Source organism: Streptomyces albidoflavus (genome assembly GCF_000719955.1).
Classification (GTDB): Bacteria; Actinomycetota; Actinomycetes; order Streptomycetales; family Streptomycetaceae; genus Streptomyces; species Streptomyces albidoflavus.
Map to the genome: position 1 here is coordinate 1 of NZ_JOII01000005.1, position 57088 is coordinate 57088.

Here is a 57088-nt window from a genome sequence, read left to right on the forward strand (position 1 = left end):
CTCCCTCCCCCTCCCTCCTCCTCCGCCTTCAAGCGTCCTGATGACGCTTTGTCGCACGCCGGGCCCGCCGTGCCGCAGGCCCCACGCAGCCACCCGCGAGGTCCTGCCCTGCCGCGACTCTTCGGGGCCCCGGCGGTGCTGAGTCCGTCCTATCGCCCGGCGTTCCGGCACCGGTTCTATCGCCTCGGCACCCAGGTCCACCCATCTCGCCGGCACCCGTTCCGAACGACGGCAACGCCAGCCCGGTACAGACCCGCCGACGCCCCAGAACGGCGCCCGCATCTGCCAACCCAGCCCACACCGGGCGCCAACCCTCGCGCCGACAGCGCCAGCCTGTCCTTGCTGGCCGGCCCCACGCACGGCAGCCCTGCTCCGTCATGCCGCGTCCCACCGGGGCCTCGCGTGACAGCACCGTCTGCCATACCCGGCACGCCGCCGCCCAGCCCGACCACACTTGGCAACTCCATGCCAGCGCCGCTCGCCCGTGCTCCCGGAGCGACCGCCCCGGCACTTCCAGCGTGCCGATCCAGCCGCTGTGCCACCCATCGGACTGCCGCCGTCCCGCGACACGACGGCACCCGCCCGGGTCCCACGGTCCCCCCCCCGGCCTGTCCTGGGCCCCGGATGAAGAGCGCCGCTACCCCGCTGGGTTCGGGCCGACGTTCGTGGCAATCGTGTCCGTGCCGACCGTCGTTTCACGGCAACCGGTCTCCCCGCTCCCTTCCTCCTCGCCCTCCGAACCGGAGGCAGCCCCGGCCTCCGAACCGGTTGCACCGTCCCCCGACGGACCAGCTCCGGCTTCCTCGACAGAACCGGTAGTCCGGTCCCCCAAGACACCGGCGCCACCGCCCTCGGAGCTGCGAGCCTTTCCAGCACCACCCGGGTCGTTCCCTCGTCCTCCCGACTCGAGATCGGCGCCCCGCACGCCACCCCCGCCCGAAACGGCGTCCTCAGCCCCCGCCTGCTCGGGCACCAGGCTCCTGGACCTGGCGCCCTCCGGCTGCCGGCCCTCGGCACCGCCGCCGTCCGCCCCGGCACGTTCCACAGCCACCCCGAAGTCGCCATCCCCCGGACCAGCCCCAGCCCCCTCCTCCCCGACGAATCCAGGAAGCCAGTCCTCCAGTTCCTCCCGGAGCCGCACCGTGGCGCCCAACTGGCACAGCACTCCGATGGTGCTGAGGGTGACGCGGTGGATGAGGAGGTAGGACGGGGGGAGGTTGAGCTGGCGGCCCAGTTGGAGGGCGGGGGAGCGGGGGTCGGCGAGGCGGGTTGCCTGGCCGCGCATCCAGTCGCGGGTGAAGGTGAACTCGTCCACCATGGCGGGCTCGATGATCGGGCGGAGGTAGTCGAGGACCTCGGCCGGGTCCAGCTCCACCGAGTCCTTGACGAAGCCCTCGGTCCTGAGCGTCGCGTACACCGTGTCCGCGCGGTCCTCCAGGGTCAGGCGCAGGGAGGTGCCGATCGTCTCCGGCAGGCCGCCGGGCAGGCGGTCGACCGTGCCGAAGTCGAGGATGCCGAGCAGCCAGCCGTCCTCGTCCTCGGCGCGGACCAGGCGGAAGTTGCCCGGGTGCGGGTCGGCGTGGAGCAGGCCCGTGCGGGCGGGGCCGGAGAAGAGGAAGCGGGAGAGCAGCTGGCCCGCCCAGTCCCGCTGTTCCTCGGTGCCCTCGGCGATGACCTCGGAGAGCGGGATGCCCTCCAGCCACTCGGTCACCAGGACCTGGTCGCTCTGGTGCACCACACCGGGGACCAGCATGTAGGGGTCGTCGGCGAACTCCTCGGCGTGGATGCGCTGCGCCTCCGCCTCCAGGGCGTAGTCCAGTTCCTCCGAGACGCGGTCGCGCAACTCGGTGATCAGCGGCTTGACGTCCAGCCCGGGGACCAGCGGGCCCAGCAGGCGGGCGAAGCGGCTGAGCTGGCTGAGGTCGGAGAGGAGGGCCTCGCCGGCCCCCGGGTACTGGACCTTGACCGCGACGGTGCGCCCGTCGTGCCAGACCGCGCGGTGCACCTGGCCGATGGAGGCGGCCGCGGCGGGGCGGTCGTCGAAGGAGCGGAACAGCGAGCGCCAGTCCTCGCCCAGCCGTTCCCGCAGCACCGCGTGGACGGTCTCCGCGGGCAGGGGCGGCGCGGCCTCCTGGAGCTTGGTCAGGGCCGCGCGGTACGGGCCGGCGACCTCCTCGGGGAGCGCCGACTCGAAGACCGACAGGGCCTGGCCGAACTTCATGGCGCCGCCCTTCAGCTCTCCGAGGACCTTGAACAGCTGCTCGGCGGTCCGCTGCTGGAGTTCCCGGCCGACGATGTCGGCGGAGATGCCCCCGATCCTTCTGCCGAGACCCCACGTGGCCCGTCCCGCGAACCCCAGCGGCAGGGCAGCGAGCTTGGCGGTCCTGGTGACCGCCTTCCGGGGAAGATCAGACATGCGCCCCTCCAAGTCCCAGACTGCCGAGCCGCATCCGACGGTCAACGGCTCTCTGCCATTGTGGCCCGCAGAGGTCCGGCCGGTGCCGACCGCGGGGGGACCTCCCCGGCCGGGGAGGCAGGTTCGCCGGGGCCGGGAGCCCGGTCCGGCGAGTTGACCGCGTCGCACGGGCACTCCGGGTGCGGGGTCAGCGGCACCGGGCGCCAGGCCGATTCGGGCAGCGCCAGCTCCCACCGGGTCTCGCCGGCCGACGGCAGGGTGCCGTCGAGGAAGGCGAGCGCCTGCGTGGCCGCGAAACCGGCAACGGTGGTGGCCAGGGCCAGATCGCAGGCGGGGGAGGAGCGTCGGCGGGTCGCCCGCCACTGGGTGATCAGCCGTGGCCAGGCCGGGTCACGGTCCACCCGTTCCAGCGACACGCACTGGGCGCAGGCCGTCGCCCCCGGGACGACCAGCGGCCCGACCATTCCGGTCGCCTCCAGCACCCCCGCGAACAGGTGCGGGATGCCGGACGCCACGAACTGCTCCACCGCTGCCGGGTCCGGCGCGAACACCCCGAGCCCGTCCCTCGGCGCCACCACGACGAGCGAGAGCCCTGGCTCACCGCTGCCCGCGCGTGGCCCCTTGCGGGAGCGGCGGAGCGCGCCGGGCGACGCCTGCCGGACCACCTTGCGGGCCGCCTCGTCGCGGCGCTCGCCGACCGCCCGGGCCGGCATACCGCCGGGCGCCACGTCGGCGGCGTCCACAGATCCCCCGTCCACCACGTCGACCTGGCCGACCCCCGCGCCCGAGAGCACCGCGGCCAGCGTCGCGCCGACCCGGCCCGCGCCGCGTACCTGGACGCGGGAGGCGCGCCGGGCGGCCATGCGGGCCATGGCGCCGCCCGGCTCCCGGGTGGTCACCGTGAGGGAGCCGAGGTCGGGCCGGAGCCGCTCCACCACCGCCGGGCGTTCGCGCAGCGCCGCAGCGCCCGGGCCGCCGCCGGTGGAGTCGTCGAGCAGGCCCGCGCGGGCGAGCCGGCCCACCAGGAGGTCGGCGTACCCCTCGGCGAAGCCCATGCGGTGGGCCTCCTCACGCAGCAGCGGCAGGCCGCGGGTGCCGTCGAGGAGTTCCATGAAGCTGCCGGTCGCCGTGTCGATCGGGCCGAGGACCACGGCGTGGGCCGGGGTCGCCCCGAACTGGACCGTGCGCAGGTCGCGCCAGCCGCGCCGGAGGGCGGGCTTGAGGAGTGGATGGGACAGGTGCACGGTGGTTTCCCCCTGGACGTGGCCGGCCGGCGCCGCGTGCGCCGGTCACGGAGGACAGGATGGATCAAGAGCGGGGAAGTCTGCCCCGAGTTGTCCACAGAGGGCATGAATAGTCGTACGAATGCCTCCCCCAGAGGTGCGGATTCCGCGGGAGCGGTGGCGGGCAGCCGCGTTTCCGCAGGTTGTCCGGGTACCGTCGAGGAGTGCCAGCCGAACCCGCACGGCGCCCCCAGGCCGCGCCGACCAGCCCCGCCCCCTCCGCCGCGCCCCACTCCGTACAGGGGGAGGTCGAGGTGCGCCGCAGCGCGCGCCGGCGCCGTACGGTCTCCGCCTACCGGGAGGACGGCCGGACGGTGGTGCTGCTCCCCGCGCGGATGTCCGAGGCCGAGGAACGGCGCTGGGTCGGGCTGATGCTGGAGAAACTGGCCCGGCAGGAGAAGCGCCGCAGGCCGACCGACGAGGTGCTCGCCGAACGGGCCGGACGGCTCTCCGCCCAGTTCCTGGGCGGCCGGGCGCGCCCCGACTCGGTGCGCTGGGTCACCAACCAGAACACCCGCTGGGGCTCCTGCACCCCCGCCGAGGGCAGCATCCGCCTCTCGCACCGGCTCCAGGGGATGCCCGAGTACGTCGTCGACTACGTGCTCCTCCACGAGCTGGCCCACCTTCTGGTGCCCGGTCACGGCCCGCGCTTCTGGGCGCTGCTGGAGGCGTACCCGAGGACCGAGCGGGCGCGCGGCTACCTCGAGGGCGTGGCCGCGACGGCGCGCCTCCCGCACACCGTCGACGGTGACGAGGACGAGGCGAACGACGCCGACGGCGGGAGCGACGAGAACGGCGGGACCGGCCAGGACGGCAGTGGCGCCAAGGCCGGCATGTAGGGGGTATCCGGCCCACCACCGTTGTGTACCGGCTCTGTACCGGCCCGCCGCGTTGTCGGAGTCAGCGGTTAGCCTGGCTCGACCAGCAGCTTCGGGATGGGGGACGGACGTTTCGTATGGCCAGGGAATTCCAGCGCGGCCACAAGGCCAGGATCAGTGACCTGACGGCCGGCACCGACCTGTACGTGGGCGTGCAGATCTCAGGACCGGGGCTGAGCTTCGACATCAGCTGCTTCGGTCTCGACGCCGACGAACGCCTCTCCGACGACCGGTACTTCATCTTCTTCAACCAGCCTGCGTCGCCCGAGGAGTCCCTCCAGCTGCTCGGGGCGCAGGCGGGCGACACCGAGTCGTTCCGGGTGACGCTGGAGCGGATTCCGCCGCAGATCCAGAAGCTGTCCTTCACTGCGACGCTCGACGGCGCCGGCCAGATGTCCCAGATCGGCCCGGGCTACCTGCGGATCGTGGCCGGCGGCGAGGAGGTCGCGCGGTACTCCTTCGACGGTTCGGAGTTCAGCACCGAGCGCGCCGTGATGCTCGGCGACTTCTACGTCAAGGACGTCTGGCGGTTCGCCGCCGTCGGGCAGGGCTTCGACGGCGGCCTGGAGGCGCTGCTGCGGAACTTCGGCGGCGAGGTCCTGGAGGAAGAGGAGCCGGAGGCACCCGCACCGCAGGCCCCCGAGGCCGCCCCCGCCTTCGCCCCGCCCGCCTTCGCGCCACCTCCGGCCCCGGCCCCGCAGCCCGCCCAGACCCAGCAGGCCCCGCCCGCCCCCGCGCAGCACATCCCGCAGGCCCCCGCGCCGCAGCAGACCCCCCAGGGGTACGTGCCGCCGCAGGCGCCGCACACCCCCGCGCCCCACCCGCACGCCGGCCACCAGGGGCCTCCGCCGCCGCCCCACCCCACGCCCGTGCACGCCGCCCCCACCATGGCGGCGCCCCTCGCGCCCCCGGCCCCGCAGCCCGGAGCCCAGGTTCCGCCGCCGCCCCCGCCGCCCGGCCCGTACGGGCAACCGCCCGTCCAGCACCACGGGCCCCCGCCCGGCTACGGCTACCCGCCGCCCGCGCCGGGCGGCTTCCCCGGCCAGCAGCCCGGGCCGTACGGCCAGCCGCAGCCCGTCGCCGGACAGGGCGGCACGCCCGGTGTGGCGGCCGCCTTCCAGAAGTACCGCGAGGTTCCGACCGGCAGCCGCTGGACGCAGCAGAACAGCCAGCTCGTCCGGGTCGACCTCGGTGCCGACGCGCAGCCCGTCCTCGCCCGCCAGGGCAGCATGGTGCTCTACCAGGGCAAGGTCGACTTCGGCTACAAGGGCGCGGGCTTCGCGGGCCGCATCACCGGCAACGCCACCGGCCAGGAGCTGTCGCTGATGCGCTGCACCGGCAGCGGGCAGGTCTTCCTCGCGGAGAACGAGGCCAACCTCCACCCCGTCGAACTCCAGGGCGACGCGCTCTGCGTCAGCGCCGAGAACGTCCTCGCCTTCGACGAGACCCTCGCCTACGAGGTCCGGCGGATCGACGGCCACGGCATCCCCGGCGGCGCCCTGTTCACCATGCAGTTCCAGGGCACGGGCACCGTCGTGGTGAAGACCCGCGGCACCCCGGTGGTCCTCCCCGTCACCCCGACCACCTTCGCCGACAGTAACGCGATCGTCGCCTGGTCCGCCGCGGCCCAGGTCATCGTCTCCTCGCAGGTCAGGATGAGGCGCAACGCCTACCCGGGCCACAGCGGCGAGGGCGTGAACCTCCAGTTCCGGGGCGCCCCCGGCAACTTCGTCGTCGTCCAGCCCTACGAGATCTGAGGGAGCAGGCCATGAACCAGCAGCTCGCGGGCTTCGCCCCGACGCCCGTCGCGGCCCGGATGGAGAACCACGGCCACAGCATGGTCAAGGTCGCCATGCAGAGCGGCTACGACCTGTACGCCCGCACCGGCTCCATGGTCGCCTACGAGGGCTTCGTCCAGTACGAGCCCAACCCGCCGGCCGTCCGCCAGATCGCCGGGCAGTGGATCACCGGCGAGGGCACCCCGCTGATGAAGTGCACCGGTGACGGCCTGCTCTACCTCGCCGACTACGGCGCGGACGTCGTCGCCATCGACCTCGGCGGTGACTCCCTGTCCGTCAACGGCACCAACCTCCTCGCCTTCGACGCCCAGCTCGACTGGGGCGTGGAGCGCGTCAAGGGGCTGGCCAAGTTCGCCGGCCAGGGACTGTGGAACGTCCGCGTCGGCGGCCAGGGCTGGGTCGCGCTGACCTCGCGCGGCACGCCGATCGTCGTCGACTGCGGCCGAGGCGAGGACGAGACCTACGTCGACCCGGACGCCCTCATCGCCTGGTCGCCGCATCTCAAGGTCAAGGGGAAGCGCAGCTTCAAAGCCTCCTCGATGATCGGCCGGGGCAGCGGCGAGGCGTACCAGATGGCGTTCTCCGGCGAGGGGATCGTCGTCGTCCAGCCCAGCGAGGACAGCACCGACCGCCTCCGGGTCCGGGGCTGAGGGGGAGCCACCACCATGCAGAGTCCGCTTTTCGCCTTCACCGAGCAGCAGTCCCAGGACCGCTACACGCTGCAGAACGCGCAGATGCTGAGGGTCACCCTCACCGGCCACGACGACATCCTCGCCCGCAAGGGCGCCATGGTCGCCTACCAGGGCCTCGTCGAGTTCGACGGCGAGTACCAGTCCCACCAGCAGCAGCAGGCCCGCGCCTGGACCGGGGAAGGGCTCGACCTCATGCGCTGCTCCGGCCAGGGCAGCGTCTACTTCGCCAACCTCGCCCAGTACGTCCACGTTCTCGACGTCGAGCAGGACGGCCTGACCGTCGACAGCTCCTACGTCCTCGCCATGGACTCCTCGCTGCACGCCGAGGTCCTCGCGGTGGACAGCCAGTTCGGGATCTCCGGCTCCGGCAAGTACCAGCTCAACATCACCGGCCGGGGCAAGATCGCCCTGATGACCTCGGGCCCGCCCCTGATGCTCCAGGTCACCCCGGAGAAGTACGTCAACGCCGACGCGGACGCCATCGTCGCCTGGTCGACCTCGCTGCGGGTGCAGATGCAGGCCCAGACCCACTCCTCCGGCGTCTGGCGGCGGCGCGGCAGCACCGGGGAGGGCTGGGAGCTGAGCTTCCTCGGCTCCGGCTTCGCCCTGGTCCAGCCCAGCGAACTGCTGCCCCCGCAGAACGCCGCCACCGGCGGCCTCGCCGGACAGTTCGGCATGGGCCAGCAGGGCGCCCGCGGCCAGAACCAGGGGAACGTCTGGAGCTGACGCCGCGGGGCCGCCTCCTGGCGCGGTGCGCGCGGGGAGGCGGCCCCGTCGAGGCGCCGCAGCTCAGCCCGGTGCGCCCAGCCGCTTCCGGGCAGCCTCCAGCAGCCGGACCACCGAGGCGTCGGCCACGCCCGCCACCTCGTCGTACGCGAACCAGCGCAGGTCCAGGGACTCGTCGCTGATCGCCGCCGCCGCGCCGGCCGGGGCGAGGGCGGCGTACTGGATGTCCAGGTGCCAGTTGCACGGCGCCGGGATGGCGTGGCGGTCGAGGCGGACCGGGCCGCCGGGGAGCAGTTCCAGGCCCGGGATGCCGGACTCCTCGGTCGCCTCGCGCAGGGCCGCCCGGGCCACCGAGGTGTCCTCCGGCTCGCAGTGGCCGCCCATCTGGAGCCACATGTTCAGCTTGCGGTGGAGGGTGAGCAAGGCCTGCCCGCGGGACGGGTCGAGCACGAGGGCGCTGGCGGTGAGGTGACCGGCCTCGCACGGCTTGTACATGCCGTCGGGGTGGGCCGCCAGGTGGTCCAGGTACTGCTGGCGCAGCCCGGGCTGGTCCTCGTACTCCTTCAGGACGAGGACCGCGTCGTCGTGGAGGGTCACCGGGAGCCCTCGCCGCCTTCCTGGCCGTCGCCGTCGTCGGAGCCCTTGTCCTTCTTGCCGGGCTCCTCGGCGTCCTCGGGCCGGTCCTTGGAGAGGGACGGGCCGCCGGCCGCCTCGCCGAGGAGCTTGTCCAGCTCGGAGAAGTCGGCGTGCTCACGGTGGACGAAGCCGTCCGGGTCGTCCAGGTCGTGCGCGGTCGGCAGCATGTCCGGGTGCTCCCAGAGCGCGTCCCGCCCGTCGGCGCCCCGGGCGTCGGCCAGCGAGGCCCACAGCCGGGAGGCGTCCCGCAGGCGGCGCGGGCGCAGCTCCAGGCCGATCAGCGTGGCGAAGGTCTGCTCCGCCGGGCCGCCGGAGGCACGGCGGCGGCGCAGCGTCTCACGCAGCGCGTCCGCCGAGGCCAGGCGCGGCTTGGCGGCCTCGTGCACCACCGCGTCGACCCAGCCCTCCACCAGCGCCAGTGCCGTCTCCAGCCGGGCCAGCGCCGCCTTCTGCTGCGGCGTGTCCTCCGGCTGGAACATGCCCTGCTGAAGGGCCTCCTGCAGCTGCTCCGGGTTGGACGGGTCGAGCTGGCTGACCGCGTCCTCCAGCTTGGCGGTGTCCACGTCGATGCCCCGGGCGTACCCCTCGACGGCGCCGAACAGGTGCGAGCGCAGCCACGGCACGTGGGCGAAGAGCCGCTGATGGGCGGCCTCGCGCAGGGCCAGGTAGAGCCGGACCTCCTCCAGCGGAACGCCGAGGTCCTTGCCGAGCGCCTCGATGTTGAGCGGCAGCAGCGCCGCCTTGCCCGCCGGGCCCAGCGGCAGCCCCACGTCCGTGGAACCGACCACCTCGCCCGCGAGGGTGCCGACGGCCTGGCCCATCTGCGTGCCGAACATGGCGCCGCCCATGGAGCGCATCATGCCGAGCAGCGGGCCCGCCATCGACTTCATCTCCTCGGGCAGCACGTCGCCCATGGCCGCCCCGACCCGCTCGGCGACCGGGTCGACCAGCTCCTGCCAGACCGGCAGGGTCGCCTCGACCCACTCCGCGCGGCTCCACGCCACCGAGGTGCTGGCACCCGAGGGCAGCGCGGTCACGCCGTCCAGCCAGTGGTCGGCCAGGCGCACCGCCTCGTCCACGGCGTGCCGCTCGGCGGCGCCGACGCTGGCGTCCTTGGTGCCGTCCGCGGTGCCCTGGGCCACCGTCTGGCGGGCGATCTGCTTGGCCATGTCCCAGTTCACCGGGCCGCCCTCGTACGAGAGCATCTGGCCGAGCTGCTGGAAGGCGGCGCCCAGGTCCGCCGGGTTCAGCGAACCGAACATCGCGGCGAACGGGTTGTCGCCGCCGCCCGGGCCGATGCCCGGCATGCCGGGCATCCCGAATCCGAGCGGGTTCGCGCCCTGGCCAGCGCCACCGCCCTGGTTGTCCTTCTTCTTGCCTTCGTCGCCGTCGTCCGGCTCCTCCGGCGGAAGGCCGAATCCGAATGGGGTGTCACTCACGGGAATCCTCGGCTGGTAGGGCCACCGGTCTCTGCCTCCGGCGGCGGCTTGCCCGACGTCACTTCCCAGCGTAGACACCAAGAGCCGGTCGGGGCTCGGTGCTCCGCCGGGCACCGGGCTGCGGCAGGATGGACGCCACCTGGTACGTACGTGTCATTCGGGTACGTACTGAAGACAACCGCTGGAGACACCTGGTGAGTTCCCCAGATCCGCAGGTTCGCGCAGCGCGAAACCCGGCCGACCTCTCGTCCGAACCGACCGCGGCCGATGCGGACCGCAGACAAGTGACCCAAACGTCCGGCCCCGCCGATCCGCTCCCCGGCGGCCGGAAGCAGCCCGCGGGGGCCTTCGAGGCCGCCGACACGCCCGAACCCGCGGCGGAGCGCCCCGCCCGTCCGGTCCGCGGCCCGGTGGTCGCCGTCACCGGGGCCGCCGGCGGGGTCGGCGCCCTGCTGACCGAGCGGCTCGCCGCCTCCGAGGAGATCAAGCGGGTCATCGCGATCGACGAGCGGCGCGGGGAGTGCGAGGGCGCCGAGTGGCAGATCCTCGACGTCCGGGACCCGGCGCTCGCCGAGAAGCTCCGAGGCGTCGACGTCGTCGTCCACCTCGCCCTCGACCTCGACCTCGAGTCCGACCCGGCGGCCCGCACGGCGTTCAACGTCCGCGGCACCCAGACCGTGCTGACCGCCGCCCCCGCCGCCGGGGTGCACCGCGTGGTGCTCTGCACCTCCGCCATGGTCTACGGCGCGCTCCCCGACAACGAGCTGCCGCTTTCCGAGGACGCCGAGCTGCGCGCCACCGCCGAGGCGACCGGCGTCGGCGACCTCCTGGAGATCGAGCGGCTCGCCAAGCGCGCCCCACGCACCCATCCCGGGCTCAACGTCACGGTGGTGCGCCCCGCCGTCCTGGTCGGCGGCGGCGCCGACACCGCGCTGACCAGGTACTTCGAGTCGCCCCGGCTGCTGGTCGTCGCCGATTCGCGGCCCGCCTGGCAGTTCTGCCACGTCGAGGACCTGTGCGCCGCGCTGGAGTACGCGGTGCTGGAGCGCGTCGAGGGCGACCTCGCCGTGGGGTGCGACGGCTGGCTGGAACAGGAGCAGGTCGAGGAGCTGAGCGGCATCCGCCGCATGGAGCTGCCGTCCGCCGTGGCACTGGGCGCCGCCGCCCGCCTCCACCGGATCGGCCTCACCCCGTCCCCCGCCGGTGACCTGGCGTACACGATGTACCCGTGGGTGGTCAGCGGCAGCCGGCTGCACCACGCCGGGTGGCGGCCGAAGTGGACCAACGAGGAGGTCCTCGGAGAGCTGCTGGAGGAGGTCGCCGGGCGCCACACCGTCGCCGGGCGGCGCCTGGGCCGCAAGGACGCCACCGTCGCGGGCGCCGCGGGTGCCGCCGGAGCCACCGTCGCCCTGCTCGGCACCGCCGCCATCGTGCGCCGGGCGCGGAAGGCACGGCGCCGCATCTGAGGACCGGGACCGGGGGCGGCCGTTTGGAGGAGGCTCCAGCGCGGCACGCCCCCGGCCGGTGGGAACCACTGTTCCCCGTGAGCCGTGCGGTGCGGCACGATGGCGGTATGGCATCCACCCACACCGCGCACCCGGAGCGTCCCGACCACCCCGGCGAGCGGGCCGCCGAGGACCCGATCGCGCTGCTGGCCGTACGGGACACCCCGCTCTCGCTGGACGAGGTGTTCAAGGCCGTCGGTGAGGACGCCGCCGGCGGGACCGCCCTGTTCGTCGGCACCGTACGCAACCACGACGGCGGCGCCGACGTCGCCCGACTCGGCTACTCCGCCCACCCCACCGCCGAGGCGGAGCTGCGCCGCGTCGCCGAGCGGGTCGTCGCCGCCCACCCCGTGCGGGCGCTGGCCGCCGTCCACCGCACCGGCGACCTCAGGGTCGGCGAGATCGCGGTGATCGTCGCCGTCTCCTGCCCGCACCGCGCCGAGGCCTTCGAGGCGTGCCGGATGCTGATCGACGACCTCAAGCACGAGGTCCCGCTCTGGAAGCACCAGACCTTCGGCGACGGCACCGAGGAGTGGGTCGGCGCCTGCTGACCCGTTCGCCGCAACGTGCCCCGGACGGTTCGCGGGCGGCCCGCCCGGGACCTGCCCGGCCCCGCCACCACCGGGCAGAACCGTTCCGGTTGCGTAACCCCGCGCCGGGACCGAGCGTGGGGCGTGCAGACCTTTGATCTGCTGATCCGCTGATCGGCCGGTTCGGCACAGCTTTGTGGAGGTACGCATGGCCGCGCTCGCCTGGCTGCTCATCCCGCTCATGGCCGCGATAGGCGCGGCCCTCTGGGGGAGCTGGGCGGCCCGCAACCCGGGCAGGAACGACGGACCGGAACTGGCGGGCTACGCGCGCTTCCGCGCCGCCATGGCGAAGTCGCACGGCGACCCGGACGCGGGGGAGTCCGCCCTGCCCGCGGGCCTCCCCGCGACGGGCGAGCGGGAGCAGGCGCACCAGCCCTCGGACGGACCGGCCCCGGCGGTGCGCTGACAGCCAGGTCCCGTACTGTCGTGCCATGCCACGCCGTACCGCGACGATGCTGACGTCCACCTTGCTGCTGATCGCCCTGCTGTGCGCGGGAGTCCTCATCAAGGTGCCGTACGCGGAGATGACGCCCGGGCCGACGGTCAACACCCTGGGCGACCACGACGGGGAGCCCGTCCTCAACATCAAGGGCCACAAGACCTACCCGACCGACGGCCACCTCAACATGACCACGGTCCGGGTCACCAGCCCCGACTACCGGATGAACCTCTTCCAGGCCGTCGCCGGCTGGATCGCCCACGACAACGTCGTGGTCCCGCACGAGACGCTCTACCCCGACGGCAAGACCGAGGAGCAGTCCACGCAGGAGAACGCCGAGGAGTTCTCCCAGTCGCAGGAGAGTGCCAAGGTCGCCGCCCTGCGCGAGCTGGACATCCCGGTCTCCACGCGGGTCGTCGTCGCCACCGTCGTCAAGGGCAACCCGGCCGAGGGCAAGCTGCACGCCGGGGACGTCATCAAGAGCGTGGACGGCTCCCCGGTCCGCAAGCCCGGGGACGTCGCCGAACTGGTGACCAAGCACCAGCCGGGCGAGCCGGTCGTCTTCACCATCGTCCCCGCCGCCGACGCGGCCGCCGCCGAGAAGGCCGGCGAGGAGCCGAGCGGCACCGAGCGCGTCACCGTCACCACCGCGCCCGCCGGCAAGAGCGGCGGCGAGGCCAAGCGGGCCATCGTCGGCATCCAGGCCGGGACCGACCACACCTTCCCGTTCACCGTCGACATCAAGCTCGCCGACGTCGGCGGCCCCAGCGCCGGGCTGATGTTCGCCCTCGGCATCGTCGACAAGCTCAGCCCCGACGACCTGACGGGCGGCAAGTTCATCGCCGGCACCGGCACCATCGACGAGGACGGCGCGGTCGGCCCCATCGGCGGCATCAGCATGAAGACCGTGGGCGCCCGGGCCAAGGGCGCCCAGTACTTCCTCACCCCCGCCGACAACTGCGCCACCGCCGCCAAGGACGTCCCCGACGGCCTCACCCTGGTCAAGGTCGACACCATCGACGACGCGCTCGACTCGCTCGAGAAGATCCGCGAGGACCGCACCGAGGCCCTCCCCGCCTGCACCACCGGCTGACCTCCCGGCGGACGGCGGGACTCCGCCCCGTGCACGCCGAGGGGCCGTGTCCGTACGTACGGACACGGGCCCTCGGCGGTTCTGCGGTGCGGGTCACTCCGCGAAGGTCGCCGCCAGCGCCTCGGCGAGTCCCGGCACCAGGTCGGCGCCGGTCAGCACCTCGGTCGAGGCGTCCTTCTCGCGCAGCCTGAGCGCGGAGTCACGGGTGCCGTCGCGGAGCACGCCGACCGTCATCCGCACCTCCTGGCGGTCCGGGTGGGCGGCGACCCACTTGGCCAGCGCGGCGTCGTCCAGACCGTCGGGCACCTGGGCCTCGGCCGAGGGCGGCAGCATCAGCCGCTCCACGGCGAGGGCGCAGCCGGCCACCGCGTCCGGCCAGGCGATGGTGGCGAGGAACTCGTCCAGGGGCTTCCCGGCCGGGATCTCCTCCTGTTCGACCGGGGTGAGGGGCGCGGCGTCGGGAACGTCCTCGCCGATGCCGAGGCGGTCGGCGAGACCGGGCTCCTCGGAACGCAGCCGGGCGGTGTCGACCAGGGCGAAGAGCAGGGCGGGGCGGTCCCAGCCGAGACCGGCGACGTACTCGTCGATCTCCAGCACGGCGCGGGTGAGGGGGGAGCCGGCCATCGGAGGGCCGGAGGGGGAGTGAGTGGACATGCGCAATATCCTGCCTCGTCGACCCCCGGAATCGGGAACTGAGTAAAGCTTCCGTAAGTTGCATCAGTGGGCCCTAGGATCGCGGGGCCCGATCCGATCGAGAAAAGCGATCGACAACGCGACAAAACGACGCGAAAAAACCAACCCGCGAACTTCGAGGTGCGCACCTTGGCTTTCCAGATGCCGGACCGCGGCGGAGGCCCCACGGGGCCGCGGATCAGAGTCGGCCGACCGTCCCGGCGCTCCAGGACCCTGCTCATGACGTTGGGGGTGCTGGCCGTCCTGGCCATGCTCTTCGTCATGTTCGCCGGGTTCTGGACGGACTGGCTCTGGTACAAGGCGGTCGACTACTCGTCCGTCTTCACCACCACGCTGTGGACCAAGATCGGTCTGTTCTTCGTCTTCGGACTCCTGATGGCGCTCGCGGTGGGGGTGAACATCTGGCTGGCGCACCGCCTGCGCCCGCCGCTCAGCGCCATGTCGCTGGAGCAGCAGAGCCTCGACCGCTACCGGATGAGCATCGCGCCGTACAAGAAGTGGATGCTCATCGGCGTCACCGCCGTCATCGGCCTCATCTCCGGCGCCTCGGCGGCCGGGCAGTGGCGGACCTGGCTGCTGTGGATCAACGGCGTCCCCTTCGGCGAGAAGGACCCGCAGTTCGGCAAGGACGTCGCGTTCTACGCCTTCGACCTGCCGTGGTACCGCTTCCTGCTGGGCTTCGGCTTCGCCGCCGCGGTGCTCTCGCTGATCGCCGCCGCCCTGGTCCACTACCTCTACGGCGGGCTGCGCGTCACCAGCCCCGGCGCCCGTGCCACCGGCGCGGCCACCGGCCACCTCTCGGTGCTGCTCGGCCTCTTCGTCGCCCTCAAGGCGGTCGCCTACTGGCTGGACCGGTACGGCCTCGCGGTGAAGTCCAGTGACTTCAAGGCCGCCGGCAACTGGACCGGCCTGCGCTACGTCGACGCCAACGCCTATCTGCCGGCGAAGACGATCCTCTTCTGCATCGCCGTCATCTGCGCCCTGCTCTTCTTCGCGACGCTCTGGCGCCGCACCTGGCAGCTGCCGGTGATCGGCTTCGGCCTGATGGTCCTCTCCGCCATCCTCATCGGCGGTCTCTACCCGGCCATCGTCCAGAAGTTCCAGGTCGACCCGAACGAGCAGGCCAAGGAAGCGCCGTACGTCTCGCAGAACCTCAAGGCCACCAAGAAGGCCTACGGGATCGACGACGCCAAGGTCACCGAGTACTCGGGCAAGGCGCAGACGGAGGACCGCACCGAGCTGCGCGGCGAGGTCGCCAAGGCGGCCAGCATCCGCCTCCTCGACCCGAACATCGTCTCGCCCACCTTCCAGCAGCTGCAGCAGATGAAGGGGTACTACGCCTTCCCGCAGAACCTGGACGTGGACCGCTACAAGGACGCCGACGGCAACTCCCGCGACACCGTGATCGGTCTGCGCGAGCTGAACCTCAACGGCATCCCGAAGAACAACTGGATCAACGACCACTTCCGCTACACCCACGGGTTCGGCGTGGTCGCCGCCGAGGGCACCACGGCCGACAGCGAGGGCCGTCCGGTCTTCACCGAGTCGGACCTGCCCTCCAAGGGTGACCTGGTCAAGGGCAAGTACGAGCAGCGGATCTACTACGGCGAGCGCACCGAGCAGTACTCGATCGTCGGCGGTCCCCAGAAGGAGATCGACTACTCCGACGACGACGGCGAGAAGACGACGAGCTTCTCCGGCAAGGGCGGGGTCGACCTCTCCAACCCGGTCAACCGCGCCGCCTACGCCGTCGCCTTCGGCGAGCCGCAGATCCTCTACTCGGGAGCGATCGGCGAGGGCTCGCAGGTCCTCTACAACCGCACCCCGAAGGACCGCGTCGAGGCGGTCGCCCCGTGGCTGACCATCGACGGCGACGCCTACCCGGCCGTGGTCGACGGCAAGATCCAGTGGATCGTCGACGCGTACACGACGAGCAACGGCTACCCGTACTCCTCGCGCACCACTCTCGGCGACACCACGGCGGACTCGCTCACCGCGGAGAACCAGCAGCGGGCGGTGGTGGCCCAGGAGAACCAGGTCAACTACATCCGCAACTCCGTCAAGGCCACCGTCGACGCCTACGACGGCACGGTCAAGCTCTACGAGTGGGACACCAAGGACCCGGTCCTCAAGACCTGGATGAAGTCCTTCCCCGGCACGGTCGAGCCGCGTGGCGAGATCTCCGACGAGCTGATGGACCACCTGCGGTACCCGCAGGACCTCTTCAAGGTCCAGCGTGAACTGCTCACCCGCTACCACGTGGACAACGCCAACACCTTCCTCTCCGGCAGCCAGGTCTGGCAGGTCCCGGACGACCCGACCAACAAGTCGGGCGAGTCCGTCCCCGCCTACTACCTCAGCATGCGGATGCCGGACCAGGAGAAGCAGGCGTTCTCGCTGACCACGACGTTCACGCCCAACAACCGCGACAACCTGAGCGCCTTCATGGCGGTCAACGCGGAGGCGGACGCGGACGACTACGGGAAGATCAGAGTCCTGAAACTCCCGGCCAGCACCACGGTCAGCGGACCCAAGCAGGTGCAGAGCCAGTTCAACTCCGAACAGGACATCGCCGAGTCGATCCGCCTGCTGCGCGGCGGCGACTCCGAGGTCGAGTACGGAAACCTGCTGACGGTGCCCCTCGACGGCGGCCTGCTCTACGTGGAGCCGGTCTACGTGCGAGGCGGCGGCCTCAAGTACCCGCTGCTCCGCAAGGTCCTTGTCACCTACGGTGGCGCCACCGCCTTCGAGGACACCCTCGGTGAGGCGCTGGACAAGATCTTCGGAACCGAGGGCGCCGAACAGCCGCCGGGCGAGCAGCCCGAGAAGCCGACCGACCCGCCGACCGGCGGCAACGCGGTGGAGGACGCCCTGAAGGACGCCCAGAAGGCGTACGACGAGGGGCAGACCGCGCTGAAGGAAGGCGACTGGGAGGCCTACGGCAAGGCGCAGGCCGAGCTGGAGAAGGCGCTCGAGGCCATGGAGAAGGCCGCGGCCGAAGGGGGCGACGGCAAGAACGCCGACAAGGAACCGGCGGAATCCGCCGGTTCCGAGGACGCCCGCAAGGAAGAGCAGGACGGGAACGGCGACAAGGAGGCCGGCAAGAAGCCGGCCGAACAGGCGGCCGACCGGAGCTGACCGGCCCCACCCCGTGCCGTGGTACGGTTGACGCACAACGGCGCGGGGTGGAGCAGCTCGGTAGCTCGCTGGGCTCATAACCCAGAGGTCGCAGGTTCAAATCCTGTCCCCGCTACTGAAGGGCGAAGGCCCGGATTCCTCATCGGAATCCGGGCCTTCGTCGTGCCCGGACCCTTCGCGGACGGCCCCGCGCACGCCTCCGCTCCACTCCTGCGGAGGCTTCTCCCCCAACCCTCCACAGCCATGACACGCCATCGGCTCCCGGTGTGCCCTGCGTCACTGTACGAAAGGTACGAAGGTGCCCGACGTCAAAGGGCGTTGGCGGGGTAGGCGCACGGTGACGCCATGGGGGCGGGATGTGTTTGACTTGTCTCCCTGTGGGCATGTCGACAAAACGCCGAAGTGACCTTCTGGCATCGGGATACCCGATGTACCAAGGTTGCGGATGGTGCAACGATGGACGTTATGGGGGACAAGGCGACTCTGTTGAACATGGGCCGGTTTGTGGAGCCGGCCGACCGGGAGGACACCGACACCGGTACGGCCGAGGACGAGGTGCGCCGACTCGGCGGGGCGGGCGCGGGCGACGCCGCCTCGATGAGCGTGATCGGCGCCGAACTGCTGCGCCGGGGGGATCTCGACGGCGCCGAACCGCTGCTGCGCGGCGCCACCGCCGAGGGTGACCGCGCCGCCGCCAACAACCTGGGCGTCCTCCTCCACCAGCGGGGATACGCCGAAGAAGCCGCCGGGTGGTGGAAGGTGGCCGCCGTCGCCGGGTCCGCCGCCGCCGCCCACGCGCTCGGCCGCCACCACCGCGAGCGCGGGGACGAGCCCGCCGCCGAGTACTGGCTGCGCCAGTCCGCCGAGCAGGGGCACGCGCTCGGCGCCTACGCCCTCGCCGATTTGCTGGAGCACCGCCGCGAGGAAGGTGCCGAGCGGTGGATGCGGGCCGCCGCCGAACGGGGCCACCGCGAGGCCGCGCACCGGCTCGCCCGCATCCTCGACGAGCGCGGGCGCACCAGCGAGGACGCCGCGCACGAGGCCGAGCAGTGGTACCGCCAGGCCGCCGCGCGGGGCCACCGGCGTGCCGCGCTGCGGCTCGGCACCATCCTGGAGGGCCGCGGCAAGCTGAAGGAGGCCGGCCGCTGGTACCTCACCTCCGCCAAGGAGGGCGAGCCGGAGGCCGCCTGCGCGCTGGGCTTCCTGCTGCGCGACGCCGGGGACGAGGAGAACGCCGCCCTGTGGTGGCTCAAGGCCGCCAAGGAAGGTGACGGCAACGCCGCCAACGCGCTCGGCGCGCTCCACGCCGAGCGCGGCGAGACCCAGACCGCCGAGCGCTGGTACCGCGCGGCCCTGGAGGCGGGCGACGTCAACGGCGCCTACAACCTCGGCCTGCTCTGCGCCGCCCAGAACCGCACCGCCCAGGCCGACCAGTGGTACCGCCGCGCCGCCTACGCGGGCCACCGTGAGGCCGCCAACGCCCTCGCCGTCCTCCTCCTCCAGGAGAACGACGCGGACGGCGCCGAGCCCTGGTTCTCCAAGGCCGCCGAACTGGGCAGCGTCGACGCCGCCTTCAACCTCGGCATCCTGCACGCCGGGCGCGGCGACCAGCGCGGCGCCCAGCGGTGGTACGAGCGGGCCGCCGCGGCCGGGCACACCGAGGCCGCCTTCCAGGCCGGGATCGCCCTGCTCCGCGACGGCGACGAACGCGGCGCCGAGCGCCACCTGCGGTGCGCGGCCGGCGGCGGCAGCGCCGACGGCGCCTACTACCTCGCCTCCCTGCTCGACGCCCGCACCCCGCCCGGGGAGCAGCCGGCTCTCGGTGAGCCGGTCCTGGAGCGGACCGAGAGCGAGGAGTGGTACGAGCGTGCTGCGCACCTGGGGCACCGGCGTGCGCAGGTCCGTATCGGCATGATCGCCGCGACGCGCGGGGACGTGGTCTCCGCCGCTCGGTGGTACCGGGCGGCGGCCGAGGCCGGCAGCCGGAACGGCGCCTTCAATCTCGGGCTGCTGCTGGCCCGGGAGGGGAGTGAGCCCGAGGCCGCCGTCTGGTGGGAGCAGGCTGCCGATGCCGGGCACGGGCGGGCGGCGTTGCGGCTCGCGCTGCTGCACGCGCGGAGGGGGGAGCTGGCCGAGTCCGACCGGTGGTGTGGGCGGGCTGTCGAGCTGGGGCCCGCCGAGGTGGCTGCCCGGGCCGGGCGGTTGCGGGATCAGTTGCAGCAGGAGCTCACGGCCTGACGGCCGGTTGGGCAGGGGGCCTGGTTGGCGCTTCCCGGCGCCGGGGTGGGGGCCTCAAGCGCCGGCCGGGCTGTTTTTCGGGGGTGCTCGCCGCTTTCGCGCGCCGGTCACCGATGGCCTCAAACGCCGGCCGGGCTTGGAAGGTGGCCTCAAACGCCGGCCGGGCTTGAGTGGTGGCCGGCCGGGCTGAAGGTGGCCTCGCCGGCCGGGGTGGAGCTGCCGGGGCGGGGTGGAGGTGCCGGGCCTGGGTGGAGCTGCCGGGCCTGGGTGGGGCCTGTGGGTGTGTTCAGGTGTGTGGTGCTGGAGGGATTTGCGCTGGTGGGTGGGGGCGCGTAGTGTCGGTGGAGTCGACGCGGGGTGGAGCAGCTCGGTAGCTCGCTGGGCTCATAACCCAGAGGTCGCAGGTTCAAATCCTGTCCCCGCTACTGAAGGGCGAAGGCCCGGATTCTCTTCTGGAGAATCCGGGCCTTCGTCGTGTTCGGGGGTGGCGGAACCCCGGCGGCCTGGAGGGCGCGTCCGGGGCCCGGGTGGGGTCAGGCTGCGGCGCAGTGGGGGCACAGGCCGCGGTAGGTGACCTCGACCTCGGAGACGGTGAAGCCGAAGCGCTCCTGGTCGGGGAGGTCCGCCAGCGGGTTTCCGGTGGGGTGGACGTCGCGGATGGCGCCGCACCGCGCGCAGACCAGGTGGTGGTGGGGGCGGTGGGCGTTCGGGTCGTACCGCTTGGCGCGGCCGTCCGTGGCCACCTCGATGACCTCGCCGAGCGTCACCATCTCGCCGAGCGTGTTGTAGACCGTCGCCCGCGAGATCTCCGGGAGTTTCGCGATGGCTTTGGCGTGCACCTCGTCAGCGGTCAGGTGCACGTGGTCCCCGTTGAGGACCTCGGCCACGACGCGCCGCTGGGCGGTCATCCGCCAGCCGCGTCCGCGAAGTCGTTCCAGCAGGTCACTCATGAAACCAGCCTAACAGGGAAGGGACCCAGTCCTGAACTGATGTGACTTTGGATGTTCGCTTGACTTAGACATTGTCCATTGTAGGATCGGCTACGGCATTCGCCAAGGGACAGGTTTGTGCAGGATTCACCACCGCAGGAGGCGCACGTGACGCAGGGACCGCTCACGACCGAGGCCGGAGCCCCGGTCGCCGACAACCAGAACAGCGAGACGGCGGGCGTCGGGGGTCCGGTCCTGGTCCAGGACCAGCTGCTGCTCGAAAAGCTCGCCCACTTCAACCGGGAGCGCATCCCGGAGCGCGTGGTGCACGCCCGTGGCGCCGGCGCGTACGGCACGTTCACGGTGACCGCCGACGTCACGCAGTGGACGCGTGCCTCGTTCCTCTCCGAGGTCGGCAAGCAGACCGAGACCTTCCTGCGCTTCTCCACGGTGGTCGGCAACCTCGGCGCGGCCGACGCCGTCCGTGACCCGCGCGGCTTCGCGCTGAAGTTCTACACCGAGGACGGCAACTACGACCTCGTCGGGAACAACACCCCGGTGTTCTTCATCAAGGACGCCATCAAGTTCCCGGACTTCATCCACACCCAGAAGCGCGACCCGTACACCGGCTCCCAGGAGGCGGACAACGTCTGGGACTTCTGGGGACTCAGCCCCGAATCCACCCACCAGGTGACCTGGCTCTTCGGCGACCGCGGCATCCCCGCCTCGTACCGCCACATGAACGGCTACGGCTCGCACACCTACCAGTGGAACAACGAGGCCGGCGAAGTCTTCTGGGTCAAGTACCACTTCAAGACCGACCAGGGCATCAAGAACCTCACCACCTCCGAGGCGGCCGAGACCTCCGGGCTCGACCCCGACAGCCACCAGCGCGACCTGCGCGAGGCCATCGAGCGCGGTGACTTCCCGTCCTGGACCGTGCAGGTGCAGATCATGCCGGCGGCGGACGCGGCCACCTACCGCTTCAACCCGTTCGACCTCACCAAGGTGTGGCCGCACGAGGACTACCCGCCGATCGAGATCGGCAAGCTGGAGCTCAACCGCAACCCGGAGAACATCTTCGCCGAGGTCGAGCAGTCCATCTTCAGCCCCGCGCACTTCGTGCCGGGCATCGGCCCCTCGCCCGACAAGATGCTCCAGGGCCGCCTCTTCTCGTACGGGGACGCGCACCGCTACCGCGTCGGCATCAACGCCGACCACCTGCCGGTCAACCGCCCGCACGCCACCGAGGCGCGCACCAACTCCCGTGACGGCTACCTCTACGACGGCCGCCACAAGGGTGCGAAGAACTACGAGCCCAACAGCTTCGGCGGCCCCGCCGAGACCGGCCGGGCGCTCTGGCAGCCGCTGCCCGTCACCGGCGAGACCGGTGACACCGAGGCGCCCAGCCACGCCGAGGACGACAACTTCGTGCAGGCCGGCAACCTCTACCGGCTGATGTCCGAGGACGAGAAGACCCGTCTGGTCGAGAACCTCTCGCAGAACATCGCCGGTGTCTCCCGCGACGACATCGCCGAGCGGGCCATCAACAACTTCCGCTCGGCGGACGCGGACTTCGGCAAGCGGCTGGAGGCCGCGGTCCAGGCCCTGCGCGGCTGACGGACGCTTGTCGCAGGCGGCGGGCCGGAACCCCTCGGGGCTCCGGCCCGCCGTGCTGTGCTGTGCCGTGCCGTGGGTGCTCAGTACCGCTGGTTCAGGTACCCGAGCAGTTCGTCGTGGAGCAGGCCGTTGGAGGCGGCGGCGTTCTCGCCCGAGGGGCCCGGGGCGCCCTCCAGCGAGGTGAAGGTGCCGCCCGCCTCCTCCACGATGACCGCGTTGGCCGCCATGTCCCACAGCGACAGCTCCGGCTCCGCGCAGATGTCCACACTGCCCTCGGCGACCATCATGTACGGCCAGAAGTCGCCGTAGCCCCGGGTGCGCCAGCAGGTGCGCGTCAGGTCGAGGAAGCCGTCCAGGCGGCCCTGCGCCTCCCAGCCGGAGAGCGAGGAGTAGGCGAACGAGGCGTTCTCCACCCGGTCCACCGCCGACACCTTCAGGCGGCTCGCCGAGGTGAGGCTCCGCCCGGTGTACGCGCCCGCGCCCTTCGCCGCCCACCAGCGGCGGCCCAGCGCCGGAGCCGACACCAGCCCGACCACCGGCCGGAAACCGCCGCCCTGCGGGTCGGCCTCCATCAGCGAGATCAGCGTCGCCCAGACCGGCACCCCGCGCACGTAGTTCTTCGTCCCGTCGATCGGGTCGATCACCCAGCGGCGCGGACCCGTGCCCTCCACGCCGTACTCCTCGCCGAGGATCGCGTCGCGCGGCCTGGCGCGGGCGAGGTGACCGCGGATCAGCTCCTCGGCCGCCTTGTCGGCCTCCGTCACCGGAGTGAGGTCCGGCTTCGTCTCCACCTTCAGGTCGAGGGCCTTGAACCGCTCCATCGTGGTCGCGTCGGCGGCGTCCGCAAGCACATGGGCGAGACGCAGATCATCGTGATAGTCGGCCATGGGCGAAACAGTATCGATTTCCGGCCGCGCCGGGCCATCCGGTCACCGGCGGGCGCGGCGCCCCCACCTCGCGCGCACACCCCCTTGACACCACCCGCGCCCGCGCAAGACTTCCCCGCACGACCCTCGCCGGGGAGGCAGCCGTGTCGGAAGTCCGCGCAGCCCTGCTCATCGCCGCCGAGGCCCACCTGGCCCGCCGCCCGTGGAGCGCGGTGCGGATGGGCGAGGTGGCGGCCTCGGCCGGGGTCTCCCGGCAGACGCTCTACAACGAGTTCGGCAGCAAGGAAGGGCTCGCCCGCGCCCTGGCCCGGCAGGCGGCCGACGGCTACCTCGCCGGGATCGAACGGGCCCTGGCCCGCTCCGCGGCCGACCCCCGCGAGCGGCTGCGCGCCGCCGCCGACTGGACCGTGGCCGCCGCCCGCCCCGGCACCCTGCTGCGCTCCCTGCTGACCGGCTGCTGGGGCGACCCGCTGCCCGCACCGCGCCCGGCCCGCACCACCGCCACCGCACCCGCCCAGCGCCGCGCCGAACTCCCGCTCCCCAGCCCCGGGGACCTCCTCGCCGCCGCCCGCGACCGCGCCGTGGCCGCCCTCGACGGGGCGGCGCCCCGGACCGACCCGCGCGAACTGGCCCGCGAGTGCGAATGCGTGCTGCGCCTGGCCCTCTCCCGGGTCGTGGCGCCGCCGGTGGTGGGGGGTGCGGGGGCGGGGCGGCGGCGCGGGCGGTTCACTGGGCCGAGCCCGAGAGCTGGAGGCCGATGACGCCGCAGATGACGAGGGTGATGGAGACGATCTTCAGGACCGAGACCACGTCGCCGAGGAAGATCATGCCGTAGGTGGCGGTGCCGGCGGCGCCGATGCCGGTCCACACCGCGTAGGCCGGGCCGACGTCCAGGCGTTTGAGGGCGAGGGTCAGCAGGCCGAAGCTGCCGAGGGCGAACGCGGCGAAGGCGATCGTCGGCCACAGCCGGGTGAACCCGTGCGACAGCTTGAGACAGACGGCGAACCCCGTCTCCAGCAGCCCCGCGACGACGACCAGCAGCCATGCCATGAATGAGCCTTTCCGCCCGCCGAAACGATCCCGCGCGCACCTTGTACGGCTTCGGGCGATTATGCCCGTGCCGTCCGGCGCGGCAGGCGACCCGGCCCGGCCCGTCGCGCCGCAGGCCGCGCCCGGATCAGTCGCCCTCGCGCCGCTCCCGGGTCGCCAGCAGCCGCCGCAGCGAGTTGAGGCGGGCCGGGTCGGCGTGGCCGTCGGCCACCCACTGGTCGAGCGCGCACTCCGGCTCGTCGTGGCTGCACCCGCGCGGGCACTCCTCCGTCCCCGGCTCCAGGTCGGGGAAGGCGTGGATCACGCGGGAGGGGTCGACGTGGTGCAGCCCGAACGAGCGCACCCCCGGCGTGTCGATCACCCAGCTGCCGGGGGCGGCGTCGGCCAGCGGCAGCGCCAGCGCGGAGACCGTGGTGTGCCGGCCGCGGCCGGTGACCGCGTTGACGTGGCCGGTGACCCGCCGCTGCTCCTCGGGGACCAGCGCGTTCACCAGCGTCGTCTTTCCGACACCCGAATGGCCCACGAAGGCGGTGACATGGCCGTCCAGCAGCTCCCGGACCCGCTCCACGGCCGAGCCGTCCTCCAGCTCCTCCCGGCTGGTCACCACGTACGGCACGCCCAGCGCCCGGTAGGTGTCCAGCAGGGAGTCGGGGGAGGCCAGGTCCGACTTGGTCAGCACCAGGACCGGCTCCAGGCCGCCGTCGTACGCGGCGACCAGGCAGCGGTCGATCATCCGGGGCCGGGGCTCCGGATCGGCCAGCGCCGTGACGATCGCCAGCCGGTCGGCGTTGGCGACGACCACCCGCTCGTACGGGTCGTCGTCGTCGGCCGTGCGGCGCAGCACCGAGGCGCGCTCCTCGATCCGCACGATGCGCGCCAGGGTGTCCTTCTGCCCGGAGAGATCCCCGACCAGCGCCACCCGGTCGCCCACCACCGCCGCCTTGCGGCCCAGTTCGCGGGCCTTCATCGCGGTCACCGTGCGGCCCTCGACCAGACAGGTGATCCGGCCCCGGTCCACCGTGAGCACCATGCCCTCGGCGGCGTCCTCGTGCTTGGGGCGGGTGTGGGTGCGGGGGCGGCTGCCCCGGCGGCTGGGGCGGACGCGGATGTCGTCCTCGTCGGGGTTCTTTCCGTAACGGCGCATCGTTCAGCTCCCGGCCGTCACTGCCCGGTCCCGTCGAGCATGCCGGTCCACAGGTCGGGGAAGTCGGGCAGGGTCTTCGCGGTGGTGGCGACGTTCTCGATCTCGACGCCCTTCACCACCAGGCCCAGGATCGCACCGGCGGTCGCCATCCGGTGGTCGTCGTAGGTGTGGAAGACGCCGCCGTGCAGCGGGCGGGGCCGGATGCGCAGGCCGTCGGCGGTCTCGGTGACGTCGCCGCCCAGCTCGTTGATCTCCTTGGTGAGCGCGGCCAGCCGGTCCGTCTCGTGGAGCCGCAGGTGGGCGACGCCGCGCAGGACGGACTCGCCGTCGGCCAGGGCCGCGACGGCGGCGATGCCCGGGGTCAGCTCGCCGACCTCGCCCAGGTCCACGTCGATGCCGTGGACGCGGCCCGAGCCGGTGAAGACCAGGCCCGCCTCGGTCAGCTCGCAGGAACCACCCATCGTGGTGAAGATCTCCCGCAGCCGGTCACCCGGCTGCGTGGTGTGGGCCGGCCAGTCCGGAACGACCACACGGCCGCCGGTGACCAGCGCCGCCGCCAGGAAGGGCTGGGCGTTGGACAGGTCCGGCTCGACGGTGAGGTCCCGGCCGAGCAGGGCGCCCGGGGTGACCCGCCAGACGTTGGGCTCGCCGCCGGACTCCGGCTCGTCCACCTGGGCGCCGACCCGGCGCAGCATGTCGACGGTCATCCGGATGTGCGGCATCGAGGGCAGCCGCGGACCGATGTGCCGGACCTCGACGCCCTGGTTGTAGCGGGGCGCCGACAGCAGCAGGGCACTGACGAACTGGGAGGACGAGGAGGCGTCGATCTCCACCGTGCCGCCGTCGAGGGAGCCCGTGCCGTGCACCGTCATCGGCAGGCTGCCCCGGTCGTCGTCGTCGATCCGGGCGCCCAGCGCGCGCAGCGCGTCGATCACGCCGTGCAGCGGACGCTCGTAGGAGCGCGGGTCGCCGTCGAAGCGGATGTCGCCGTCGGCGAGGGTGGCGAGCGGCGGCAGGAAGCGCATCACGGTGCCCGCGTTGCCGACGTCGACGGTGGCGGGGCCGCGCAGGCCGGACGGGATGATCCGCCACGCCTCGCCGCCCTTGGCCAGGGTGCTGCCCGGCGCCGCCGAGTCGGACGAGACGGTCTCCTCGATGCCCACGCCGAGGGTGCGCAGCGCCTCCGCCATCAGCACGGTGTCGCGGGAGCGGAGCGGCCGGCGCAGCCAGCCCGGCTCGGCGGCGAGCGCCGCCAGCACCAGCGCGCGGTTGGTGACCGACTTGGACCCCGGTACCTGGACCGTCGCCTCGACGGCTCCGGTCGCGTACGGGGCAGGCCAGAGGGGGGTGGATACGGGGTTCAGGGTCATGCCGTCACTTTAGTGCGCCCAGCCGCTCCTCCCCGTGCACGGTCACCGGCCGAGCAGCCAGCCGCCCCCGCCGATCAGCGAGCAGAGCGCCACCGCGTGGAAGAGGAAGAGCCAGATGGCCGCCGGGGCGTGGGTCAGCCGGGCGAGCTGGTCGGCGTCGGAGTCCGGGGCGCCGCCGCGCCGCCGCTTCGACTGGAGTTCGAAGACCGGGCGTACCCCGCCCAGCAGCAGGAACCAGACGGCCGCGTAGGCGAAGAGGGCCTGCACCTCGGAGCCGGCCAGCCAGGAGACCGCCACGAAGAGGCCGCCGGTGATCAGCACGGTCAACACGCCGTAGGCGTTGCGGACCATCACGAGGAGGGCGAGCAGCAGAGCCGTCGCCACCCACAGCAGCAGGGTGATGTGCCCGGAGGCCAGCAGCCAGGCGCCGCCGAGGCCGAGGAGGGAGGGGGCGGTGTAACCGGCGAGGGCGGTGAGGATCATGCCCGGGCCGGTGGGCCTGCCCCGGCTCACGGTCAGCCCGGAGGTGTCCGAGTGGAGGCGTATCCCCTCCAGGGTGCGGCCGGTGACGAGGGCTATCAGGCCGTGGCCGCCCTCGTGGGCGATGGTGATCGCGTTCCGCGCGGTGCGCCAGGCCGGGCCCCACAGGACCACGGCGAGTGCCGCCACGCCGGTCGCCACGACCAGCCAGAACTCGGGGGCGGTCTGCGTCCCGGTGACGCGGTCCCACAGGTCGGTGGCCGGGGCGGCGGTGGTGCTCTGCATACTCGGGCGGCTCCTCGCGAGGGTGGGACGCGCGGCCCCGGGCCCCAACTGGTGGCGGTCCGGTGGCACGGCCTGGCAGTCTGGCACGTATGTGCGGACGGTACGCGGCCACCCGGAGCCCCGAGGACCTCAGCGAGATCTTCGGCGTCGAGAAGACCGAGCTGAGCGAGGCGGCGGAAGGCCAGGAGGACGGCCACGAGGCGGGGGCGTCCCCCGTGCCCACCGAGACCCTCGTCCCCGACTGGAACGTGGCGCCCACCAAGGAGGTTCCCGCCATCCTCGACCGGCCGGTCAAGGGGAGCGACGACCCGCGCCCCGTACGGCAGTTGCGGATGCTGACCTGGGGGCTCGTCCCCTCCTGGGCCACCTCGCCCGACGGCGGCGCCCGCATGATCAACGCCCGGGCCGAGACCGTCCACGAGAAGCCCGCCTACCGCCGGGCCTTCGCCTCGCGGCGCTGCATCCTCCCCGCCGACGGCTATTACGAGTGGGTGACCGCCCCGGAGGAGCGGAAGGAGGAGGAGGGGAAGCGGAAGCGGGCCCGTAAGCAGCCCTACTTCGTGACGCCTGCCGACGGGTCGGTTTTCGCGATGGCCGGGCTGTACGAGTTCTGGCGTGATCCCTCGTTGCCGGGGGACCATCCGCGGGCCTGGTGGGTGACGTGTTCCGTCATCACGACCGAGGCGGAGGCGGCGCCGCTCGGGGTGGGGCCCGAGGAGGGGCCCCGGGCGCTGGCCGACATTCATCCCCGGATGCCGTTGATGCTGACGCCGGACAAGTGGGATGCGTGGCTTGATCCGTCGAAGACGGATGTGGGGGAGGTGCGGGAGTTGTTGGGGGCGCCGCCTGAGGGGTTGATGCGGGCCTATCCCGTGGCCACGGCGGTGAGCAATGTGCGGAACAACGGGCCCGGGCTCGTGTCCGAGCTGGACGGGCCCGAGGTGGGGACGCTGTTCTAGCGTGCGGGGGCCTCAAGCGCCGGCCGGGCTGATCAGGGGTGTGCTGTGCGTGGCGACCGTGCCGGTCACAGATGGCCTCAAACGCCGGCCGGGCTTGAAAGGTGGCCTCAAACGCCGGCCGGGCTAGGTTTTGCCGGCCGGGCTGGGTTCTGCGGCCGGGCTGGGTTCTGCCGGTCGGGCTTGGGGGGTGTGCTGGCTGGGGTGTCGCCGGTGGTGCCGGAGGGGCGGGGTGTGGTCGGCGGGGCAGGATGGCGGGATGAACGTAGCGAGGTCTGAGGGTGTGGCTGTTCCCGCTGTGCCGGCGGCGGGGGAGCGGGTGACGGTTGCCACGGATGTGGGGGAGGCGCGGGTCACCTGGGTGCGGGCGGAGGTGCCGCGCGTCGTGCTGGCGCTCGGGCACGGGGCCGGGGGTGGGATCGAGGCGCGGGATCTGGTGGCGTTGGCGGGGGTGTTGCCGGGGGCCGGGGTGAGTGTGGCCTTGGTGGAGCAGCCCTGGCGGGTGGCGGGGAAGAAGGTGGCGCCGGCGCCGAAGACGCTGGACAAGGGGTGGGAGGCGGTCTGGGGCGAGGTGGCCGGGGAGGGGCTGCCGGTGGTGGCGGGCGGGCGCAGCGCGGGGGCGCGGGTGGCCTGCCGGACCGGGGCGGAGCTGGGGGCCGCCGGGGTGCTCGCGCTGAGCTTTCCGCTGCATCCGCCGGGGAAGCCGGAGCGGAGCCGGGCCGGGGAACTGCTGGGGACGGGGGTGCCGACGCTGGTGGTGCAGGGCGGGCGGGACCCGTTCGGGCGTCCGGAGGAGTTCCCCGGGGGGAGCTACGAGCTGGCCGAGGTGGCGTACGGCGATCACGGGTTCGCCGTGCCGAAGAAGGCGCCCGTCGGCCAGGAGGAGGCGCTCGAGGTGATCACGGACGCGGTGGGGGCGTGGATCGAACGGCTGCCGGTGGGCTGAGGCGGGGCATGGGGTGGCCGGAAGCCCCCGGCGTCGCGGTGGGTCGGGCGGGCCTCGCGTCGGTCGGGGCGGGCTCGCGTCGGACGGCAGCGGGCCTCGTGGTGGAGGCGGTGGGCCTCGTGGGGGGCCGGGAATGCCGAGCGGGCGGCGGCTGTTGTGCGGGGCGAAGGTGCTTCGCCAGCGTTGATCACGAGAGGAAGTCCGCCGCATGGGTTCGACCATCTGCCCGAGCCGCGAGCGCGCCACCGACCTGGAGTGGTCGGTGCTGCAGGCGCCCGTGCGCACTGGCTCCGGCCGGGATCGCCGGGAAGTCCAGGAGCGTGGTCTATCCTCCGATTCGGGCGGCCCGGCCGGCGGGCCCGCCACAACGCTGAAGGAGGTGGGTCCGGTCACGGGGACCGACGCGGGAAGCCAGGATGTGCCCGAGAAGCCCGAGGAGACCTCGGCGGAGCGGACCGCGCGGTTCGAGCGGGACGCGCTCGCCTTCCTCGACCAGATGTACTCGGCGGCCCTGCGGATGACCCGCAACCCGGCCGACGCCGAGGACCTGGTCCAGGAGACCTACGCCAAGGCGTACGCGTCGTTCCACCAGTTCCGTGAGGGCACCAACCTCAAGGCATGGCTCTACCGGATTCTCACCAACACCTTCATCAACTCGTACCGCAAGAAGCAGCGTGAGCCCCAGCGCAGCGCCGCCGAGGAGATCGAGGACTGGCAGCTGGCGCGTGCCGAGTCGCACATGTCGACCGGTCTGCGCTCCGCCGAGTCCCAGGCGCTGGACCACCTTCCCGACTCCGACGTGAAGTCCGCCCTCCAGGCGATCCCCGAGGAGTTCCGCATCGCCGTCTATCTGGCCGATGTCGAGGGGTTTGCCTACAAGGAGATCGCGGACATCATGGGTACACCCATCGGGACGGTGATGTCCCGCCTGCACCGCGGCCGCCGCCAGCTGCGCGGCATGCTGGAGGACTACGCCCGCGAGCGCGGGCTGGTCCCCGCCGGTTCCGGGGCGAGCGCGGCGGAACCGAACGAGCGGAAAGGCGCGGGGTCATGAGCTGCGGAGAGCCGCACGAGACGGATTGCAGTGAAGTCCTGGACCATCTCTACGAGTTCCTCGACCACGAGATGCCCGACAGCGACTCCAACAAGATCCGCACGCACTTCGACGAGTGCTCTCCCTGCCTGGAGAAGTACGGCCTGGAGCAGGCCGTCAAGAAGCTGGTCAAGCGGTGCTGCGGTCAGGACGACGTCCCCGCGGACCTGCGGGACAAGGTGATCAGCCGCCTGGACATGATCCGGGCGGGCCAGGCGGTCCCGCAGCACGACATCGTCCCGACGGAAGTGGCGGACACGCCCTGACCTCCGGGACGGCCCGGGAGCGGGCGAATACAGGCCGGACGCTCCCTGGGCAAGTCACTCGATAGAGCGACCCGGTCCGAGAAGGTCTGCACCTCACGCCAGTGGGTAACCCATGGGTAATGAGCGACGCCCCAACCGTCCGTGGTTGGATGCGAAGAGGTACCCCGTCCCCAGGCTCAGCGCCGTCGCACGGGCGGGGGACCCGAAGGGACCGGACACCGGCAGGCGGGAATCGTGAGGATCTTCGGCAAGGGACGGCACCGCCCCTCCGCCTCCTGGCGGCAGGCGACCGACCGAGCGTTCACCTTGATCGGCGACGGCCGGTACGAGGACGCGGGCGCGCTGCTCACGCGCGCCGCCGACCTGGAGCCGTGGCTCTCCGAGTCCTGGTTCAACCTCGCCCTGCTCCACAAGTTCCGCCACGACTGGGAACAGGCCCGTACCGCGGGACTGCGCGCCGTCGCCCTGCTGGACCGGGACACCGGCGCCCCCGACTGGTGGAACGTCGGCATCGCCGCCACCGCCCTCCAGGACTGGCCGCTGGCCCGCCGCGCCTGGCAGGCGTACGGACTGAAGATCCCCGGGGACGCGGCGGCCTCCGGTGAGCCGTCCGGGATGGGGCTGGGCAGCGCCGCCGTGCGGATCTCCCCCGAGGGGGAGGCCGAGGTGGTCTGGGGCCGGCGGTTGGACCCGGCCCGCATCGAGGTGCAGTCGATCCCGCTGCCCTCCTCCGGCCGCCGCTGGGGCGAGGTGATCCTGCACGACGGGGTCCCGCACGGCGAGCGGACCACCGCTTCGGGTGACACCTACCCGGTCTTCGACGAGATCGAGCTGTGGGCGCCCTCCCCGGTGCCGACCTGGGTGGTGCTGCTGGAGGCGCAGGCCCCGGCCGACCGGGACGCCCTGGAGCTGCTGGCCGCCGACGCCGGGTTCGCCGCCGAGGACTGGTCCTCGTCCGTACGGCTGCTCTGCCGGACCTGTTCGGAGAGCCGGATGCCCAGCGACGAGGGCGGCGGCGAGCGGCACGTCGACCCGCACGACCACAGCGAACCGGGCCAGCCCGGACCGCTGGGCCACCGGACCACCTCCGGCGAGGGCGACCTGTGGGTCCCCGAGCGCGAGTGCGGCATCGCCGCCCCGCCCGCCCTGGTGCGCGGCCTGCTCGACGGCTGGGTCGCCGACAGCCCGGACACCCGCGCCTGGCGCGACCTCGAAGAGGTGTGCTGAGCCGCTCCGTCCTCGCGGCCACCCGCGCCGCCGCCTCCGCGTAGGCTGTACGGGCACGGACAACGGGTTCCCAGGAAGGCGCGGAAGCGGACATGGCGCAGCAGGACACGGAGCAGCAGGCGGTGGCGGGCGGTGTGCTGCCGGTCGACGACGAGGGGTTCGTCATCGACACCGAGGACACCGAGGAGCGTGAGGCGGCCTACCGCGCCCGGGGCACCGCGCGTCCGATCACCGTGGTGGGCAACCCGGTGCTGCACCGCGAGACGAAGGACGTCACGGTCTTCGACGCGGAGCTGGCCCAGCTGGTGGACGACATGTTCGCCAGCCAGCGGGCGGCGGAGGGCGTGGGCCTGGCCGCCAACCAGATCGGCGTGGACAAGAAGGTCTTCGTCTACGACTGCCCGGACGACGAGGGCGCGCGCCACGTCGGCGTGGTCTGCAACCCGGTCCTGGACGAGCTGCCCTCCGAGCGCCGCGTCCTCGACGACTCCAACGAGGGGTGCCTCTCGGTCCCCACCGCCTACGCGGAGCTGGCCCGCCCCGACTACGCGGTGGTCCGCGGCCAGGACGAGAAGGGCAACCCGATCGTGGTGCGCGGTACCGGCTACTTCGCCCGCTGCCTCCAGCACGAGACGGACCACCTGTACGGCTACCTCTACATCGACCGGCTCTCCAAGCGCGAGCGCAAGGACGCCCTGCGGCAGATGGCCGAGGGCACCCCGCGCTACGAGACGGTCCCCAACGACTGAGGCGCCCCCGCCGGCCCGCCGCCGCGGACCCGCACCGCCCCGCTCTCCCCGTACGGGAGGCGGGGCGGTGGTGTGTCGTGGGGACATGATCAATTTTCGGACACGTATGGCGATCTTCGGGTCGGCGCGGGGTGGCGAATGGAGCAAATCTGTTTCCAGACTGGCCAGTTGTGGTGCTCAATGGAAAGGGCGGGGGATACACCACCGCGCGGTGCCCCGCCCGGCAGGGGGCACCGGCAGAAAGCGGATGAAAGGGGTTTGTTCGTGCCTGCTTTCCCACACAGCACCGCACGGGCGCAGACGACTTCGGTGCCCGAGGCGCTGGCGTTGCCCGTGATCGAACAAGCGTTTCCGCGACATCGTCATGAGTATTGGCCAAAGCTTCAGGTGGAGTCCCGCGCCTGGCTGCTCGAAAAGCGACTGATGCCCGCCGACAAGGTCACCCGCTATGCGGACGAACTCCGCTACACCGACCTCATCGCCGGCTACTACGTGGGCGCGCCGAGGGACGTCATCTCGGCGATTTCCGACTTCAGCACCTGGTTCTTCGTCTGGGACGACCAGCACGACCGCGACGCCGTCCACGGGCGGCGCACCGCCTGGTACCGGCTCAGCGCCGAACTGCACACCGCGCTGGACGCCCCCGGCGACCACCTCGCCCACCCGGAGCCGCTGGTCGCGGCCTTCGCCGAGACCGTCCATCGGCTGAACGGCTTCCTCGGCCCCGCCTGGAACGAGCGGTTCGCCCGCCATTTCCACGCCATCGTCGGCGCCTACGACCAGGAATTCGAGAACCGGGTCACCAAGGTCACCCCGAAGGTCGCCGAATACATCGAACTGCGCCGCCACACCTTCGGCCACTCCGTCTGGATCGACCTTCTCGAACCCACCGCGGGACGCGAGATTCCCGCGGACCTGAGGACGAGTGGCCCCTTTCTCGCGGCGGCCCGGCACTGCCAGGATTTCTCCGCCTGGTACAACGACCTCTGCTCACTCCCGAAAGAACTCGCGGGCGACGACCAGCACAATCTGGGAATCAGTCTCATACGCCATGAGGGACTGTCGCTCGAAGAGGCCGTGGTGGAGGTGAGGAAACGCGTGGAGAACTGCGTCACCGAATTCGAGGTGGCGGAGAAGGAATTGCGGGAACTCCTCGCCGGACATCTCGCCGCACTCCCCGGAGGAGCCGGCACCGCCGAGGCCCGGTCCGTCGCCGAAGCGGTCGGGTCGGCCGTCTTCAACATGCGGAACTGGTTCTCCTCCGTCTACTGGTTCCACCACGAGTCCGGCCGTTACCGCGTCGACAGCTGGGACGACCGGAGCACCCCGCCCTACGTCAGCGATCTGGCAGGTGACGCGTGAGCGCCGAATCCACCACCGAACGCCCCGCCGCCCCGGGCCCGCGCACCCCGCCCCTGGTGGCCGGCAGCGTGCCCGTCCTCGGCCACGCCCCGAGCCTGGTCCGCGACCCGCTGGCCTTCCTCACCGGGCTGCGCGACCACGGCGACCTGGTCCGCGTCAAACTCGGCCCGAAGACGGCGTACGCGGTCTGCGCGCCCGAGCTGGTCGGGGCGCTGCTGCGCAACTCCCAGGAGTTCCAGGTCGGCGGGCCGCTGTGGGAGAACCTCGAAGTGCTGCTCGGCAAGGGGGTGGCCACCAGCAACGGGGCCGACCACCGCCGCCAGCGCCGCATGATGCAGCCCGCCTTCCGGCCCGAGCGGATCGCCTCGTACGCGACCGTGATGGAGGAGGAGGCGCGGGCGATGGCCGACCGCTGGCAGGACGGGCAGGTGGTCGACATCGGCGCCGAGACGTTCAGCTGCGCGGTCCGGGTGGTCGCCCGCTCGCTGCTGGAGGTCGACTCGATCGGCGCCAAGGCGGACCGGATCAGCGCCTCGCTGCACACCGTCTTCAGCGGCCTGTACCGGCGGATGATCCTCTCCTTCGGACCGCTGCACCGGCTGCCGACCCCCGCCAACCGGCGCTTCGAGCGGGCGCTGGCCGACCTCCACCACCTCGTCGACGAGGTGATCGCCGAGCGGCACGCGCAGGGCAAGGGCGCCGACGACCTGCTCGACATTCTGCTCACCTCCGAGGACGGCGAAGGCAGGCCGCTCGGCGATCAGGAGATTCACGACCATCTCGTCTCGCTGATCGTCGCCGGGGCCGAAAATGTCGCCTCGACACTCGCCTGGTGCTTCCAGCTCCTCACCGAACATCCGGCCGAGGAACAGCGGGTGGCCGAGGAGGCACTAACCGTGGCACCGGACCGACCGGTCAATTTCGGCGATCTGGGCTCCCTCGACCACACCCGCAATGTCATCGTCGAATCGATGCGGATACGGCCTGCGGCGTGGATATTCACTCGCCGTGCCGTCGCGGACACGGAACTCGGTGGCTATCGCATTCCAGCCGGGGCGGACATCATCTACAGCGCGTATGCGATGCAGCACGATCCGCGCTCATTCGACCGGCCGGACGTCTTCGACCCGGACCGGTGGATTCCTGAACGGGCCGAAAAGGTACCGCAGTACGCGATGATGCCGTTCAGCACGGGCAACCGGAAATGCCCCGGCGACCACTTCAGCATGGTCGAGGCCACGCTGATGCTCGCCACCGTACTGCCCCGCTGGCGGCTCGTCCCCGTCCCCGAGACCGACCCGGCGCCCCGGATCGGGATCACCCTCCAGCCCAAGCGCGCCGTCTTCCGGGTCGAGAGCCGCTGACCCGCACGCGCGCCCAGCACCGACGCCCGCCGCCCGGCCCTCAGGACGAGGGGCCGGGCGGCGGGCGTTGGCGTTGGCGGGGCCGGTCAGAAGTCGTCGTCGAAGGAGACGGTGCCCTCGACCGCGACCTGGTAGGCCGAGACCCGGCGCTCGAAGAAGTTGGTCAGCTCCTGCACACCCTGCAGCTCCATGAAGGAGAACGGGTTCTGCGAGCCGTACACCGGGGCGAAGCCCAGCCGGGTGAGCCGCTGGTCGGCGACGCACTCCAGGTACTCGCGCATCGACTCGGTGTTCATGCCGGGCAGGCCGTCCCCGCACAGGTCCCGGGCGAACTGCAGCTCGGCCTCGACGGCCTCCTTGAGCATCGCGACGACCTGCTCCTGGAGCTTGTCGTCGAACAGCTCCGGCTCCTCCTTGCGGACCGTGTCGACCACGTCGAAGGCGAAGCTCATGTGCATCGTCTCGTCACGGAAGACCCAGTTGGTGCCGGTCGCCAGCCCGTGCAGCAGCCCGCGCGAGCGGAACCAGTACACGTAGGCGAAGGCCCCGTAGAAGAAGAGCCCCTCGATGCAGGCGGCGAAGCAGATCAGGTTGAGCAGGAACTTGCGGCGGTCCGCCTGGCTCTCCAACTGGTCCAGCTTGTCCACCGAGTCCATCCAGCGGAAGCAGAACTCCGCCTTCTCGCGGATCGAGGGGATGTTCTCCACCGCCGCGAAGGCGTCCGCGCGGTCGGCCGGGTCGGGCAGGTAGGTGTCGAGCAGCGTCAGATAGAACTGGACGTGCACGGCCTCCTCGAAGAGCTGCCGGCTCAGGTAGAGCCGCGCCTCGGGGGAGTTGATGTGCTTGTACAGGGTCAGCACGAGGTTGTTGGCGACGATCGAGTCACCCGTGGCGAAGAAGGCGACCAGCCGCCCGATCAGGTGCTGCTCACCCGGGGAGAGCTTCGCCAGGTCGGCGACGTCGGAGTGGAGGTCGACCTCCTCGACGGTCCAGGTGTTCTTGATCGCGTCCCGGTAGCGCTCGTAGAAGTCCGGGTACCGCATCGGGCGCAGGGTCAGCTCGAAGCCGGGGTCGAGCAGGTTCTTCGCCGCGCCGACGGTGTGCGCGTTCGCTGCCGGGGTGGTGTCGGGGGTGGTCATTACTGGCATGCCTCGCAGGACTCGGGGTTCTCCAGGGAGCAGGCGATGGCCTCCGCGTCGGGGGCCGCCTGCGCCGGGACGGTGGCGGTGGCGGGGGCGGAGCCGCCGGCGGCGCGGGCGATCCGCGTGGCCGGGCGGGACCGCAGGTAGTACGTGGTCTTCAGCCCCTTCTTCCAGGCGTACGCGTACATCGAGCTGAGCTTGCCGATGGTGGGCGTCTCCATGAACAGGTTGAGCGACTGGCTCTGGTCCAGGAACGGGGTCCGGGCCGCCGCCATGTCGATCAGGCCGCGCTGCGGCAGCTCCCAGGCGGTGCGGTACAGCGCCCGCAGCTCCTCGGGAATCCACGCGAAGCCCTGGACCGACCCGCTCGCCTCACGCAGCGCCTCGCGGGTGCGGGCGTCCCAGACGCCCAGCCGCTTCAGGTCCTCCACCAGGTAGGAGTTGACCTGGAGGAACTCCCCGCTCAGCGTCTCGCGCTTGAAGAGGTTGGAGACCTGCGGCTCGATGCACTCGTAGACACCGGCGATCGAGGCGATGGTGGCCGTCGGGGCGATGGCGAGGAGCAGCGCGTTCCGCATGCCGCTCTCCGCGACCCGGGCGCGCAGCGCCTCCCACCGCTCCGGCCAGGCCAGGTCGGTGTCGTAGTGGTCCGGGTGGAGCACGCCCTGGGCGGTGCGGGTGCGGTCCCAGTTCGGCAGCGGGCCGTTCTTCTCGGCGAGGTCGCAGGAGGTCTCGTACGCGGTGAGCATGATGCGCTCGGCGATCCGGGTGGAGAGCCGCTGGGCCTTGGGGGAGTCGAAGGGCAGCCGGAGCTGGAAGAAGACGTCCTGGAGCCCCATCGCGCCCAGGCCCACCGGCCGCCAGCGGGAGTTGGAGCGCTCGGCCTGCTCGGTCGGGTAGAAGTTGATGTCGACCACGCGGTCGAGGAAGACGACGGCGGTGCGCACCGCCTCGTCCAGCCGCTCCCAGTCGATCGCGCCGCCGTCGACGAAGGCGCCGAGGTTGACCGAGCCGAGGTTGCAGACGGCCGTCTCGCCGTCGTCGGTGACCTCCAGGATCTCCGTGCACAGGTTCGAGGAGTGCACGGTGTGGCCCGGCAGCGCCGTCTGGTTGGCGGTGCGGTTGGAGGCGTCCTTGAAGGTCATCCAGCCGTTGCCGGTCTGAGCCAGGGTGCGCATCATCCGGCCGTACAGCTCGCGCGCCGGGATGGTCCGCCGGGCCAGCCCCCGCGCCTCGGCCGCGCGGTAGGCCGCGTCGAAGGCGTCGCCCCACAGGTCGGTCAGCTCGGGGACGTCCGAGGGAGAGAAGAGCGACCAGTCGGCGTCGGCGTCGACCCGGCGCATGAACTCGTCCGGGATCCAGTGCGCGAGGTTGAGGTTGTGGGTGCGCCGGGCCTCCTCGCCGGTGTTGTCCCGCAGCTCCAGGAACTCCTCGACGTCGGCGTGCCAGGTCTCCAGGTAGACCGCGGCCGCGCCTTTGCGCCGACCGCCCTGGTTGACCGCGGCCACCGAGGCGTCGAGCGTGTTGAGGAACGGCACGATGCCGTTGGAGTGCCCGTTGGTGCCGCGGATCAGCGAACCCCGGGCGCGGATACGGGAGTAGGCGAGGCCGATGCCGCCGGCGTGCTTGGAGAGCCGGGCGACCTGGTGGTAGCGGTCGTAGATCGACTCCAGCTCGTCCTTGGGGGAGTCCAGCAGGTAGCAGGAGGACATCTGCGGGTGCCGGGTGCCGGAGTTGAAGAGGGTGGGGGAGGAGGGCAGGTAGGAGAGGGCGCTCATCAGCCGGTAGAGCGAGGCGACCTCGTCGAGGGCCCGCGCCGAGTCGTCCTCGGCGAGGCCGCAGGCGACGCGGAGCATGAAGTGCTGGGGCGTCTCGATGACCTGGCGGGTGTGCGGGTGGCGCAGCAGGTAGCGGCTGTGCACGGTGCGCAGGCCGAAGTAGCCGAAGCGGTCGTCGGCCGCCGGGTCGACCAGAGCGTCGAGCCGCTCGGCGTGCGCGGTGACGAAGGCGGCGGTGCGGTCCGCGATCAGGCCCTCGCGGTGGCCCGTGGCGACCGACTCGGTGAAGGTGGTGACGCCCTGGCCCGCGGCCTCCTCGGCGATGGTGCGGGTCAGCAGGCGGGCGGCGAGCCGGGAGTAGGCGGGGTCCTCGGAGATCAGACCGGCGGCGGCCTCCGTCGCGAGCGACCGCAGCTCGGCCTCGTCCGAGGCGGCGTTGCGGCCCCGGAGCGCGGCGGCGGCGACCCGGCCGGGGTCGGTGTCGGGGAGATCCGCGGTGAGGTCGGTGAGGGTACGCAGCAGCGCGTCCCCGGGGCCCTGGATCTCCTCGGCCCGCACCTCGGCCGTCGACGGATCGGCTGGCGCGATGGTCATGAAGCTCTCCCTCGCTCGGCTCGGAGCCTCGCGGAGGGCAGCGGGTACGGGCGGGACGCCGGGCTTGAGGGCACACGGCTCCGCACGCGTCCGCGAGCCCATTCCACGAGGCCCGGACGACATCGGCACCCGGACCGGACGGCCGGGTGCGCTGTTCGGCAGGTCTTCGGACTCGCGGGTACGCGAAAGCGCACCAACACACCGTTGCGGGACAGTTCCGGACTTCCACCGGATTCCCCTGCGGCGACAGCGAGCATGAGCATACATCTTGTGCTGCGCTCGCGAAGCGGCCCCATATCTTGTGTCGGGTGTGCTGTGAGGTGGGTCATTCGACCCCACCCGCACCGGATGCCCCACCCTCGCGGAGACGCCCTCGGGCGGGGCCGGGGCGCCCGTCGGACAGGGCGTCAGCGGGCCGCTGAGGGGCCGTCGGCGGGCCGTCGACGCCCCGGAGGGGGAACGGCCCGGGGGCGGGCCCGGAGGGATCTCACGGGCGGCGCGCGGAGCTCCACGGCGACCTCGCAGAGCGTACGCGCCCGGACCGGTACGGCGGTCGCCAGGGCCCCCGGCCCGGGAAACGGCGAAGCCGCCGGCCCCCTCGTTCGGGGGCCGGCGGCTTCATCCGGCGGTCAGCAGCAGCGGAATCCGTCGCGCGGGTCCGCCTCGCGGGCGTCCATGCGACTGCGTTCGAACTGCCTGCGGGTCATCACCTCGGCGTCCGGGTCGTGGCGCCGGACGTGCGCGGCGTACTTCTCGTACGCCGTCTCGCCCGACACCTCCCGGACGTACCAGCCGATCCAGCGGACGCCGGCGCGTACGCGGTGGGCCAGGACGCCGAGGCGTCCGGGGTGGTGGGCCGCCTCGCCGCTCATGCCTGGCCGCCGCCCTGCTTCGCGGGGGCGTCGCCGTCGCCGTCGCCGTCACCGGCGGAGGCGGAGGCGGGGGCTCCGGCGCCGACGAGGGCCAGTTCGGCCTTCTCCTCGGAGGTGGCGAACATCCCGGCCGGGGCGACGATCTTCGACTGCTCGAAGGGCGCCTCGGCCAGCTTGACCGACTCGGGCTTGCGGATCGCGTTGTAGCTGACGCGGCCCGCGTCGACCAGGACGATGATGATCAGCACCGCGAAGACGATGGACAGGACGCCGTCCACGGTGGAGTTGGTCACCACGGTGTGCATGTCGCTCATCGACTTGGCCGGGGCCAGCACCTCGCCCGCGTCGATGCCGTCCTGGTACTTGGCGCGCTGGGCGAAGAAGCCGATCGCCGGGTTGTCCGAGAAGACCTTCTGCCAGCTCGCGGTGAGCGTGACGGCCACGTCCCAGGCGAGCGGTATGCCCGTCACCCAGGCCCACTTGAGGCGGCCCGACTTGATCAGCAGCGTGGTGCAGACGGCCAGCGCGACGGCGGCCAGCAGCTGGTTGGCGATACCGAAGAGCGGGAAGAGCTGGTTGATGCCGCCCAGCGGGTCGTGGACGCCGACCCAGAGGAAGTAGCCCCAGCAGCCGACGACGACCGCCGAGGTCAGCCAGACGCCCGGCCACCAGCTGACGCGGCGCATCGGCTTCCAGACGTTGCCCAGGGTGTCCTGGAGCATGAAGCGGCCGACCCGCGTACCGGCGTCGACGGTGGTGAGGATGAAGAGCGCCTCGAACATGATCGCGAAGTGGTACCAGAACGCCTTCATCCCGGCGCCGCCCAGCGCGGCCGCGAAGATCTCGGCCATACCGAGGGCGAAGGTGGGCGCGCCGCCGGTCCGCGACAGCAGCGAGGCCTCCTCGACGTCCTTCGCCGCCTGGGCCAGTTGGTCCGGGCTGATGGTGAAGCCGAGGTTGGCGACCGCCTCCGAGGCACTCTGGACGGTGTCACCGAGGACGCCGGCCGGGGAGTTGATCGCGAAGTAGAGGCCCGGGTCGATGATGCAGGCGGCGATCATCGCCATGATGGCGACGAACGACTCGGTGAGCATCGCGCCGTACCCGATCATCCGGATCTGGGTCTCCTTCTGGACCATCTTCGGGGTGGTGCCCGAGGAGACCAGGGAGTGGAAGCCGGAGAGCGCGCCACAGGCGATGGTGATGAAGACGAACGGGAAGAGCGAGCCGGAGAAGACCGGGCCCGCGCCGCTGGTCGCGAAGGAGGTGACGCCGTCCATCTTCAGCGTCGGCATCGCGATGATGACGCAGACCGCCATCAGCACGATCGTGCCGACCTTCATGAAGGTGGAGAGGTAGTCACGCGGGGCGAGCAGCATCCAGACCGGCAGCACCGAGGCGAAGAAGCCGTAGACCACCATCCAGATGACCAGGGTGCCCGGCTCCAGGGTGAAGAAGTCCGCCATGGAGGACTCGGCGACCCAGCCGCCGCCCACGATCGCCAGCAGCAGCAGGGCGACGCCGAGGACGGAGACCTCGGTGACCTTGCCGGGGCGCAGCGTGCGCAGGTAGACGCCCATGAAGAGGGCGATCGGGATGGTCATGCCGATGGAGAAGACGCCCCACGGCGAGCCGGCCAGCGCGTTGACGATGACGAGGGCCAGCACCGCCAGCAGGATGATCATGATCATGAAGACCGCGATCAGGGCGGCGACACCGCCGACCGGGCCGATCTCGTCCCGGGCCATCTGGCCGAGCGAACGGCCGTTGCGCCGGGTGGAGAAGAAGAGGGTGACCATGTCCTGGACGGCACCGGCGAAGATCACGCCCGCCACGATCCAGATGGTGCCCGGCAGGTAGCCCATCTGGGCCGCCAGGATCGGGCCGACCAGCGGGCCCGCACCCGCGATCGCCGCGAAGTGGTGGCCGAAGAGCACCCGGCGGTCCGTCGGCTGGAAATCGACGCCGTTGTCCAGGCGCTCCGCCGGGGTGGCCCGGTTCTTGTCGACCTTCAGGACCTTGTTGGCGATGAACCGCGAGTAGAAGCGGTACGCGATGGCGTACGAGCCGAGGGCCGCCGCCAGCATCCAGATGGCGGAGATCTCCTCGCCCCGGGAGAGCGCCAGTACGCTCCAGGCGATGGCGCCGACCACGGCGACCAACGACCAGACGGCGATGGATTTGGCGGACAGCTTCCGGTTTCCGGAGGCGGGTGGAGCCGGCTCGGCCATGATGGTCCCCTCACATGAGCGCTGGCGGAAACACCTGCGCTGAACTCCTGCAATGCGTCGGAAATGTAGGCGACAGGTCCGGGCTTTGACACCCCCTGTCCGCGTATCGGAACGGCAACGACTTCACATCCGGCGCAACCCTGAGCCGTGGCCGTCGCGTCCCCGCCCCTTACGCACGCCTCCCCGCGCATTTGTCCCCCGCGGGGCGGGCGCCCCGCCCGAGCGGCCCTTCGCCGATCACCCCCCAACCGTGACCTTCCGCCGGGGAGGTGCGTACCCCGCGCCGCCCGGTGGTCATGCGCGGAAAAGCACACACGTACGAGCGAATTGCCCGGCGGGGCTCAGGCGGGGGCGAGTGGGGTCATTACCGGGTGGCCGGAAAATGGGCTTCGATTTCCTGCCAAGTACCCCGGGGTTACCCGTCGGCCCGTATGCCGGACATGGGAAAGGGCGGCATCCCCGGTGAGGGGTGCCGCCCCGCTGTCCTCCGTGCGCCGGTCCTACTCCACCGGCCGCTTCAGGCGGGCCAGGAACTTGTACCGGTCGCCGCGGTAGACCGAGCGCACCCACTCCACCGGCGCGCCGCTCTCGTCGCGGGAGTGGCGGGAGAGCATGAGCATCGGCAGGCCCACGTCGGTGGCGAGCAGGGCGGCCTCGCGCGGGGTGGCGAGCGAGGTCTCGATGGTCTCCTCGGCCTCGGCCGGGCGCACCCCGTAGACCTCGTAGAGCGCCGTGTAGAGAGAGGTGTACTTGACCAGGGAGCGGCGCAGGGCGGGGAAGCGCTTGGCGGAGAGGTGGGTGGTCTCGATCGCCATCGGCTCGCCGCTGGCCAGCCGGAGCCGCTCGATGCGCAGCACCCGGCCGCCCGCGGTGATGTCGAGCAGGGAGGCGAGGGAGTCGTCGGCGGTGATGTAGCCGACCTCCAGCAGCTGCGAGGTGGGCTCCAGGCCCTGGGCGCGCATGTCCTCGGTGTAGGAGGTCAGCTGGAGCGCCTGGGAGACCTTGGGCTTGGCGACGAAGGTGCCCTTGCCCTGGATGCGTTCGAGCCGGCCCTCGACCACCAGCTCCTGGAGCGCCTGGCGCACCGTGGTCCGCGAGGTGTCGAACTCGGCGGCGAGCGTACGCTCGGGTGGCACGGAGGTGCCCGGCGGCAGCGTCCGCGTCATGTCGAGCAAGTGCCGCTTGAGACGGTAGTACTTGGGCACCCGCGTGGCCCGGACCGGACTGGTCGGCTCGGTGGCGGGCTCGTCGGCCGTCCGGGTCCTCGTACCGCCCGCGTCCGTCGTCATGGTCCGCCTCTCCGGCTCCTGTGCTGCTGCCGTCACCGGCTCCTCCGTCTGTCGCGGATCACATCGTGGCACGGCCGGTGATCGCCGGTCCGGACTCCCTCAGGTGTCGGTCCGATAACGGACGTGACTGCCCTTCTTATACACCCTTGACACCCCTAAAGGTCTAGGCCAAGCTCCGGCTTACTGGTCTACACCATTAAAGACCAGATCCCAGTCCCACGGCAGTAACTCGTCTTCGATGTCATCGCTGCGGGTGGGGGGTAGAGGGTTCCCTGAGGAGGGTGACGTGAAGCGCAAGCTCATTGCGGCCATCGGTGTCGCTGGCATGATGGCCGGTCTCGCGGCGTGCGGGGACTCGGAGACGGCGAGCAACGCCAAGCCCGAGGACCGCAAGGAAAACCTGACCGTCTGGCTGATGGTCGACGCCCAGAGCACCTGGCCGGAGCTGGTCAAGGACGTCAACGCGCAGTTCAAGAAGAAGTACCCCAATGTCAAGGTGAACGTCCAGTACCAGGGCTGGGCCGACAAGGCCAAGAAGCTCGACACCGCGCTCGGCGGGGACAAGTTCCCGGACGTCGTCGAGCTCGGCAACACCGAGACGATGCAGTACATCCTCAACGGCGCCCTCGCCGAGATCGACCCCAAGAAGTACGAGAACTCGGACACCTGGATCCAGGGCCTCACCGACACCTGCACCTTCGAGGGCAAGCAGTACTGCGTGCCTTACTACGCCGGTGCCCGCGTCGCGGTCTACAACCAGGAGATGCTGAAGAAGGCGACCGGCTCGGACGCCCTCCCCGAGACCGAGGACGCCTTCCTCAAGGCGATGGACAAGGTCTCCAAGGAGTACGGCGAGAAGGACAAGCGCTACTCCTCCCTCTACCTCCCGGGCCGTTACTGGTACGCGGCGATGTCCTACGTCGCGGCGTACGGCGGCCAGATCGCCGAGTACGACGAGGGCTCCAAGGAGTGGAAGGGCACGCTCTCCTCCCCCGAGTCCCAGAAGGGCATCCAGCACTTCGTCGACCTGGTCAAGAAGTACAACAAGGCGGACCTGACCAAGGACGAGCAGGACCACGCCAACGTCATGGCCAACGAGAAGGCCGGCGTCATCTACGGCAACGGCTGGGAGGCCGGCTCCGTCGTCGACGGCAAGAACAACGGCAACGCCAAGCTCGAAGGCAAGATCGCCACGGCCGGCATGCCCGGCCCCGAGGGCAAGGCGCTGCCTTCCTTCATCGGCGGCTCGGACCTCGGCATCGTCGAGAAGTCCAAGGCCAAGGACCTCGCGGAGGAGTGGGTCTCCCTCTTCACCAACGAGAAGTCCATGGAGGTTCTGGCCAGCAAGAACATCCTGCCGAACAACACCAAGCAGCTGGAGCCGCTGAAGGAGAAGCCGGAGACGGCCGCCGTCGCCAACGCGGTGCCGGACGCCTGGTTCACCCCGATCGCCCCGGGCTGGACCTCCATCGAGAAGGAGGAGGTCCTGAAGAACATGCTGCTCCAGATCATCAAGGGCGACTCCGTCGAGAAGGCCGCCAAGGCCGCCGACGCGAAGATCGACGAGCTGATCAACAAGGGCTGACGGGCCCCAGGATCACCGCGGACGGGACCCGCCTCACGCGGGTCCCGTCCGTCCCCTTGCGGTGCAGAACAGGAAACGGAAGGTCAGCCACGTGACTGCCGCCGAGACTCAGGCCGCCGACCCGCCGGCCGCCATACCGAGCGCTCCCCTCGACAAAGGGACCCCACCACCGGCGGGCACCCCGTCGAACTCCGGGCCGCCGAGACGGAAGAAGGGCGCGCTGCTGCCCTATCTCCTGATCCTCCCGGCGATCATCGCGGTCGCGGCCGTGTACGCCTTCCCGCTCGTCAAGTCGGTCATCATGTCCTTCCAGGACATGGGCCGCCGCGAACTCTGGTCCGGCAACACCCCGCCGTGGGTCGGCTTCGACCAGTACACGGCCATCCTCGCCGACAGCGAGTTCTGGTACGTCGTCGGCCGGACCGTGCTGTTCATGGCCGTCTGCGTCACCCTCACCATGGCGATCGGGCTGCTGCTCGCGCTGCTGATGATGCGGCTGACCACCTGGGTGCGGATCGTGCTGACGGTGGCGCTGATCGCCGCCTGGTCGATGCCGCTGATGGTCGCCGCCTCCATCTTCCGGTGGCTCTCCGACTCCGACTACGGCCTGATCAACACCCTGATCGCCAAGGTCGCCGGCGAGGACTTCCTCGGCCACAACTGGTTCCTCAACCCCTGGCAGGGCTTCGGCATCATCACCGCCCTGGTCGTCTGGGGCGCCATCCCCTTCGTGGTGGTCACCCTCTACGCCGCCCTCACCCAGGTCCCCAAGGAACTGGAGGAGGCCGCCGCCCTCGACGGCGCGACCGCGACCGGGATCTTCCGCTTCGTCACCTGGCCGGTGATCAAGCCGGTTTTCGTCATGGTCACCACCCTCTCGGTGATCTGGGACTTCAACGTCTTCGGCCAGATCTGGCTGCTGCGGGGCAACAAGCCGGAGCCGGAGTACGAGACCCTCGGCCTCTACTCCTTCTCCAAGGCGTTCTCCTCCACCTCGTTCAGCCAGGGCACCGCCATCGCCCTCATCACGGTCGTGCTGCTGTCCGGCGTGGCCGTCTACTACCTGCGCCAGCTGATGAAGACGGGAGAGGTCGAATGAGCACCGCGACCCAGACGCCCCGGACCGGTACCCCGGCGGCCGAGGCCCCCGAGCCCCAGGTCATCCGGCCCGACCGGAAGAGAACCCGGCTCGGCTACAACATCATCGCGCTGGTCACCGCGGCCGTCATGGCCTTCCCGGTCTACTGGCTGATCGTCAGCGCCCTGCGCCCCAACCACGAGATCCGGTCCTACGACCAGACCCTGTGGCCCTCGTCGATCACCTTCGACAACTTCGCCCGCGCGGTGAAGCAGGACAACTTCGTCACCGCGATCCAGTCCAGCCTCATCGTCTCGATCACCGCCGTCGTCGGCGGCATGATCATCGCCACCCTGGCGGCACTGGCCATCGGCCGCTTCCGCTTCTTCGGCCGCCGCGCCCTGCTGATGGTCCTCATCCTGGTCCAGATGCTGCCGCCGACCGCGATGCTCATCCCCATCTACGCCCAGCTCAACGCCATGGGCGGACTGGACGAGTACTGGGGCCTGATCGTCGTCTACCTGGTCTCCACACTGCCCTTCGCGGTGGTGATGATCCGCGGCTTCGTGGTCAACATCCCGGTCGAGCTGGAGGAGTCCGCGATGGTGGACGGGTGCACCCGGATGGGCGCCTTCCGCCGGGTCATCTTCCCCCTGCTCGCCCCCGGCCTCGCCGCCGCGTCGATCTTCGCGCTGGTCAACGCCTGGAACGAGTACCTCTTCGCGTACATCCTGATCAACGACAACTCCAAGTACACGCTCAACGTGTGGCTGATGACCTTCACCACCGAGCGCGGAACGGACTACGGCGCGCTGATGGCCGCCTCCACGATGATCGCCCTCCCGGTCGTCATCTTCTTCATGATCATCCAGTCCAAGATGGCGGCCGGCCTCACCTCCGGCGCCGTGAAGGGATGAGCACGATGACCGCCCAGCCCACCACCGTCTCCGGTGACCAGCTCACCCGTGACGCCCTCGCCGTCCTCCAGCCCGGCTTCACCGGCACCGAGGCCCCCGAGTGGCTTCTGCGGCAGATCCGCGGCGGCCTCACCTCCGTCGGGCTCTTCGGCCGCAACATCACCTCGCCCGGCCAGCTCTCCGCCCTCACCGCGCAGCTCCGCGCCGAGCGCGAGGAAATCCTCGTCGCCATCGACGAGGAGGGCGGCGACGTCACCCGCCTGGAGGTCGTCGACGGCTCCTCCGTCCCTGGCAACCACGCCCTGGGCGCGGTCGACGACCCGGAGCTGACCCGCGCCGTCGCCCATGAGCTGGCCCGCCGGCTCGCCGACTGCGGCGTCCACCTCAACTGGGCGCCCTCGGCCGACGTCAACTCCGACCCCGACAACCCGGTCATCGGTGTCCGCTCCTTCGGCTCCGACCCGGACCTGGTCGCCCGGCACACCGCCGCCTACGTCGAGGGCATGCAGTCCGCCGGCGTCGCCGCCTGCACCAAGCACTTCCCCGGGCACGGCGACACCGCGGTCGACTCCCACCACGCGCTGCCGACCATCGGGGTCGGCGCGGACGTCCTGGCCGCCCGTGACCTCACCCCGTTCCGGGCCGCCGTCGCGGCCGGGTCCAAGGCGGTCATGAGCGCCCACATCCTGGTCCCCGCGCTCGACCCGGACCAGCCGGCCACCCTCAGCCGCCGCATCCTCACCGGCCTGCTCCGCGAGGAACTGGGCTACGAGGGCCTCATCGTCACCGACGGCATGGAGATGCAGGCCATCTCCGCGACCTACGGCATCGAGCGCGGCAGCGTCCTGGCCATCGCCGCGGGCGCCGACGCGATCTGCGTCGGCGGCGGGCTCGCCGACGAGCAGACGGTGATCAAGCTCCGGGACACCCTGGTCGCCGCCGTCCGCTCCGGCGAACTGGCCGAGGAGCGGCTGGCCGACGCCGCCGCCCGGGTCCGCGCGCTGGCCGCCTGGACCACCGCCACGCCCCGCGCCACGGGGGAGCGCACCCCGGACATCGGCCTGGTCGCCGCGCGCCGGGCGCTGGAGATCACCCGCACCGAGGAGCACCGGGCGCTGACCGGCACCCCGCACGTGGTCTCCTTCGCCCCGGTCGCCAACATCGCCGTCGGCGACGAGACCCCCTGGGGCGTCGCCGCGGAGCTGGCGGCCCGCCTGCCCGGCACCACCTCCGCCTCCTACACCGAGCAGGACGGCGCGGAGCTGGCCGCCCGCGTCCTCGCCGAGGCGGGGGAGCGGCGGCTGGTCGCCGTCGTCCGCGACGAGCACCGGCACCCGTGGATGGCCCGCGCCCTGGACGGACTCCTCGCGGCCCGCCCGGACACCGTGGTGGTCGAGATGGGCATCCCGCAGTCCGCTCCGCGCGGCTCGCTGCACGTGGCCACGCACGGCGCCTCCCGTGTCTGCGGCCAGGCCGCCGCCGAGGCCGTCACCACCTGACCCCGGGGCCGGGGCGCGAAGCCGCCCCCTGCCCCGGAACGCGCCCGCCCCCACCACCCCGGGGACGGGCGCGGTCGTCTCCGGGGACGACGGAAGCCCGGCCGGAACACTCCGGCCGGACTTCCGTCGTCCTCCATGTCCGTCCCCTAGATCCCCTGCCACTTCGGCTTGGCGGCGTAGGTGTCGCGGAAGTACGGGGCGAGCCGCAGCTTGGAGGCGGCGGCCTCGTCCACCACCACGGTCGCGTGCGGGTGGAGCTGGAGCGCGGAGGCGGGCACCACCGAGGCGACCGGGCCCTCCACGGTGTCGGCCACGGCCTGCGCCTTGCCCTCGCCGGTGGCCAGCAGCACCAGGTGGCGGGCGTCCAGGATGGTGCCGATGCCCTGGGTGATGACGTGGTGGGGGACCTCGTCCAGGCTGTCGAAGAACCGGGCGTTGTCCCGCCGGGTCTGCTCGGTCAGCGTCTTGATCCGGGTGCGCGAGGCGAGCGAGGAGCACGGCTCGTTGAACCCGATGTGCCCGTCGGTACCGATCCCCAGCAACTGGAGGTCCACGCCCCCGGCCACCCCGAGCGCCGCGTCGTACGCCTCGCAGGCGGCCTGGACGTCCTCGGCGGAGCCGTCGGGCCCCATGAAGGACGAGGCCGGCAGCCCGAGCGGCTCGACGACCTCACGCAGCACCACCGAGCGGTACGACTCCGGGTGCCCGGGCGGCAGCCCCACGTACTCGTCGAGCTGGCAGATCCGGGCCCGCGAGGCGTCCACGGCACCGTCGGCGACCTTGGCCGCCAGCGCCTGGTAGACGGGCAGCGGGGTCGAGCCCGTGGCCACCCCGAGCAGGGCGTCGGGCTTGCGCCGCAGCAGGGCGGCGATGGCGTCGGCGATCAGCTCGCCGCCCGTCCTGGCGTCCGGAACGATGACAACTTCCACGCGTGGCCTGCCGATCTGAGGTGGGACAGCTGGTATAGACCAATCTAACAGAGGGCGGGATCTTTCCGGGGTCCGAATCGCACCCCGGTGGCGCCCCGGTACCGGGAGGGTGAACCGCCCCGCTCCCGGGTCCGTGTTGAAGAAAGAGACGGCAGAGTGTGGACGCGGGGCGCCTGCCGTGAACTACTGAACAAAACCTTCGCCGCACACATGGACAGCGGCGAATGGTCTAGTCCACAATGGCGACACAGAAGCCTCCGCCCTCCCCGCACAGGAGGGTGGACCGGGGACCCGGCACTCTCTGCCCTGACTGTTCCGGCTCCCCCAGACCGGCCCACGGGACCGCACACCCGACGGCCGGTGGTTGCTCCGGGCTGCGGTGCCGGGCGGGTTGAGGGTCCCACCCAGGCGCCGCGGCCCGCGGGTGTTTCGGGGGCAGCCCGCACCGGCCCAAATCTAGCCCGGCCGGCGTTTGAGGCCATCTTGAAGCGGTACCCGGGCGGCCGCGCGCAGCCAGCCCCCGCCCGGCCCAGCCCCCGGGAAACCCCCGGCGCCAGCCGGGTACGCTCGCCGGTGTGCCGTCCATGAACGAACTCGTCCGCCAGCACACCGCTCTAGGTGACACCGACCTGGAGTGGCTGCACCTGCTGGTCTCGGAGTGGCAGCTGCTCTCCGACCTCTCCTTCGCCGACCTCATCCTGTGGGTCCCCACCCGGGACGGCACCCGCTACGTCTCGGTCGCCCAGATGCGCCCGAACACGGGCCCGACCTCGTACCAGAACGACATGGTCGGCCACCTGGTCCCGCGCGGCCGGCGCCCCATGCTCGACCTCGCCCTGGACGAGGGGCGCATCGTGCGCGAGGGCGACCCGGAGTGGCGCGAGGAGGTCCCGGTACGGGTCGAGTCCATCCCGGTCTGCCGGGAGGGGCGCATCCTCGGGGTCATCGCCCGCAACACCAACCTGCTGACCGTGCGCACCCCGAGCCGCCTGGAGCTGACCTACCTCCAGAGCGCCTCGGACCTGGCGCAGATGATCGCCGCCGGCAGCTTCCCCTTCGCCGACCAGCAGGGCGACACCGACGTCTCCCCGCGCGCCGGCGACGGCCTGATCCGCCTGGACGCCGACGGCATCGTCCAGTACGCCTCCCCGAATGCCCTCTCCGCGTACCACCGGCTCGGCCTCGCCGCCGACCTGGTCGGGCACCACCTCGGCCAGACCACGACCGAACTGGCCCCGGCCCGGGGCGCGGTCGACGAGGCGATGGTGAAGCTGGCCAGCGGGTGGGCGCCGCGCGAGGCGGAGGTGGAGGGGAGCGACGGCGTCATCCAGCTCCGGGCCATCCCGCTGCGGCCCAAGGGCACCCACATCGGTTCGCTGGTCCTGCTCCGCGACGTCACGGAACTGCGCCGCCGCGAACGCGAGTTGATGACCAAGGACGCCACCATCCGGGAGATCCACCACCGGGTGAAGAACAACCTCCAGACGGTGGCCGCCCTGCTCAGGCTCCAGGCCCGCCGGATCGACTCCGAGCGCGGGCGGGAGGCACTGGTGGAGGCGGTCCGCCGGGTCGGCTCGATCGCCATCGTCCACGAGACGCTCTCCCAGAACCTCGACGAGCGCGTGGAGTTCGACGAGATCGCCGACCGGGTCCTCGCGATGGTCGCCGAGATCTCGCCCGGCCGGGTCGAGGGCCGGCGCTCCGGCCGGTTCGGCATCCTCGACGCCGAGGTGGCCACCCCGCTCTCCATGGTCCTGACCGAAGTCCTCCAGAACGCCCTGGAACACGGCTTCCGCCCCGGCGACACCGGTGAGGTCGAGGTCTCGGCGGTGCGCGGCGGCACCCGTAAGGACGCCCGGCTGCTCATCACCGTGCAGGACAACGGGGTCGGCCTGCCCGAGGGGTTCGACGCGCACACCGCGGGCAATCTGGGGCTCCAGATCGTCCGGACCCTGGTGGAGGGGGAGTTGGGCGGGACGTTCGACATGAACAGCGCGCCCGAGGGCGGCACCCGCGTGCTGCTCGACATCCCGGTCCGCGGCGACCTCTGAAAAACCCGGGGGCGCCCGCGGTGAGCCGGGGGCGCCCGAGGCATTCAACAGGCGCGCGGCGCACGACCGTTGCGCGCCCGGGAATGCGCCGAGCCCCCGGACCCTGGTGGGGTCCGGGGGCTCGTTTCAGTCTTCGAGCGCATCCGGGGGTACTGCGCGCTGCGTTTCAAGGGCGGGGTGTGCGCACACGTCGTGCGCGCCGCCGGCCAGGCTCTGGGTGTCAGGCGCTCGCGTTGCGCGCCCGGTTGCGGGCGGCGCGGCGCTTCATTGCGCGGCGCTCGTCCTCGCTGAGGCCACCCCAGACGCCGGAGTCCTGACCGGACTCGAGCGCCCACTGCAGGCACTGCTCAGCAACGGGGCAGCGACGGCAGACGGCCTTGGCTTCCTCGATCTGCAGCAGCGCAGGACCGGTGTTGCCGATGGGGAAGAAGAGCTCGGGGTCTTCCTCGCGGCAAACGGCGTTGTGACGCCAGTCCATGGCTGCTACCTCTCCGTGGTGTTACATGCAAGTTGCTTGTGAATGTGAACGCTTTCACGAATCCCTCAACAAGTGAAGGGCCGACGACCAGATGGACTGGTGTGGTCCAGACTTTGAGGAGGGGTTCTGGCTCTCAGCGGAGGCCGGTGTTGCGGGCCGTCCCGAGCGCCATGTAGAGATTCCCAAACCTCGGCAGCGGATACAACCCCTTCCGGAAACTTTTTTCGGATTCCTCGGTGTCGGCTAGGTCACAGCCGTACTTCTATGGGGTGGACCCTGGCCTAAACGTTCGAGTGAAAGGACTTTTGCCCTTTCCGCTCACACAATCACACGCAGTGCACGGCGAACGCCTGCGAACGTCACGCTGGTACGCAGTCCTAGGTGGTCGCCGTCCATCTGGAAGGGCAGCGGAGCCTTCGAATGCAAGGTGAACTCGGTCAGGTCATGCCGTGACAGGGCGTGACGACCGCGAGGTCCGCGTTCGGGGCTCGATGCCAGCAATTGTGTGCCGTAGCGGGCCACCGCCATGGTGGAGAGCCTGCTCAGGCCGAAGATGTCCAAACCCGTGTCGAAGGAGGCGCGGGGCGAGGCGTATATCGGGCGGTTGCCCAGGTAGGTCCAGGGCGCGGTGTTGCAGACCACCGAGAGGACCAGGTCGTCGACGGGTTCCTGGCCCGGCTGCTCCAGGGTGATCAGGCCGTGCCGGCGGTGCGGCTCGCCGACGAACTGGCGCAGCACCTGGCGGACGTAGAGCGGGTGGGTGGAGCGGCGGCCGCGTTCGCGGTGCTGTTCGACCCGGCCGATCACCCCGGCGTCGAAGCCGAGTCCTGCGGTGAAGGTGAACCAGCGGCCCGGGACCGCCTCGTCCTCCGAACCGGGGGTGCCGCTCGCCAGGCCCAGGCTGACCGTGCGCTGGCTGCCGGTGCGCAGGGCGTCCAGCAGGGCGCCGGTCGCCTCCACCGGGTCGTTGGGCAGGCCGAGCGCGCGGGCGAAGACGTTGGTCGAACCGCCGGGGACGACGGCGAGGCCGGGCAGCCGGTCGGGGTCGGGGCCGTCGTGCAGAAGGCCGTTGACCACCTCGTTGACGGTGCCGTCGCCGCCGAGGGCGACCACCATGTCGACATCGGAGCTGGCCGCCGCGAGCCGTCCGATGTCCCGGGCGTGGCCGCGGTACTCGGTCGTCACCGCCTCCAGCTTGACCTCGCTGGCCAGCGCGTGGATCAGTACGTCCCGCGTACGGGCACTTGTGGTGGTTGCTGCCGGATTGACCACGAGGAGTGCGCGCATGCGTTGCAGCGTACCCAGCCACGGGCGCCCGGCTCACCCCGGTACGTCTCCGCGGGCCCCGGGGAGACGTCCGCCGGCCGGGCGGCGCTACCCTGCTGGGGTGAGTACTGAGCAGACCCCCACCGACCCGGGCCCGAGGCCCACCCGGCTCACCGTGGTCGCCGCCCTCGCGGCGGTGGAGGGTCTGGCGCTGGTCGTCGTCGGCCTCGTCCTCGCCGTCCGGGCCCTGCTCGGCGACGGGGAGCTGCGGTCGGCCCTGACCGGCGGCCTCACCCTGGTGGCGCTCGGCGTCATCCCGCTGGCCGCCGCCCGCGGGCTGCTGGCCCGCCGCAGCTGGAGCCGCGGGCCCGCCATCATCACGCAGATCCTGGCGCTGCCGGTGGCCTGGCAGTTCCTCCAGGCCGACAGCGTCCTCATCCCCGGCGGCGTCGTGCTCGCCGTGGTCGCGATCAGCGCGCTGGTGATGCTGGTCAACCCGGCGACCACCATCGACCTCGGCATCCGGCCGCCCGGCGCCGAGCGCTGACCGGGCCGGCTACTCCTCGACCAGGAGCTTCTCGCGCAGTTGCGCGAGCGTCCTGGCCAGCAGCCGGGAGACGTGCATCTGCGAGATGCCGACCTCCTGGGCGATCTGCGACTGGGTCATGTTGCCGAAGAAGCGGAGCAGCAGGATGCGCTTCTCGCGCGGCGGGAGATCCTCCAGCAGCGGCTTGAGCGACTCCCGGTACTCCACGCCCTCCAGCGCCTCGTCCTCCGAGCCGAGCGTGTCGGCGACGGCCGGGGACTCGTCGTCGGTGTCGGGGACGTCCAGGGAGAGCGTCGAGTAGGCGTTGGCCGACTCCAGGCCCTCCAGCACCTCCTCCTCGGAGATGCCCAGCTTCTCGGCCAGTTCGTGCACGGTCGGCGAGCGCCCGTGCCGCTGGGAGAGCTCGGCGGTGGCCGAGGTGAGCGAGAGCCGCAGCTCCTGGAGGCGGCGCGGCACCCGCACCGCCCACCCCTTGTCGCGGAAGTGCCGCTTGATCTCGCCGACCACCGTCGGCGTGGCGTAGGTGGAGAACTCCACGCCGCGCTCCGGGTCGAAGCGGTCGACCGACTTGATCAGGCCGATGGTCGCCACCTGGGTCAGGTCGTCGAGCGGCTCGCCGCGGTTGCGGAAGCGGCGGGCCAGGTGCTCGACCAGCGGCAGGTGCATCCGGACCAGCCGGTTGCGCAGCTCCGCGTATTCGGGGCCGCCGGCCGGCAGGGTGCGCAGCTCGATGAAGAGGGCGCGGGCGCCGCTGCGGTCGTGCGGGTCGGGGCGGTCCACGGGGGCGCCCGCCGGGGGCGCCTGGTCCTTCTGGTGCTCCGGCTGCTCGTCCTGCCCGCCCGGCTTCTCGTCCTGGTGCTTGTCCTCGGTCATTGGTCCCGCCTGCTCCGCGACATCCCAGGGGCCGTGCGCAGCCCGTCCGTCCTTCCCGCCCGGGGCGCGGGACGGTGGCCGCTCCACGCCCTCGGGGTGCTGCCGGGCCTGCTGCTGCCCCGGGAGGTTCCCCGGGGCGGCGGCAGGACCGGCGGCCGGTCGGTCCCCGCCGCCGGTCGCGGGGGGACTCCAGGTGCTGTGCGTCTCCTCAGGCACCGGTTCCCCGTCCCTCACGCCGGACCGGGGCCCGCGCCGCGTTGCTTGTGCAGGCTGATCGAGACGGTGTTGTCCTCGGCGACCGAGGAGTCGACCTTGCCCGCGAGCGCGGAGAGCACCGTCCAGGCGAACGTGTCCCGCTCGGGGGCCTTGCCGTCGGTGGTGGGTGCCGACACCGTCACCTCCAGTGAGTCGTCGATCAGCCGGAAGACGCAGCCGAGGACTGAGCCCGGCACGGCCTGCTGGAGCAGAATCGCGCACGCCTCGTCCACGGCGATGCGCAGGTCCTCGATCTCGTCGAGGGTGAAGTCCAAACGCGCCGCGAGGCCGGCCGTGGCCGTCCGCAGCACCGACAGGTAGGCACCCGCTGCCGGCAGCCGGACTTCCACGAAGTCCTGGGTCCCGGGCTCGCCTGCGATAGGGGACACCCTCACCTCCAAGGTGGTACAAGCACTTTCGGGGCTCCGGGGAGGAGTCCCCGGGACGCGCCACGTTCCAGCCGTGACGCTACCGCGCCGCTGAGGTCCGTGTCCCAGGACCCCCGCCCCTGTGCCTCACTCATAGTAAGCATACTTATACGCAGGGTGGCTAGGGGTCTGCGGAGCTCAATTGGAAAGTCCGGGCGCCGGGTTGACGTACCCAGCGCTCAGACGATCGAACCGTCCGCGTAGCACCAGCGCCACGACTCGCCCGGCTCCGCGCTGCGCATCACCGGGTGGCCGCTCTCGCGGAAGTGGGCCGTCGCGTGCCGGTACGGCGAGGAGTCGCAGCACGCCACATGGCCGCAGTACAGGCACTTCCGCAGCTGGACCGGGTTGCTCCCGACCTCCAGGCACTCCAGGCAGGTGTCCGCCGACGGGGCGGGCTCGGGGTGCGGCAACTCGGTGACATGGGTGCATTTGTTCATGATGGGCAGGTTAACGCGGCCTCTGTGACTCCTGTCATGGTCTGCCGCCCGGCGCCGGGAAGGACGGGACCACCCGCCATGGACGTACTGCCGCTGCTGCTCCTGGTCGCGGGCAGCACCGCCGTCGCGGGAGCGGCCCGGCGCACGGCCGTCCCCGCACCGCTGATCCTGGTCACCGCCGGTCTGCTCGTGTCGTACATCCCGGGCGTGCCCGCGTACACGCTCGACCCGGAGATCGTGCTGCCGCTGGTGCTGCCGCCGCTGCTCCACACGGCCGCCATGGACAGCTCCTACCTGGATCTGCGCGCCCAGGTGCGCTCCGTCGCGTTGCTCTCGGTCGGCTACACGCTCTTCGCGACGCTCGTGGTCGGCTGGGCCGTCCACCTGATCGTGCCCGACCTGCCGCTCACCGCTGCACTGGTCCTCGGGGCCGTCGTCGCGCCGCCGGACGCGGTCGCCGCCACCGCCGTCGCCCGGCGGGTCGGACTGCCCTCGCGGATCACCACGATCCTCCAGGGCGAGTCCCTGGTGAACGACGCCACCGCCATCACCGCCTACCGGGTCGCCGTCGCCGCGGCGATCGGCGAGAGCGCCGGACTGCTGCACGCCGGCACCGAGTTCCTCGTCGCCTCGCTCGGCGGCGTCGCCGTCGGCCTGGTCCTCATGGTGCCGCTCCACTGGCTCCGCACCCACCTGCGCGAACCCCTGCTCAAGAACACCCTCTCGCTGCTCATCCCGTTCGCCGCCTACGCGCTGGCCGAGTACGCGGGCGCCTCCGGGGTGCTCGCCGTGGTGGTCGTCGCCCTCTACCTCGGCCACCACTCCTGGCAGGTCGACTTCGCCACCCGGCTCCAGGAGGACGCCGTCTGGAAGATGGTCGCCTTCGTCCTGGAGTCGGCCGTCTTCGCGCTGATCGGCCTCCAGCTGCCGCTGGTCGTCGGCGGCCTCGGCGACTACCACGTGGGGGAGGTCCTCTGGTACGCCCTCGCGGTCTTCCTCGTGGTGGTCGCCACCCGGTTCGTCTGGACCTACCCGGCCGTCTTCCTGCCCCGGCTCGTCTCCCGCCGCATCCGCGCCCGCGAACCCGACCCCACCTGGAAGGGCCCCTTCGTCGTCGCCTGGGCCGGGATGCGCGGCGTCGTCTCGCTCGCCATCGCCTTCTCGATCCCGCACGCGGTCCACGAGGGCGGCCCCTTCCCGTACCGGAACCTGATCCTCTTCCTGACCTTCACCACCGTCATCGGCACCCTCGTCGTGCAGGGCCTCACCCTGCCCGCCCTCATCCGGCTGCTGCGCCTGCCCGGACGTGACGTCCGCGCGGAGACCCTGCTGGAGGCCCAGGCGCAGAACGCCGCCTCCGAGGCCGCCGAGCGCCGTCTCGACGCGCTCCTCGACGACCCGCGCAACGCCCTGCCCCAGCCGCTCGCCGACCGGCTCCGGTCCGTCCTGGAGCGCCGCCGCAACGCGGTCTGGGAGCGGCTGGGCACCGTCAACCCGCAGACCGGCGAGAGCGTCGACGACACCTACCGGCGGCTGGCCCGCT

At 71.8% G+C, this 57088-nt stretch carries 48 protein-coding genes, 2 tRNA genes, 1 pseudogene and 1 riboswitch (1 of these 52 cut by a window edge); of the genes and pseudogenes, 29 read left to right on the top strand and 22 right to left on the bottom strand.

Annotation, left to right across the window (positions count from 1 at the left end; genetic code table 11):
• Window positions 1-1090: 1090 nt before the first annotated feature.
• Together IF45_RS0106620 and IF45_RS0106625 are read right to left on the bottom strand one after the other, a co-directional pair.
• Window positions 1091-2416, bottom strand: a pseudogene (locus tag IF45_RS0106620) (ABC1 kinase family protein); the annotation flags it as partial.
• Between the two features lie 41 nt (window positions 2417-2457).
• Window positions 2458-3660: a ThiF family adenylyltransferase gene (locus tag IF45_RS0106625; RefSeq protein ID WP_030306184.1), complete on the bottom strand. Its 1203-nt coding sequence runs from the start codon at window positions 3658-3660 to the stop codon at window positions 2458-2460.
• A gap of 293 nt (window positions 3661-3953) precedes the next feature.
• On the opposite strand from IF45_RS0106625, the gene IF45_RS0106630 reads away from it, so the two are divergent.
• From IF45_RS0106630 to IF45_RS0106645, 4 genes are all read left to right on the top strand, one after another.
• Window positions 3954-4538, top strand: a complete 585-nt coding sequence (locus IF45_RS0106630) for a M48 metallopeptidase family protein (protein WP_003950735.1) — start codon at window positions 3954-3956, stop codon at window positions 4536-4538.
• Between the two features lie 116 nt (window positions 4539-4654).
• The gene (locus tag IF45_RS0106635) at window positions 4655-6334 is read left to right on the top strand and encodes a TerD family protein (RefSeq protein ID WP_030306197.1); all 1680 of its coding nucleotides are present in this window, start codon (window positions 4655-4657) and stop codon (window positions 6332-6334) included.
• An 11-nt stretch (window positions 6335-6345) separates the two neighbouring features.
• Entirely contained in the window at window positions 6346-7026 is a 681-nt protein-coding gene (locus tag IF45_RS0106640; RefSeq protein WP_003950737.1) for an AIM24 family protein, read from the top strand.
• Window positions 7027-7041: 15 nt separating this feature from the next.
• Window positions 7042-7794, top strand: a complete 753-nt coding sequence (locus IF45_RS0106645) for an AIM24 family protein (RefSeq protein ID WP_010642433.1) — start codon at window positions 7042-7044, stop codon at window positions 7792-7794.
• Window positions 7795-7857: 63 nt separating this feature from the next.
• On the opposite strand, the gene IF45_RS0106650 is transcribed toward IF45_RS0106645, so the two are convergent.
• Window positions 7858-8391, bottom strand: a complete 534-nt coding sequence (locus tag IF45_RS0106650) for an NUDIX hydrolase (RefSeq protein ID WP_010642431.1) — start codon at window positions 8389-8391, stop codon at window positions 7858-7860.
• Window positions 8388-9869 carry a zinc-dependent metalloprotease gene (locus IF45_RS0106655; protein WP_030306203.1) on the bottom strand — a complete coding sequence of 494 codons (1482 nt, stop codon included), beginning with the start codon at window positions 9867-9869 and terminating at the stop codon, window positions 8388-8390. Before IF45_RS0106655 ends, IF45_RS0106650 begins: the two co-directional genes overlap by 4 nt.
• Window positions 9870-10063: 194 nt before the next feature.
• Between IF45_RS0106655 and IF45_RS0106660 the strand changes: the two genes are divergently transcribed.
• The 4 genes from IF45_RS0106660 to IF45_RS0106675 all read left to right on the top strand — a co-directional run bounded on the left by IF45_RS0106660 (window position 10064) and on the right by IF45_RS0106675 (window position 13496).
• Window positions 10064-11335 (top strand): SDR family oxidoreductase, encoded by a 1272-nt coding sequence (locus tag IF45_RS0106660; RefSeq protein ID WP_242534275.1) that lies wholly within the window; start codon window positions 10064-10066, stop codon window positions 11333-11335.
• A gap of 107 nt (window positions 11336-11442) precedes the next feature.
• A complete protein-coding gene (locus IF45_RS0106665; protein WP_010642425.1) occupies window positions 11443-11925 on the top strand; it encodes a molybdenum cofactor biosynthesis protein MoaE in 483 nt (160 codons plus the stop codon).
• A gap of 187 nt (window positions 11926-12112) precedes the next feature.
• On the top strand, window positions 12113-12370 hold the full coding sequence (locus IF45_RS0106670; protein WP_030306209.1) for a hypothetical protein: 258 nt from the start codon (window positions 12113-12115) through the stop codon (window positions 12368-12370).
• A gap of 25 nt (window positions 12371-12395) precedes the next feature.
• Window positions 12396-13496, top strand: a complete 1101-nt coding sequence (locus tag IF45_RS0106675; RefSeq protein ID WP_003950744.1) for a YlbL family protein — start codon at window positions 12396-12398, stop codon at window positions 13494-13496.
• Window positions 13497-13589: 93 nt separating this feature from the next.
• On the opposite strand, the gene IF45_RS0106680 is transcribed toward IF45_RS0106675, so the two are convergent.
• Entirely contained in the window at window positions 13590-14150 is a 561-nt protein-coding gene (locus IF45_RS0106680) for a PPA1309 family protein (protein ID WP_003950745.1), read from the bottom strand.
• 180 nt (window positions 14151-14330) lie between these two features.
• Between IF45_RS0106680 and IF45_RS0106685 the strand changes: the two genes are divergently transcribed.
• The 4 genes from IF45_RS0106685 (at window position 14331) to IF45_RS0106700 (ending at window position 19990) form a co-directional block, all read left to right on the top strand.
• The gene (locus IF45_RS0106685) at window positions 14331-17327 is read left to right on the top strand and encodes a UPF0182 family protein (RefSeq protein WP_107048033.1); all 2997 of its coding nucleotides are present in this window, start codon (window positions 14331-14333) and stop codon (window positions 17325-17327) included.
• A 41-nt stretch (window positions 17328-17368) separates the two neighbouring features.
• Window positions 17369-17442, top strand: a tRNA-Met gene (locus IF45_RS0106690).
• Between the two features lie 341 nt (window positions 17443-17783).
• A complete protein-coding gene (locus IF45_RS0106695) occupies window positions 17784-19565 on the top strand; it encodes a tetratricopeptide repeat protein (RefSeq protein WP_030765469.1) in 1782 nt (593 codons plus the stop codon).
• A 351-nt stretch (window positions 19566-19916) separates the two neighbouring features.
• Window positions 19917-19990 (top strand) — tRNA-Met (locus IF45_RS0106700).
• Between the two features lie 108 nt (window positions 19991-20098).
• Here IF45_RS0106700 and IF45_RS0106705 read toward each other — a convergent pair.
• Window positions 20099-20515 carry a Fur family transcriptional regulator gene (locus tag IF45_RS0106705; RefSeq protein WP_003950748.1) on the bottom strand — a complete coding sequence of 139 codons (417 nt, stop codon included), beginning with the start codon at window positions 20513-20515 and terminating at the stop codon, window positions 20099-20101.
• A 147-nt stretch (window positions 20516-20662) separates the two neighbouring features.
• Here IF45_RS0106705 and IF45_RS0106710 point away from each other — a divergent pair, with 147 nt between their 5' ends.
• Window positions 20663-22114, top strand: a complete 1452-nt coding sequence (locus IF45_RS0106710; RefSeq protein WP_030306216.1) for a catalase — start codon at window positions 20663-20665, stop codon at window positions 22112-22114.
• 80 nt (window positions 22115-22194) lie between these two features.
• Here IF45_RS0106710 and hisN read toward each other — a convergent pair whose 3' ends face one another.
• Entirely contained in the window at window positions 22195-23001 is an 807-nt protein-coding gene (gene hisN, locus IF45_RS0106715; RefSeq protein ID WP_003950750.1) for a histidinol-phosphatase, read from the bottom strand.
• A gap of 143 nt (window positions 23002-23144) precedes the next feature.
• Here hisN and IF45_RS0106720 point away from each other — a divergent pair, with 143 nt between their 5' ends.
• Complete coding sequence (locus tag IF45_RS0106720; RefSeq protein ID WP_030306218.1) at window positions 23145-23762, top strand: TetR/AcrR family transcriptional regulator; 618 nt, start codon at window positions 23145-23147, stop codon at window positions 23760-23762.
• Here IF45_RS0106720 and IF45_RS0106725 read toward each other — a convergent pair.
• The 4 genes from IF45_RS0106725 to IF45_RS0106740 all read right to left on the bottom strand — a co-directional run bounded on the left by IF45_RS0106725 (window position 23728) and on the right by IF45_RS0106740 (window position 27330).
• Complete coding sequence (locus tag IF45_RS0106725; protein WP_003950752.1) at window positions 23728-24051, bottom strand: DMT family transporter; 324 nt, start codon at window positions 24049-24051, stop codon at window positions 23728-23730. The genes IF45_RS0106720 and IF45_RS0106725 overlap by 35 nt on opposite strands.
• A gap of 127 nt (window positions 24052-24178) precedes the next feature.
• Window positions 24179-25195 (bottom strand): ribosome small subunit-dependent GTPase A, encoded by a 1017-nt coding sequence (rsgA, locus tag IF45_RS0106730; RefSeq protein WP_003950753.1) that lies wholly within the window; start codon window positions 25193-25195, stop codon window positions 24179-24181.
• 17 nt (window positions 25196-25212) lie between these two features.
• Window positions 25213-26565 carry a 3-phosphoshikimate 1-carboxyvinyltransferase gene (gene aroA, locus IF45_RS0106735; protein ID WP_030306220.1) on the bottom strand — a complete coding sequence of 451 codons (1353 nt, stop codon included), beginning with the start codon at window positions 26563-26565 and terminating at the stop codon, window positions 25213-25215.
• Between the two features lie 42 nt (window positions 26566-26607).
• Window positions 26608-27330 carry a M50 family metallopeptidase gene (locus IF45_RS0106740; RefSeq protein ID WP_003950755.1) on the bottom strand — a complete coding sequence of 241 codons (723 nt, stop codon included), beginning with the start codon at window positions 27328-27330 and terminating at the stop codon, window positions 26608-26610.
• Between the two features lie 89 nt (window positions 27331-27419).
• On the opposite strand from IF45_RS0106740, the gene IF45_RS0106745 reads away from it, so the two are divergent.
• The 8 genes from IF45_RS0106745 to IF45_RS0106780 all read left to right on the top strand — a co-directional run bounded on the left by IF45_RS0106745 (window position 27420) and on the right by IF45_RS0106780 (window position 35293).
• On the top strand, window positions 27420-28289 hold the full coding sequence (locus IF45_RS0106745; RefSeq protein ID WP_030306221.1) for an SOS response-associated peptidase: 870 nt from the start codon (window positions 27420-27422) through the stop codon (window positions 28287-28289).
• Window positions 28290-28584: 295 nt separating this feature from the next.
• Window positions 28585-29232, top strand: a complete 648-nt coding sequence (locus IF45_RS0106750) for an alpha/beta hydrolase family protein (protein ID WP_030306222.1) — start codon at window positions 28585-28587, stop codon at window positions 29230-29232.
• 379 nt (window positions 29233-29611) lie between these two features.
• Window positions 29612-30286 carry a sigma-70 family RNA polymerase sigma factor gene (locus tag IF45_RS0106755; protein WP_026048295.1) on the top strand — a complete coding sequence of 225 codons (675 nt, stop codon included), beginning with the start codon at window positions 29612-29614 and terminating at the stop codon, window positions 30284-30286.
• Window positions 30283-30591 carry a mycothiol system anti-sigma-R factor gene (gene rsrA / locus IF45_RS0106760; RefSeq protein ID WP_003950759.1) on the top strand — a complete coding sequence of 103 codons (309 nt, stop codon included), beginning with the start codon at window positions 30283-30285 and terminating at the stop codon, window positions 30589-30591. Before IF45_RS0106755 ends, rsrA begins: the two co-directional genes overlap by 4 nt.
• A 234-nt stretch (window positions 30592-30825) precedes the next feature.
• Window positions 30826-31818 carry a tetratricopeptide repeat protein gene (locus IF45_RS0106765; protein WP_008415712.1) on the top strand — a complete coding sequence of 331 codons (993 nt, stop codon included), beginning with the start codon at window positions 30826-30828 and terminating at the stop codon, window positions 31816-31818.
• A 92-nt stretch (window positions 31819-31910) separates the two neighbouring features.
• Window positions 31911-32567, top strand: a complete 657-nt coding sequence (gene def / locus IF45_RS0106770; protein WP_003950761.1) for a peptide deformylase — start codon at window positions 31911-31913, stop codon at window positions 32565-32567.
• 264 nt (window positions 32568-32831) lie between these two features.
• On the top strand, window positions 32832-33929 hold the full coding sequence (locus IF45_RS0106775) for a terpene synthase family protein (RefSeq protein ID WP_003950762.1): 1098 nt from the start codon (window positions 32832-32834) through the stop codon (window positions 33927-33929).
• Window positions 33926-35293, top strand: coding sequence for a bifunctional albaflavenone monooxygenase/terpene synthase (locus IF45_RS0106780; RefSeq protein ID WP_030306224.1), 1368 nt, complete (start codon window positions 33926-33928; stop codon window positions 35291-35293). The genes IF45_RS0106775 and IF45_RS0106780 overlap by 4 nt, the downstream gene beginning before the upstream one ends.
• Window positions 35294-35379: 86 nt before the next feature.
• Here IF45_RS0106780 and IF45_RS0106785 read toward each other — a convergent pair whose 3' ends face one another.
• From IF45_RS0106785 to IF45_RS0106805, 5 genes are all read right to left on the bottom strand, one after another.
• Window positions 35380-36432, bottom strand: a complete 1053-nt coding sequence (locus IF45_RS0106785) for a ribonucleotide-diphosphate reductase subunit beta (protein WP_003950764.1) — start codon at window positions 36430-36432, stop codon at window positions 35380-35382.
• Window positions 36432-38807, bottom strand: a complete 2376-nt coding sequence (locus IF45_RS0106790; RefSeq protein ID WP_030306227.1) for a ribonucleoside-diphosphate reductase subunit alpha — start codon at window positions 38805-38807, stop codon at window positions 36432-36434. The genes IF45_RS0106785 and IF45_RS0106790 overlap by 1 nt, the downstream gene beginning before the upstream one ends.
• A 140-nt stretch (window positions 38808-38947) precedes the next feature.
• A riboswitch (cobalamin riboswitch) is annotated at window positions 38948-39076 on the bottom strand.
• A gap of 360 nt (window positions 39077-39436) precedes the next feature.
• On the bottom strand, window positions 39437-39679 hold the full coding sequence (locus tag IF45_RS0106795) for a YbdD/YjiX family protein (RefSeq protein WP_003950767.1): 243 nt from the start codon (window positions 39677-39679) through the stop codon (window positions 39437-39439).
• Window positions 39676-41910 (bottom strand): carbon starvation CstA family protein, encoded by a 2235-nt coding sequence (locus tag IF45_RS0106800; RefSeq protein ID WP_015507120.1) that lies wholly within the window; start codon window positions 41908-41910, stop codon window positions 39676-39678. The genes IF45_RS0106795 and IF45_RS0106800 overlap by 4 nt, the downstream gene beginning before the upstream one ends.
• A gap of 500 nt (window positions 41911-42410) precedes the next feature.
• A complete protein-coding gene (locus tag IF45_RS0106805; protein WP_003950769.1) occupies window positions 42411-43199 on the bottom strand; it encodes a GntR family transcriptional regulator in 789 nt (262 codons plus the stop codon).
• Window positions 43200-43485: 286 nt separating this feature from the next.
• On the opposite strand from IF45_RS0106805, the gene IF45_RS0106810 reads away from it, so the two are divergent.
• The 4 genes from IF45_RS0106810 (at window position 43486) to IF45_RS0106825 (ending at window position 48278) form a co-directional block, all read left to right on the top strand.
• Window positions 43486-44784, top strand: a complete 1299-nt coding sequence (locus IF45_RS0106810; protein ID WP_003950770.1) for a sugar ABC transporter substrate-binding protein — start codon at window positions 43486-43488, stop codon at window positions 44782-44784.
• A gap of 91 nt (window positions 44785-44875) precedes the next feature.
• On the top strand, window positions 44876-45883 hold the full coding sequence (locus tag IF45_RS0106815) for a carbohydrate ABC transporter permease (RefSeq protein ID WP_018470740.1): 1008 nt from the start codon (window positions 44876-44878) through the stop codon (window positions 45881-45883).
• Window positions 45880-46779, top strand: a complete 900-nt coding sequence (locus tag IF45_RS0106820) for a carbohydrate ABC transporter permease (RefSeq protein ID WP_003950772.1) — start codon at window positions 45880-45882, stop codon at window positions 46777-46779. The genes IF45_RS0106815 and IF45_RS0106820 overlap by 4 nt, the downstream gene beginning before the upstream one ends.
• Before the next feature lie 5 nt (window positions 46780-46784).
• Window positions 46785-48278 (top strand): glycoside hydrolase family 3 protein, encoded by a 1494-nt coding sequence (locus tag IF45_RS0106825; protein ID WP_030306231.1) that lies wholly within the window; start codon window positions 46785-46787, stop codon window positions 48276-48278.
• Between the two features lie 146 nt (window positions 48279-48424).
• Here the strand turns inward: IF45_RS0106825 and nagB are convergent, their stop codons facing one another.
• On the bottom strand, window positions 48425-49207 hold the full coding sequence (gene nagB, locus IF45_RS0106830) for a glucosamine-6-phosphate deaminase (protein ID WP_008415730.1): 783 nt from the start codon (window positions 49205-49207) through the stop codon (window positions 48425-48427).
• A 584-nt stretch (window positions 49208-49791) separates the two neighbouring features.
• On the opposite strand from nagB, the gene IF45_RS0106835 reads away from it, so the two are divergent.
• Window positions 49792-51258, top strand: a complete 1467-nt coding sequence (locus IF45_RS0106835; RefSeq protein ID WP_008415733.1) for a sensor histidine kinase — start codon at window positions 49792-49794, stop codon at window positions 51256-51258.
• Between the two features lie 220 nt (window positions 51259-51478).
• Here the strand turns inward: IF45_RS0106835 and IF45_RS0106840 are convergent, their stop codons facing one another.
• Complete coding sequence (locus tag IF45_RS0106840) at window positions 51479-51736, bottom strand: WhiB family transcriptional regulator (protein WP_003950777.1); 258 nt, start codon at window positions 51734-51736, stop codon at window positions 51479-51481.
• Between the two features lie 318 nt (window positions 51737-52054).
• Window positions 52055-53023 (bottom strand): diacylglycerol/lipid kinase family protein, encoded by a 969-nt coding sequence (locus IF45_RS0106845; RefSeq protein ID WP_003950779.1) that lies wholly within the window; start codon window positions 53021-53023, stop codon window positions 52055-52057.
• Between the two features lie 100 nt (window positions 53024-53123).
• On the opposite strand from IF45_RS0106845, the gene IF45_RS0106850 reads away from it, so the two are divergent.
• Complete coding sequence (locus IF45_RS0106850; RefSeq protein ID WP_015507118.1) at window positions 53124-53549, top strand: hypothetical protein; 426 nt, start codon at window positions 53124-53126, stop codon at window positions 53547-53549.
• Between the two features lie 9 nt (window positions 53550-53558).
• Here the strand turns inward: IF45_RS0106850 and IF45_RS0106855 are convergent, their stop codons facing one another.
• From IF45_RS0106855 to IF45_RS0106865, 3 genes are all read right to left on the bottom strand, one after another.
• Window positions 53559-54638, bottom strand: a complete 1080-nt coding sequence (locus IF45_RS0106855; protein ID WP_015507117.1) for an RNA polymerase sigma factor SigF — start codon at window positions 54636-54638, stop codon at window positions 53559-53561.
• 14 nt (window positions 54639-54652) lie between these two features.
• Entirely contained in the window at window positions 54653-55066 is a 414-nt protein-coding gene (locus IF45_RS0106860; RefSeq protein WP_003950781.1) for an ATP-binding protein, read from the bottom strand.
• Window positions 55067-55284: 218 nt separating this feature from the next.
• On the bottom strand, window positions 55285-55545 hold the full coding sequence (locus IF45_RS0106865; RefSeq protein ID WP_008415740.1) for a UBP-type zinc finger domain-containing protein: 261 nt from the start codon (window positions 55543-55545) through the stop codon (window positions 55285-55287).
• A gap of 78 nt (window positions 55546-55623) precedes the next feature.
• Here IF45_RS0106865 and IF45_RS0106870 point away from each other — a divergent pair, with 78 nt between their 5' ends.
• On the top strand, window positions 55624-57088 hold the 5' portion of the coding sequence (locus tag IF45_RS0106870) for a Na+/H+ antiporter (protein WP_030306235.1). 131 nt of this gene lie beyond the right edge of the window; 1465 of the gene's 1596 nt are visible here — the first part of the coding sequence; it begins with the start codon at window positions 55624-55626; its stop codon lies beyond the right edge, outside the window.

Excerpts from the sequence above, each read along its gene's own strand:
- IF45_RS0106635 (WP_030306197.1), top strand. The coding sequence starts at position 4,655 with ATGGCCAGGGAATTCCAGCGCGGCCACAAGGCCAGGATCAGTGACCTG.
- IF45_RS0106640 (WP_003950737.1), top strand. The coding sequence starts at position 6,346 with ATGAACCAGCAGCTCGCGGGCTTCGCCCCGACGCCCGTCGCGGCCCGG.
- IF45_RS0106645 (WP_010642433.1), top strand. The coding sequence starts at position 7,042 with ATGCAGAGTCCGCTTTTCGCCTTCACCGAGCAGCAGTCCCAGGACCGC.
- IF45_RS0106665 (WP_010642425.1), top strand. The coding sequence starts at position 11,443 with ATGGCATCCACCCACACCGCGCACCCGGAGCGTCCCGACCACCCCGGC.
- IF45_RS0106670 (WP_030306209.1), top strand. The coding sequence starts at position 12,113 with ATGGCCGCGCTCGCCTGGCTGCTCATCCCGCTCATGGCCGCGATAGGC.
- IF45_RS0106675 (WP_003950744.1), top strand. The coding sequence starts at position 12,396 with ATGCCACGCCGTACCGCGACGATGCTGACGTCCACCTTGCTGCTGATC.
- IF45_RS0106680 (WP_003950745.1), bottom strand. The coding sequence starts at position 14,150 with ATGTCCACTCACTCCCCCTCCGGCCCTCCGATGGCCGGCTCCCCCCTC.
- IF45_RS0106685 (WP_107048033.1), top strand. The coding sequence starts at position 14,331 with ATGCCGGACCGCGGCGGAGGCCCCACGGGGCCGCGGATCAGAGTCGGC.
- IF45_RS0106695 (WP_030765469.1), top strand. The coding sequence starts at position 17,784 with ATGGACGTTATGGGGGACAAGGCGACTCTGTTGAACATGGGCCGGTTT.
- IF45_RS0106705 (WP_003950748.1), bottom strand. The coding sequence starts at position 20,515 with ATGAGTGACCTGCTGGAACGACTTCGCGGACGCGGCTGGCGGATGACC.
- hisN (WP_003950750.1), bottom strand. The coding sequence starts at position 23,001 with ATGGCCGACTATCACGATGATCTGCGTCTCGCCCATGTGCTTGCGGAC.
- IF45_RS0106725 (WP_003950752.1), bottom strand. The coding sequence starts at position 24,051 with ATGGCATGGCTGCTGGTCGTCGTCGCGGGGCTGCTGGAGACGGGGTTC.
- rsgA (WP_003950753.1), bottom strand. The coding sequence starts at position 25,195 with ATGCGCCGTTACGGAAAGAACCCCGACGAGGACGACATCCGCGTCCGC.
- aroA (WP_030306220.1), bottom strand. The coding sequence starts at position 26,565 with ATGACCCTGAACCCCGTATCCACCCCCCTCTGGCCTGCCCCGTACGCG.
- IF45_RS0106740 (WP_003950755.1), bottom strand. The coding sequence starts at position 27,330 with ATGCAGAGCACCACCGCCGCCCCGGCCACCGACCTGTGGGACCGCGTC.
- IF45_RS0106745 (WP_030306221.1), top strand. The coding sequence starts at position 27,420 with ATGTGCGGACGGTACGCGGCCACCCGGAGCCCCGAGGACCTCAGCGAG.
- rsrA (WP_003950759.1), top strand. The coding sequence starts at position 30,283 with ATGAGCTGCGGAGAGCCGCACGAGACGGATTGCAGTGAAGTCCTGGAC.
- def (WP_003950761.1), top strand. The coding sequence starts at position 31,911 with ATGGCGCAGCAGGACACGGAGCAGCAGGCGGTGGCGGGCGGTGTGCTG.
- IF45_RS0106785 (WP_003950764.1), bottom strand. The coding sequence starts at position 36,432 with ATGACCACCCCCGACACCACCCCGGCAGCGAACGCGCACACCGTCGGC.
- IF45_RS0106790 (WP_030306227.1), bottom strand. The coding sequence starts at position 38,807 with ATGACCATCGCGCCAGCCGATCCGTCGACGGCCGAGGTGCGGGCCGAG.
- IF45_RS0106795 (WP_003950767.1), bottom strand. The coding sequence starts at position 39,679 with ATGAGCGGCGAGGCGGCCCACCACCCCGGACGCCTCGGCGTCCTGGCC.
- IF45_RS0106800 (WP_015507120.1), bottom strand. The coding sequence starts at position 41,910 with ATGGCCGAGCCGGCTCCACCCGCCTCCGGAAACCGGAAGCTGTCCGCC.
- IF45_RS0106805 (WP_003950769.1), bottom strand. The coding sequence starts at position 43,199 with ATGACGACGGACGCGGGCGGTACGAGGACCCGGACGGCCGACGAGCCC.
- IF45_RS0106820 (WP_003950772.1), top strand. The coding sequence starts at position 45,880 with ATGAGCACCGCGACCCAGACGCCCCGGACCGGTACCCCGGCGGCCGAG.
- IF45_RS0106825 (WP_030306231.1), top strand. The coding sequence starts at position 46,785 with ATGACCGCCCAGCCCACCACCGTCTCCGGTGACCAGCTCACCCGTGAC.
- IF45_RS0106835 (WP_008415733.1), top strand. The coding sequence starts at position 49,792 with ATGAACGAACTCGTCCGCCAGCACACCGCTCTAGGTGACACCGACCTG.
- IF45_RS0106840 (WP_003950777.1), bottom strand. The coding sequence starts at position 51,736 with ATGGACTGGCGTCACAACGCCGTTTGCCGCGAGGAAGACCCCGAGCTC.
- IF45_RS0106845 (WP_003950779.1), bottom strand. The coding sequence starts at position 53,023 with ATGCGCGCACTCCTCGTGGTCAATCCGGCAGCAACCACCACAAGTGCC.
- IF45_RS0106865 (WP_008415740.1), bottom strand. The coding sequence starts at position 55,545 with ATGAACAAATGCACCCATGTCACCGAGTTGCCGCACCCCGAGCCCGCC.